Annotated in this window: 53 protein-coding genes (2 of these 53 running past the window's edge); 36 read left to right on the plus strand and 17 right to left on the minus strand. The window is 61.5% G+C overall.

The window, feature by feature from the left end:
- The 4 genes from ACMUVN_RS21395 to ACMUVN_RS21410 form a co-directional block, all read left to right on the plus strand.
- A protein-coding gene (locus tag ACMUVN_RS21395) for a hypothetical protein (RefSeq protein WP_029868068.1) crosses the window boundary here: on the plus strand, nt 1–254 show its 3' portion. The gene continues 37 nt to the left of window position 1, outside the view; the window shows 254 of its 291 coding nt (coding positions 38–291); its start codon lies off the left edge, out of view; the stop codon is at nt 252–254.
- A gap of 118 nt (nt 255–372) precedes the next feature.
- A complete protein-coding gene (locus tag ACMUVN_RS21400; protein WP_029868067.1) occupies nt 373–621 on the plus strand; it encodes a hypothetical protein in 249 nt (82 codons plus the stop codon).
- A 181-nt stretch (nt 622–802) separates the two neighbouring features.
- Nucleotides 803–1,033 carry a hypothetical protein gene (locus ACMUVN_RS21405; protein WP_028757534.1) on the plus strand — a complete coding sequence of 77 codons (231 nt, stop codon included), beginning with the start codon at nt 803–805 and terminating at the stop codon, nt 1,031–1,033.
- Nucleotides 1,034–1,155: 122 nt separating this feature from the next.
- Nucleotides 1,156–1,416 (plus strand): hypothetical protein, encoded by a 261-nt coding sequence (locus ACMUVN_RS21410; protein WP_029868066.1) that lies wholly within the window; start codon nt 1,156–1,158, stop codon nt 1,414–1,416.
- A 104-nt stretch (nt 1,417–1,520) separates the two neighbouring features.
- Here ACMUVN_RS21410 and ACMUVN_RS21415 read toward each other — a convergent pair whose 3' ends face one another.
- Entirely contained in the window at nt 1,521–2,624 is a 1,104-nt protein-coding gene (locus ACMUVN_RS21415) for a helix-turn-helix transcriptional regulator (RefSeq protein WP_029868065.1), read from the minus strand.
- 163 nt (nt 2,625–2,787) lie between these two features.
- Nucleotides 2,788–3,858 carry a LacI family DNA-binding transcriptional regulator gene (locus tag ACMUVN_RS21420; RefSeq protein WP_029868064.1) on the minus strand — a complete coding sequence of 357 codons (1,071 nt, stop codon included), beginning with the start codon at nt 3,856–3,858 and terminating at the stop codon, nt 2,788–2,790.
- Nucleotides 3,859–4,041: 183 nt separating this feature from the next.
- Here ACMUVN_RS21420 and ACMUVN_RS21425 point away from each other — a divergent pair, with 183 nt between their 5' ends.
- The 3 genes from ACMUVN_RS21425 to ACMUVN_RS21435 all read left to right on the plus strand — a co-directional run bounded on the left by ACMUVN_RS21425 (nt 4,042) and on the right by ACMUVN_RS21435 (nt 7,743).
- Nucleotides 4,042–4,869 carry an ABC transporter substrate-binding protein gene (locus ACMUVN_RS21425; protein WP_028757530.1) on the plus strand — a complete coding sequence of 276 codons (828 nt, stop codon included), beginning with the start codon at nt 4,042–4,044 and terminating at the stop codon, nt 4,867–4,869.
- Between the two features lie 102 nt (nt 4,870–4,971).
- Nucleotides 4,972–6,510 (plus strand): amino acid ABC transporter permease/ATP-binding protein, encoded by a 1,539-nt coding sequence (locus tag ACMUVN_RS21430; protein ID WP_028757529.1) that lies wholly within the window; start codon nt 4,972–4,974, stop codon nt 6,508–6,510.
- A 96-nt stretch (nt 6,511–6,606) separates the two neighbouring features.
- Nucleotides 6,607–7,743 (plus strand): NAD(P)/FAD-dependent oxidoreductase, encoded by a 1,137-nt coding sequence (locus ACMUVN_RS21435; RefSeq protein WP_029868063.1) that lies wholly within the window; start codon nt 6,607–6,609, stop codon nt 7,741–7,743.
- A 39-nt stretch (nt 7,744–7,782) separates the two neighbouring features.
- Here ACMUVN_RS21435 and ACMUVN_RS21440 read toward each other — a convergent pair whose 3' ends face one another.
- Complete coding sequence (locus tag ACMUVN_RS21440) at nt 7,783–10,287, minus strand: methyl-accepting chemotaxis protein (protein WP_029868062.1); 2,505 nt, start codon at nt 10,285–10,287, stop codon at nt 7,783–7,785.
- 426 nt (nt 10,288–10,713) lie between these two features.
- Here ACMUVN_RS21440 and ACMUVN_RS21445 point away from each other — a divergent pair, with 426 nt between their 5' ends.
- A complete protein-coding gene (locus ACMUVN_RS21445) occupies nt 10,714–11,235 on the plus strand; it encodes a hypothetical protein (protein WP_029868061.1) in 522 nt (173 codons plus the stop codon).
- 23 nt (nt 11,236–11,258) lie between these two features.
- Here ACMUVN_RS21445 and ACMUVN_RS21450 read toward each other — a convergent pair whose 3' ends face one another.
- The gene (locus tag ACMUVN_RS21450; RefSeq protein WP_063473763.1) at nt 11,259–11,987 is read right to left on the minus strand and encodes an endonuclease/exonuclease/phosphatase family protein; all 729 of its coding nucleotides are present in this window, start codon (nt 11,985–11,987) and stop codon (nt 11,259–11,261) included.
- Nucleotides 11,988–12,142: 155 nt separating this feature from the next.
- On the opposite strand from ACMUVN_RS21450, the gene ACMUVN_RS21455 reads away from it, so the two are divergent.
- Nucleotides 12,143–13,105, plus strand: coding sequence for a lysylphosphatidylglycerol synthase domain-containing protein (locus tag ACMUVN_RS21455; protein WP_063473762.1), 963 nt, complete (start codon nt 12,143–12,145; stop codon nt 13,103–13,105).
- On the opposite strand, the gene ACMUVN_RS21460 is transcribed toward ACMUVN_RS21455, so the two are convergent.
- Entirely contained in the window at nt 13,052–14,548 is a 1,497-nt protein-coding gene (locus tag ACMUVN_RS21460; RefSeq protein WP_097631250.1) for a phospholipase D-like domain-containing protein, read from the minus strand. The two genes, ACMUVN_RS21455 and ACMUVN_RS21460, sit on opposite strands and share 54 nt — an antisense overlap.
- A 118-nt stretch (nt 14,549–14,666) precedes the next feature.
- Between ACMUVN_RS21460 and ACMUVN_RS21465 the strand changes: the two genes are divergently transcribed.
- The gene (locus tag ACMUVN_RS21465) at nt 14,667–15,923 is read left to right on the plus strand and encodes a DUF763 domain-containing protein (protein ID WP_132575492.1); all 1,257 of its coding nucleotides are present in this window, start codon (nt 14,667–14,669) and stop codon (nt 15,921–15,923) included.
- Between the two features lie 119 nt (nt 15,924–16,042).
- On the opposite strand, the gene ACMUVN_RS21470 is transcribed toward ACMUVN_RS21465, so the two are convergent.
- Nucleotides 16,043–16,492, minus strand: a complete 450-nt coding sequence (locus ACMUVN_RS21470) for a pyridoxamine 5'-phosphate oxidase family protein (protein ID WP_047619183.1) — start codon at nt 16,490–16,492, stop codon at nt 16,043–16,045.
- A gap of 113 nt (nt 16,493–16,605) precedes the next feature.
- On the minus strand, nt 16,606–17,523 hold the full coding sequence (locus tag ACMUVN_RS21475; RefSeq protein WP_097543762.1) for a DMT family transporter: 918 nt from the start codon (nt 17,521–17,523) through the stop codon (nt 16,606–16,608).
- A gap of 392 nt (nt 17,524–17,915) precedes the next feature.
- Here ACMUVN_RS21475 and ACMUVN_RS21480 point away from each other — a divergent pair, with 392 nt between their 5' ends.
- The 9 genes from ACMUVN_RS21480 to ACMUVN_RS21520 all read left to right on the plus strand — a co-directional run bounded on the left by ACMUVN_RS21480 (nt 17,916) and on the right by ACMUVN_RS21520 (nt 29,326).
- A complete protein-coding gene (locus tag ACMUVN_RS21480) occupies nt 17,916–18,944 on the plus strand; it encodes a substrate-binding domain-containing protein (RefSeq protein WP_047619177.1) in 1,029 nt (342 codons plus the stop codon).
- A 65-nt stretch (nt 18,945–19,009) separates the two neighbouring features.
- Entirely contained in the window at nt 19,010–20,551 is a 1,542-nt protein-coding gene (locus tag ACMUVN_RS21485) for a sugar ABC transporter ATP-binding protein (RefSeq protein WP_414815439.1), read from the plus strand.
- Nucleotides 20,552–20,579: 28 nt separating this feature from the next.
- Complete coding sequence (locus ACMUVN_RS21490) at nt 20,580–21,572, plus strand: ABC transporter permease (protein ID WP_047619222.1); 993 nt, start codon at nt 20,580–20,582, stop codon at nt 21,570–21,572.
- Nucleotide 21,573: 1 nt separating this feature from the next.
- Nucleotides 21,574–22,578 carry a sugar-binding transcriptional regulator gene (locus ACMUVN_RS21495; RefSeq protein ID WP_063473755.1) on the plus strand — a complete coding sequence of 335 codons (1,005 nt, stop codon included), beginning with the start codon at nt 21,574–21,576 and terminating at the stop codon, nt 22,576–22,578.
- Nucleotides 22,575–23,570, plus strand: coding sequence for an aldo/keto reductase (locus tag ACMUVN_RS21500; RefSeq protein WP_047619220.1), 996 nt, complete (start codon nt 22,575–22,577; stop codon nt 23,568–23,570). The genes ACMUVN_RS21495 and ACMUVN_RS21500 overlap by 4 nt, the downstream gene beginning before the upstream one ends.
- Before the next feature lie 12 nt (nt 23,571–23,582).
- The gene (locus ACMUVN_RS21505; protein ID WP_063473754.1) at nt 23,583–25,331 is read left to right on the plus strand and encodes a glycerol-3-phosphate dehydrogenase/oxidase; all 1,749 of its coding nucleotides are present in this window, start codon (nt 23,583–23,585) and stop codon (nt 25,329–25,331) included.
- The gene (locus ACMUVN_RS21510; RefSeq protein ID WP_132575490.1) at nt 25,304–26,146 is read left to right on the plus strand and encodes a class I fructose-bisphosphate aldolase; all 843 of its coding nucleotides are present in this window, start codon (nt 25,304–25,306) and stop codon (nt 26,144–26,146) included. The genes ACMUVN_RS21505 and ACMUVN_RS21510 overlap by 28 nt, the downstream gene beginning before the upstream one ends.
- A 31-nt stretch (nt 26,147–26,177) precedes the next feature.
- Nucleotides 26,178–27,704 (plus strand): FGGY-family carbohydrate kinase, encoded by a 1,527-nt coding sequence (locus ACMUVN_RS21515; protein ID WP_132575488.1) that lies wholly within the window; start codon nt 26,178–26,180, stop codon nt 27,702–27,704.
- Complete coding sequence (locus ACMUVN_RS21520; protein ID WP_165932277.1) at nt 27,701–29,326, plus strand: GMC family oxidoreductase; 1,626 nt, start codon at nt 27,701–27,703, stop codon at nt 29,324–29,326. The genes ACMUVN_RS21515 and ACMUVN_RS21520 overlap by 4 nt, the downstream gene beginning before the upstream one ends.
- Nucleotides 29,327–29,408: 82 nt before the next feature.
- Here the strand turns inward: ACMUVN_RS21520 and ACMUVN_RS21525 are convergent, their stop codons facing one another.
- Entirely contained in the window at nt 29,409–30,332 is a 924-nt protein-coding gene (locus tag ACMUVN_RS21525; protein WP_063473750.1) for a LysR family transcriptional regulator, read from the minus strand.
- A 100-nt stretch (nt 30,333–30,432) separates the two neighbouring features.
- On the opposite strand from ACMUVN_RS21525, the gene ACMUVN_RS21530 reads away from it, so the two are divergent.
- The 14 genes from ACMUVN_RS21530 to ACMUVN_RS21595 all read left to right on the plus strand — a co-directional run bounded on the left by ACMUVN_RS21530 (nt 30,433) and on the right by ACMUVN_RS21595 (nt 44,229).
- Entirely contained in the window at nt 30,433–31,458 is a 1,026-nt protein-coding gene (locus ACMUVN_RS21530) for a YeiH family protein (RefSeq protein ID WP_063473749.1), read from the plus strand.
- A 99-nt stretch (nt 31,459–31,557) separates the two neighbouring features.
- On the plus strand, nt 31,558–33,108 hold the full coding sequence (locus ACMUVN_RS21535; protein ID WP_063473748.1) for an acyl CoA:acetate/3-ketoacid CoA transferase: 1,551 nt from the start codon (nt 31,558–31,560) through the stop codon (nt 33,106–33,108).
- On the plus strand, nt 33,105–33,911 hold the full coding sequence (locus ACMUVN_RS21540; protein ID WP_063473747.1) for an SDR family NAD(P)-dependent oxidoreductase: 807 nt from the start codon (nt 33,105–33,107) through the stop codon (nt 33,909–33,911). The genes ACMUVN_RS21535 and ACMUVN_RS21540 overlap by 4 nt, the downstream gene beginning before the upstream one ends.
- Nucleotides 33,908–34,759: a MaoC family dehydratase gene (locus ACMUVN_RS21545; protein ID WP_047619153.1), complete on the plus strand. Its 852-nt coding sequence runs from the start codon at nt 33,908–33,910 to the stop codon at nt 34,757–34,759. The genes ACMUVN_RS21540 and ACMUVN_RS21545 overlap by 4 nt, the downstream gene beginning before the upstream one ends.
- Nucleotides 34,756–35,523, plus strand: a complete 768-nt coding sequence (gene hutC, locus ACMUVN_RS21550; protein WP_063473746.1) for a histidine utilization repressor — start codon at nt 34,756–34,758, stop codon at nt 35,521–35,523. The genes ACMUVN_RS21545 and hutC overlap by 4 nt, the downstream gene beginning before the upstream one ends.
- Nucleotides 35,520–37,025 carry an HAL/PAL/TAL family ammonia-lyase gene (locus ACMUVN_RS21555; RefSeq protein WP_063473745.1) on the plus strand — a complete coding sequence of 502 codons (1,506 nt, stop codon included), beginning with the start codon at nt 35,520–35,522 and terminating at the stop codon, nt 37,023–37,025. The genes hutC and ACMUVN_RS21555 overlap by 4 nt, the downstream gene beginning before the upstream one ends.
- A 115-nt stretch (nt 37,026–37,140) precedes the next feature.
- Entirely contained in the window at nt 37,141–38,028 is an 888-nt protein-coding gene (locus tag ACMUVN_RS21560) for a glycine betaine ABC transporter substrate-binding protein (RefSeq protein ID WP_097543771.1), read from the plus strand.
- A 121-nt stretch (nt 38,029–38,149) separates the two neighbouring features.
- Nucleotides 38,150–39,154 (plus strand): ornithine cyclodeaminase family protein, encoded by a 1,005-nt coding sequence (locus tag ACMUVN_RS21565; protein WP_063473743.1) that lies wholly within the window; start codon nt 38,150–38,152, stop codon nt 39,152–39,154.
- Nucleotides 39,155–39,159: 5 nt separating this feature from the next.
- On the plus strand, nt 39,160–39,978 hold the full coding sequence (locus tag ACMUVN_RS21570; RefSeq protein WP_414815440.1) for a phosphate/phosphite/phosphonate ABC transporter substrate-binding protein: 819 nt from the start codon (nt 39,160–39,162) through the stop codon (nt 39,976–39,978).
- Between the two features lie 37 nt (nt 39,979–40,015).
- Nucleotides 40,016–40,648, plus strand: a complete 633-nt coding sequence (locus ACMUVN_RS21575) for an ABC transporter permease (RefSeq protein WP_063473741.1) — start codon at nt 40,016–40,018, stop codon at nt 40,646–40,648.
- Entirely contained in the window at nt 40,645–41,280 is a 636-nt protein-coding gene (locus tag ACMUVN_RS21580; protein WP_047619135.1) for an ABC transporter permease, read from the plus strand. The genes ACMUVN_RS21575 and ACMUVN_RS21580 overlap by 4 nt, the downstream gene beginning before the upstream one ends.
- Nucleotides 41,281–41,302: 22 nt before the next feature.
- The gene (locus ACMUVN_RS21585) at nt 41,303–42,244 is read left to right on the plus strand and encodes an ABC transporter ATP-binding protein (RefSeq protein WP_414815441.1); all 942 of its coding nucleotides are present in this window, start codon (nt 41,303–41,305) and stop codon (nt 42,242–42,244) included.
- Between the two features lie 281 nt (nt 42,245–42,525).
- Entirely contained in the window at nt 42,526–43,620 is a 1,095-nt protein-coding gene (locus ACMUVN_RS21590; RefSeq protein WP_063473739.1) for a hypothetical protein, read from the plus strand.
- A 162-nt stretch (nt 43,621–43,782) separates the two neighbouring features.
- On the plus strand, nt 43,783–44,229 hold the full coding sequence (locus ACMUVN_RS21595) for a GNAT family N-acetyltransferase (RefSeq protein ID WP_063473738.1): 447 nt from the start codon (nt 43,783–43,785) through the stop codon (nt 44,227–44,229).
- Between the two features lie 90 nt (nt 44,230–44,319).
- Here ACMUVN_RS21595 and ACMUVN_RS21600 read toward each other — a convergent pair whose 3' ends face one another.
- The 9 genes from ACMUVN_RS21600 to ACMUVN_RS21640 form a co-directional block, all read right to left on the minus strand.
- Nucleotides 44,320–45,063 (minus strand): ABC transporter ATP-binding protein, encoded by a 744-nt coding sequence (locus tag ACMUVN_RS21600; protein ID WP_063473737.1) that lies wholly within the window; start codon nt 45,061–45,063, stop codon nt 44,320–44,322.
- Nucleotides 45,060–45,917: an ABC transporter ATP-binding protein gene (locus tag ACMUVN_RS21605; protein WP_063473736.1), complete on the minus strand. Its 858-nt coding sequence runs from the start codon at nt 45,915–45,917 to the stop codon at nt 45,060–45,062. Before ACMUVN_RS21605 ends, ACMUVN_RS21600 begins: the two co-directional genes overlap by 4 nt.
- Complete coding sequence (locus ACMUVN_RS21610) at nt 45,914–46,849, minus strand: ABC transporter permease (protein ID WP_063473735.1); 936 nt, start codon at nt 46,847–46,849, stop codon at nt 45,914–45,916. Before ACMUVN_RS21610 ends, ACMUVN_RS21605 begins: the two co-directional genes overlap by 4 nt.
- A gap of 4 nt (nt 46,850–46,853) precedes the next feature.
- Nucleotides 46,854–47,951, minus strand: a complete 1,098-nt coding sequence (locus tag ACMUVN_RS21615) for an ABC transporter permease (RefSeq protein WP_063473734.1) — start codon at nt 47,949–47,951, stop codon at nt 46,854–46,856.
- A 5-nt stretch (nt 47,952–47,956) separates the two neighbouring features.
- Nucleotides 47,957–49,543 carry an ABC transporter substrate-binding protein gene (locus ACMUVN_RS21620; RefSeq protein WP_047619113.1) on the minus strand — a complete coding sequence of 529 codons (1,587 nt, stop codon included), beginning with the start codon at nt 49,541–49,543 and terminating at the stop codon, nt 47,957–47,959.
- A gap of 67 nt (nt 49,544–49,610) precedes the next feature.
- Entirely contained in the window at nt 49,611–50,564 is a 954-nt protein-coding gene (locus tag ACMUVN_RS21625) for a dihydrodipicolinate synthase family protein (RefSeq protein WP_047619110.1), read from the minus strand.
- 60 nt (nt 50,565–50,624) lie between these two features.
- Complete coding sequence (locus ACMUVN_RS21630; RefSeq protein WP_063473733.1) at nt 50,625–51,500, minus strand: SMP-30/gluconolactonase/LRE family protein; 876 nt, start codon at nt 51,498–51,500, stop codon at nt 50,625–50,627.
- Entirely contained in the window at nt 51,497–52,327 is an 831-nt protein-coding gene (locus ACMUVN_RS21635) for an NAD-dependent epimerase/dehydratase family protein (RefSeq protein ID WP_063473732.1), read from the minus strand. Before ACMUVN_RS21635 ends, ACMUVN_RS21630 begins: the two co-directional genes overlap by 4 nt.
- 21 nt (nt 52,328–52,348) lie before the next feature.
- The gene (locus ACMUVN_RS21640) at nt 52,349–53,062 is read right to left on the minus strand and encodes a FadR/GntR family transcriptional regulator (RefSeq protein ID WP_047619104.1); all 714 of its coding nucleotides are present in this window, start codon (nt 53,060–53,062) and stop codon (nt 52,349–52,351) included.
- A gap of 314 nt (nt 53,063–53,376) precedes the next feature.
- Between ACMUVN_RS21640 and ACMUVN_RS21645 the strand changes: the two genes are divergently transcribed.
- From ACMUVN_RS21645 to ACMUVN_RS21655, 3 genes are all read left to right on the plus strand, one after another.
- Nucleotides 53,377–55,314, plus strand: a complete 1,938-nt coding sequence (locus ACMUVN_RS21645) for an ABC transporter substrate-binding protein (protein WP_063473731.1) — start codon at nt 53,377–53,379, stop codon at nt 55,312–55,314.
- Nucleotides 55,315–55,434: 120 nt separating this feature from the next.
- Nucleotides 55,435–56,421 (plus strand): ABC transporter permease, encoded by a 987-nt coding sequence (locus tag ACMUVN_RS21650; RefSeq protein ID WP_063473730.1) that lies wholly within the window; start codon nt 55,435–55,437, stop codon nt 56,419–56,421.
- Nucleotides 56,422–56,430: 9 nt separating this feature from the next.
- Nucleotides 56,431–56,643, plus strand: the 5' portion of a protein-coding gene (locus tag ACMUVN_RS21655) for an ABC transporter permease (protein WP_063473729.1). 909 nt of this gene lie beyond the right edge of the window; only the first 213 of its 1,122 coding nucleotides appear in the window; its start codon is at nt 56,431–56,433; its stop codon lies off the right edge, out of view.

Consider the following 56,643-nt stretch of genomic DNA (forward strand, 5'->3'; position numbering starts at 1 on the left):
TTGTGCTGACAGGCTGCACCACCGGCGCAGGCAATTATTCGTCGGCGGGGCTGGCCCCCATTCCCGGCAGCATCACCTATAATGGTCAACCGCGCACGAAGTTGACGAAGTCGCCCGTCGGCTCTTCCTTCCCGCATACCTTCACAGATCAATGGGGACGCCAGGTCGAGGAGATCTACATCATCCGGCCCGACCGGAGCTTGCTGATCGCCGAGCGCCACTACCGGCCGGTCTTTTCGCTCGACGACGACTAGGCGCGGCGTCAGTCGAGCACTCTCTACGACACGATCCGAGGCCGCGTCTGACAAGATTTCAGGATTGTCAGCATCGCGATTATGGCCGACGCTCCGTTATCGAAGCGAGGGGATGTGCATGGTCGATATTATTATCCGAAGCGCTCTTGATATCGTTGGGCGGACTGAGCGGCTTATCGAAGCAATGAGGCGAATGCTCCAGAGCAAAGGTCTTGACGAAGTCGAGGTCTACGAGCTCGATTATGAGATCGAGCGGCTCGGGGACATGGTTTTCAACATGGACGAAGCTGTTCGATCGCTGGCACGCACGGTCGAAGGCTGGCCGCAGCCGGTTCTTGCACACGAGATCCGCAGGACATTGCATTGACGGCTGATCGCCGCTTTTGCAACTGACGTGTCACGAAGTCGGTCTTGAGTTGGGAATGTCGATTCTGCGTGTCACGCCGATGTCACGCGACCGTCGCAGCAATATGTGCTTGATAGGCGTCGTTAGGCTCGGGTTAAGGCACGGTCGGGCCAAAATGCTATTGTTTCGCGGGGGCGTCGCAATGACCTTGAAGACTTCGGGGCGAAAATCACAGCCCCACGAATTTATCTTTCCGGTTCACACGCGCACGATCGCAGAGATCAGGTACAATAGTCTCAGCCGCGTGATGACGGTGGTCTATCACGACGGTCGCTCGTGCACGACGTCAGGCATACAAGGTCCCGCCATGCTGCGGATCCTCGCCCAGCAGCCATTGGAGCGCTCTCCGTTTCTGTTGCAGACGGTGATCTGACGCAGAGGCGTCGTCGGCCCTTGTCGCGCCGCGGGTGTTCGCTTGTTAAATCAGCGCGGTTATGCATCCATTTCGCGCGGGCTGCGTTCATCTCCAACAGCCAATCCATGGAGGGAATGCCGATGACCTTTCCACCACCGAAGGCCGAAGCTCCTGCGCAGCGCTTCGAAGAGGCGACCGCCGCTGCGCGCGAGGCTTTAGAAAGGCTGATTGCAGCCGCCAATGAAGCCGGATGGGGCACCGAAGAGATAACCTCAGCGCTCCTGAAGGCTGCGCAGTTTCTGAGCGACGCCAACAAGAGAGATCCCGATCCGGCCGACGATCCCGCCATCAGCGACGAACCTGCCAGGGCACAGATCGGTCGTGGTGAGCTCTACGATTGATGCATGTCGCCCAAAAGCGTGCAGCGGTTTTGGGCAACGACATGCATGAAAACAAAGATCTAAACGGGTTGGTTTTCTGCTCGAACTGACCGCCGCGTCGATGCTCAGCGCATGAGCAGGGCCACCAAACCAACCTGGGAATTGACCCCGAGCTTGGAATAAATGTTTCTGAGATGAGTCCGGACAGTTTCGTAGCTGATGTGATCGGCTACGGCCACTTCCTTTGGAGAACGGCCTGAGGCAATGCTGGATGCGATCCGGATTTCCGTCGCAGTCAGTTTGTATGTTTCCATCAGGAAGTCTCGCCGCTCATTGAATGGTGTCGTGATCATCGGCTCGATGATCACGGCCACGGTCGGCCCCTCCAGGAATTCGGTGAACGCGTCGGACTGCAGTCGGACGAGGGTGATGCGGTAATTGGCCTTGTTCTTCCCCTTTACAATCGCCGTATGCGGCTTTGTTTGCACACCCTTTCTGGACGTCAGGAAATCGAGAACGGCAGCTGATGTCTCGCATTGAAGTGCGAGCCTGCCATCCGGCGCGATATGCACAGGGAAGCCAGCTTCCACGAACGCTTCCGCACTCCTATTCCATTGGCGTGCTCGCCCTTGCTCGGAAACGTAGATCAGTCCGGCGCCGATACTATCAAACAGGGTTTGCGTTGCCTGTTTTTCCGGTGCCAGCAGATCGCGCTTCCGAATGAAGTCGAAAGCCCTTTTCAAATGCGGCGCGAGGATCGTGTAGCGCCCGGTTGCCGCTTTGTTGAAATCGGGGTCTGCCGACGACGTGCAGGTCGACAGAACGAAGGTGCGGGTTTCCTCCCGGATGATGGAGACACCGATGCTGGTCTCGCAGCCGGCCTGCCCCTTCAGCCAATCGTTGTAGAATTCCGATTTGAGCAAGTCTTTGCGTGGAAAGATTTCGTCTCCACAGACACCCTGGCCGACGGGCACGACGCTCAATCTCGGAATCCAAGGGTTCACCGAGGCAAAGTGGCTGCTGAACTGGTCGACCTCGGTCCTCGAGAAGCCCGATACGTAAGGAACATGAGCAATAGGCGAGGCCAGATCGTGGTAATGGAGTGCAGCTTTTCCATTGGGCGAAGTTTCCGCAACTCGATCCAGAAAATCTTGCCAGTTGCACTCACCGAAGAGACTTCCATAGATCAAATCTATCAGCTCAGATGAAACCTCATTTGACTGGAGCATGATCTTTCTGAAAATCCCATGACGAGTATTTTCAGTATTAAATAACGTAGGCCAGGCAAAGACAACAGGAACTATATGCAATAACAAATCGGTGGCCATCGATACAACACGGCCGATCACAATGCTGCTGTGCGACCGATTGATTCCGCCTGGATCTGCGGTCTCACCGGCCGATCGTCGCGACGGAGCCGCGTACGACAAGGCGCGTACTGACGCGCAGACGTTCGACGGCAAGAGGCGTGCGTTCGATGCGGGCGACCAGACGTTCGCTCGCGAGCTTGCCCATCTCGTAGACGCGCTGGTCGATGATGGTGATCGGTGGAACGGTGACGCTGGTCCAGTCGGCATCCAGGAAGCAGATCATCGACACGTCGCTCGGGATTGACAGGCCGAGCGACTGCAGCGACTTGAAGATGCGCAAGCCGACGAGGCTGTCGGATGCCAAGAGTGCAGTTGGCGATGATCCCTCCGAGACCAGGCGTTTGATCACGCCGTCCGTCTGTTGCTGGTCGGTGGCGCCGAGCCTGACATAATGAAGAGGGTTCGGCAGGCCCGCCTCGGTCAGGACGCTCACGAAGCCTTCCACGCGTTCGCGCACGGCGGAATTCGATATTCGCCCGACATCGGTGAGCCCGCCGCCTTCGGCATCCATGGCGGAGACGTAGGCGAGGCGGCGATGCCCTTGCCCGATCAGATACCGGGTCGCGGTGACTGCCGCATCCTGGTCGTCCCCGGTCACGGCGTCGACATCGAGTTCCGGAATGGCCCGGTCGAACAGGACCAGCGGCACGCCGGCGCGGCGGATATCTCGGAGGTGATCGATGTTGTCGCAGCGAGCGGGCGTGACGATCAGACCATCGACGCGTTTGCCGATCAGAAGGTCGACGGCCGATTTTTCCGCATCCAGCTGTTCGCCCGAATTCGCGATGATGACGTTGAAGCCCGCAAGCCGGGCAGCATCGCTGATGCCGCGCACCGCCAGGCTGAAGAAAGCGTTCTCGATATCGCCGACCACGACCCCGATGATGCCGGATCTTCCGGTGCTCATGCTCCGGGCGAGCTCGTTCGGGCGGTATTCGAGCGCGGCTGCCGCCGCCATGACCTGATCCGTGATCTTGGCGCTGACCACGCCGTAGCCGCCGAGCACGCGGGCGGCCGTCGCCTTCGAGACCTTTGCGGCCTTCGCGACATCGGCGACCGTGACTGAACGTTTCGAATGAGCGGAATCTTCCATGAGCCGAGGACTACAAGAGTTGTTGACGGCCGGTCAATTGACGGATATCAAATATGTTGTGAGACCGGTCTCTTTATACAGGAGACCGGTGTCTTGTCCAGAAGACTCTGCCGCACTATGCGACGGGGGCGGGGCGACGCGACAATGCCGACAAGAGCATTCCTTTCAGAGCGGAGAACGAACATGAAGCCTTTTGAATCATTTGCGGCCACCCTCGCCCCATTGCGGGCCGGCCTTTTGACATGCCTTCTTGCAGTGGGTGCAGGATCCGCGGCGGCGGCTGACAATCCCTATAAGCTAATCGAGCCCGGGGTGATCAGCGTTGGCACGATGGGCGATTCCAAGCCCTATACGTTTGCGACGGCGGACGGCCAGTTCACGGGTTTCGATATCGAGCTGTTTCTCAACGTCGTCTCCCGCCTCGGTTTTCCAAAGGACAAGGTGACGTTCACGGGCCAGGAATTTTCAGCCCTTCTGCCGTCGGTCGCTAACGAACGGTTCGATGTTGCCGTTGCGGCGATCGGAACCACCGAAGCCCGCAAGAAGACGGTCGACTTTTCCGACGGCTATCTTGCCGGTTATCTCTCTGTCTTGACTGCGGATGCCGCCATCAAGGATGCCAGTGGCCTCAAGGGCAAGCGTCTCGGCGTCGTGCAGGGGACCTTGCAGGAAGTCTATGCGGCCAAGAATTTCGGTGAGACCGATCTGGTGAAATTCCCCGACAACAATTCCGCCGTGGCCGCCCTCAACAACGGAACGATCGATGCGCACTTTCTCGACTACGAGGCCGCCAAGCAATATGGCGAGCGCTATCCCGCGCTGAAGGTTGCTGTAAACATCCCGTCCTTCGATGCGCCGGCGGGCTTCGTGGTCAAGAAGGGAAATGATGCCTTTCGGACGGCGCTGAACGGCGCGCTTCACGACGCGATGCAGGATGGCACCTGGAAGTCCCTTTATGAAAAGTGGTTTCCCGGCTCGCCCATGCCGGACCAGTATCTTCCCAAGAAGTAAGGCCGCAGGCCGGCCGTTCAGAGCGGACGGCTGACAAATGGCGCTGCCGATCGCAGCCTGCGAGCGGCAGCGTGCCCGGCAAGGGCTCCAATGGGGATCTCGATGAACTGGCTTGAAAATCTGCGCCGCAGCTTCCTCGACTGGGATGCCATGGCGGAAGTGCTGCCGAGCATGATCAGCGTCGGCCTGAAAAACACGTTGATCCTGGCCGCTGCCTCGACCGTGCTCGGCGTCGTCATCGGCATGGTTCTTGCCGTGATGGGCATCTCGCAGTCCCGCTGGCTGCGGCTGCCGGCACGCCTCTATACCGATGTTTTCCGCGGGCTGCCGGCGATCGTCACGATCCTGATCATCGGTCAGGGTTTTGCCCGGATCGGCCGGGAGATCTTCGGTCCGTCGCCATTTCCGCTCGGCATCCTGGCGCTCAGCCTGATCGCCGGTGCTTATATCGGCGAAATCTTCCGGTCGGGGATCCAAAGCGTCGAGCGCGGTCAGATGGAAGCCTGTCGGGCGCTCAGCATGAGCTACGGGCAGGGCATGCGCCTGATCGTCATCCCGCAGGGCATCAGGCGCGTTCTGCCGGCGCTGGTCAACCAGTTCATCGGAAACGTCAAGGATTCCAGCCTTGTCTATTTCCTCGGATTGCTCGCCTCCGAGCGGGAGATCTTCCGTGTCGGGCAGGATCAGGCCGTCGTCACAGGTAATCTGTCGCCGCTGCTGCTAGCGGGTGTTTTCTACCTTGTCATCACCGTGCCGCTGACCCACTTCGTCAATTATATCGATGCGCGACTGCGCCTGGGAAAACAAGGCCACGGCCCCGGCACGGCAAGTGGGCTGCTCGAGGTGAGCGAGTTGCAGGCCGCTGCCGGTCCGCAGTCCGCGGCCAAATCTGTCGAGGAGATGGAACCGCGCTTCAAGGGTGGGGCCCTCAATATCCGGGACCTGACCATGGCCTATGGCCATCTCGACGTCCTGAAGGGGGTCGATCTCGACATTGCCGCCGGGACCGTCACCTGCATCATCGGCCCCTCCGGCTCGGGAAAATCGACGCTGTTGCGCTGCATGAACAGGCTTGTCGAACCGAAAGGCGGTGACATCCTGCTCGATGGCGAAAGCATCCTGGCGATGAAGCCGGAGAGGCTGCGCCGGCGTGTCGGCATGGTGTTCCAGCACTTCAACCTGTTTCCCGATCACACGGCGTTTGAAAACGTCATGCTTTCGCTGACGAAGATCAAAAAGATGCCGAGACAGGAGGCGCGACGCATCGCCGAGGCGCGTTTGGCCGAGGTCGGTCTCGCAGAGCGCAAGGATCATCGCCCGGCAGGTCTATCGGGCGGGCAGCAGCAGCGCGTCGCCATCGCGCGTGCGCTTGCCATGGATCCGGAACTCATCCTGTTCGACGAAGTAACCAGTGCGCTCGATCCCGAACTGGTGAAGGGCGTTCTCGACCTGATGGCCGCTCTCGGCCGCCAGGGCATGACGATGGCCGTGGTGACGCACGAGATGGGATTTGCCCGCAGGGTGGCTGACCAGGTCGTCTTCATGGATGAGGGCCGCATCGTCGAAGCCGGCTGCCCGGAGCAGATATTCGACAATCCCCAAAGTGAGCGATTGAAGCGCTTCCTTGCCGAGGTCCTGTAAAGCGCCCGAGGCAAGGCATGGGCGCCGGTCTTCCGCACGCCGGATGCACCGGATTTTTCACCCGATGTAGAAAGAGCAGGAAACAAGGTTATCGACATGAATGCTTCCACCAAACCCGTGAAGGTCATCGTCATCGGCGGCGGGATCTTTGGCGTCTCGACGGCCGTTCATCTGGCGCGGCTCGGGGTCCGCACCGTGCTCGTCAATGACGGCCCGCTTGCCAACGGTGCCTCCGGCCGTTCGCTTGCCTGGCTCAACTCGGCGCGTAAACGTTCCGATGCCTATCACCGGCTGCGTTTGGCCGGCATAGATCGCTATCGCACCCTGGCCGCCCGATATCCCAATGCGCCGTGGCTGCGTTTCGACGGCGGCCTGACATGGGATGCGGACGATGCCGGCAACGAGATCGCCGAGATCTTCGACTATGAGCGCGATCGCGGCTATCACGCGCAATGGCTCGCCCGGGAAGGAATTGCCGGGACGACGCCAGGTGTCGACGCAAGCGCCGTGACGCCGCAAGGCGCGATCTTCAACCCCGGGGAGGGCTGGATCGATCTTCCGTCCTTGATCGCCACACTCGCGGAAGAGTTCCGCTCGCTGGGCGGTGAGATCATTACCGATGCCGGGCGCGCGACGGTCGATGTCGAAGGCGGGCGGGCCTGCGGCGTGATCACGGCCGACGGCATCCGCCGCGATGCAGATGCCGTGCTGCTTGCTGCGGGCGGCGATGTTCCCGCAATCGTGGCCGAGGCCGGCCAGCTTATCGAGGATGCAACGCCTGTCGCCCTTCTCGTCAGGACCAAACCGATCCGCCACCCGCTGAAGGCCGTACTCAATACCCCCCGCATTGCCATCCGGCCGACGCCCAGCGGCGGCTTTGCGCTCGATTCCGCCTGGTCCGAGGAAGAGGTGAGCGTGAAGCCTGACGGCAGCTACGAAGTCAGGCAATCGACGCTGGACGGGCTGCTGCGCGAGGCCTCAAGGGTTCTCGAAGGCAATCCGAGACTGGAGATCGAAGATTATGGGGTCGGGCCGAAGCCTATCCCGGGCGATGGCGAGCCGGTCTTCGGCGAGCTGTCGTCAATCCCTGGCTACTTCGTTGCCTTCAGCCACAGCGGCGCCACCCTCGGCCTGATTGCCGGCGAATTGCTGGCGGACGAAATCGTCACTGGGCGCCGCCATCCACTGCTGGCGGAGTTTCGGCCGGAGCGTTTCAGCGCGTCGCGACAGTGAAGGTCGCGAAGCTCGAGCCGCTGGCCGGGGGTGACGGTTCTATGCCGCAGCGGTTCGACGAAGCGTGTCCGCTTCCGCCAATTGGAACTGATCGATCAATTGGAGGAGTATCCTCGTCTCGTCGGCAAGTTCCTTCGTCGCCGCGCTGGTTTCCTCGACCATGGCCGCGTTCTGCTGCGTCATCTGGTCCATCCGGTTGACGGAAGAATTCACTTCATGAAGGGCGTTATACTGCTCTCTGCTCGAGCGGGCGATCACGTCCATCTGCTCGGAGGCTGTGACCACTTTCGCCGAAATGCTTTCGAGGACTTCGCTCGTTTCGCGCACGACACGCGCTCCATTGGCAATCTCCGTCTGCGAACGTCCGATGAGCTGTTTGATCCTTTGGCCGGCCTCCGCGGAGCGCTGGGCGAGCTCGCGCACTTCCTGGGCCACGACCGCAAAGCCCTTTCCGGCCTCGCCGGCGCGGGCCGCTTCGATGCCGGCGTTGAGCGCAAGCAGGTTCGTCTGAAATGCGATTTCGTCGATGACGCCGATGATTTGAACGATCTCGTCGGACGCCGCTTCGATCTTGCTCATCGCATCGATAGCACTGGCGACGACCTGGGATGACGAATCGGCCGCCTGTTTGGTGTCGGTGATGATCTGATGGGCGTCATCGGCGCAGGCTGCAGACGAACGAACCGTCGTGGTGATTTCTTCGATGGCTGCTGCAATCTCCTCGAGTGCGACGGCCTGTTGTTCCGTGCGCCTTGCTAGATCGCCCGCGGCGAGATCCATTTGCCCGGCATTGCCTTCGATCATCCGGGTGTTCGTGCGGATCTGGTCGATCGTTTCCTGCAGCCGCAGCAGCGACGCGTTGAAATCGTTGCGAAGCTGCTCCAACCGTCCGAAAAAGGGTGTCGCGATCGTCTGCGAAATGTCGCCCTGCGCCAGTCGACCAAGACCCTGCGCCAGTGCCGTCACCGCGAAGTCTATCTGCTCTTCGACCGCGCGTTTTTCCTCATCGTTGCGATGCCTTTCCTCTTCGGCCTTCGATCGCTCGATCTCGCTGCGCTCCTCGATCTCGACCTTGGCGATGGCATTGTTCTTGAATACGCCGAGCGCGCGGGCCATATCGCCGATTTCATCGGCCCGGCGCTCGCCAACGATTGATGTTTCGAGCTTGCCATCCGCCAGGCGCCTCATGGCCGAGGTGATCTGATTGATCGGGCCCTTGAGCGTCACGGTCAGCCCGACGCCTGCGAGGATCGCGATCACCACGCCGAGGATCGTCGTGCCGAGAGACATCGAGTTGGCGTCCGTGCGTTCGTCGGCCGCGTTCTGCCGCTGCATTTCGGCGAAAGCCGTCAGTTGAGACCACATCCCGTCCACGTCGGCGGCGGCCGAACGGAATTCCTCCTGGCGCTGTGCGCTGATGTGGACGAGGTCCGCGGCAGCCTCCTGCATCTTGTCCAGCGCCGGCAGAAGCTTCGATTTGAGTTTGTCGAACTGCGCAACGCTGCCGGCGTTGGAAATCAGCATGTCCAGGCCTTTCCTGACAGCGGTAATTTCCTGCGAGAGTCTCTGAAGATTGGCGTCCGTCGGCGCGAGCGTCAGTTTGGCCATGACGATCTGAATCACGTAAGCCGACGTGATCAGTTTCTGGCCGTCTCTCTGGCTGGTCTTGGCGCGCTCGACCGGCTTGGCAATCTCGGCCGCCTTTTCCGTTGCCGCCTTCACCCGCCGTGCGGCGGCCGCCTGCAATTCAGGCAGTCTGCCGACGATCTGGCCCATCGCATTGCTGAGGCCGGCTGCGCGTTCCTCGGTTTGACCGGTGGCCTCGACAAGCGGCTTCAAGGAAACAATGGCGTCGTCGATCGCCTTTTTGGCCTCCGGCGCTTCGCCGGCCAGCGCCATCGCCAGGACCCGCTGCTGCCGGCCGAGTTCTTCCATGTCGGGCCCGCCGATACCGGCGGCTTGAACCTTGTCGTTAAACGTCTGGGCGAAGGACAAGAAGTCCGAAATACGCTGCGCATCGCCCAGCATGTTGCGTGCTTCGTCCTCCTGGCTGTCGGCAGCCCGCTGAAGAACCTTGGTACCTTCGACGATATCCGTCTGGGACGACACGACGACGCTTAATGCCTTCTGAAGATCGATGAGCAGCGCCGCCCGGTTCTCCTGAAGTCGCCAGAGCGAATCCATGCGGGTTGAAATTCCGTCGATGGAGGATTGCGCCTGCTCGAGCTCCTGCTGACCGCTGCGATCGGCGGCGAGCTTATCGATGCCGGCTTTCAGAAGGGTGCGTTGATCGGCAAGTTTTCGGGTGACGACATCCCGGTTTTCTTGCGTGGCATTGGTGAGGAACTCGCCCATCGCGGCCGACAAATCCCGAAAGCCGCTCAAGGACTGCAGGACGGAATTGGAAATATCCATCCGCCCCTGGAGCAGGCTCGACGCATAAAAACCTGTCGCGCCCACGGCCATGATGCTCAAGACGAACGGAATGATGAACACCATCACCTGCGTCTGGATTCGAACGCGTGACAATAGCCTTCCCAACATGAGTCCCTCCTCGGCTCACAGCGTCTCGTTACGGCGCCGGGCGCAGGGGCTGTTGCAGTTCGCCTCCCGTCGAGTGAAAATCCTCTTCCGCCTGAGGCGGTCGCCGCACAGGTTTGCTCGCAACCAGCGGCCGTTCGCCCCTTCCTCTTGACCTTCCGAAATTCCTGGATCCGTCGGAAGGAAATGCCTGAAGAAGAACAATCAATCTCGGGTGAAGATGCCGATCCCCTCGAACCGGTTCTGCACATAATCCCTGCCGGACGCATGACGCATCAGTGGAATAGATATTTCATACTGCACGACTCGTGAAATATTCGTTTCAATATTCGCCGAAACCAGCATTTTGTCCAGCCTGGGAAGCGGCGGCCGATGCATCCTTCTGAGCCGTCAGACGTTCTATCGCCAGGAAACAACTGGAGACGCATCATGTTGAAGGACGAACGCGGAGAGATCGGCACAAATAGGGGTATGCCCGGCGGTGCCGGCACCGCACCCGCGGCTTTCGAAGAAGCCACCATCAATCCCGATCTCATCAGACGTGAGGGTTTCGCGAGCGAGGCCGACTATCGGGCGTATATTGCAACACTCGGTGGTCATGATCCGGTTGGCGACATCGTCGAGGAACCTCTCCTGGTCTCTGATGGTGATGTCTCCGATGGTCATGCCCTGGAAGGCCGCTTGCGAGAACTGAGAGAAGAGATCGAAAACCTCCGCGCGCGCCTTCACGTGATCCAGCATCAGGCTGCGACCGTCGTTGCGGAGAACGTCCGTTGGGCCGATGCAAGCGCCCATGCACAGCTCGGCAATCAGCCCTGGCTCAAGCTGGCAGGCGCGATGGCGGCAGCATTCGTCGTTACGCGGGGCATCCGGCGGCTGCCTCTGGGAGCCGTGGCGACGACGGCGGTGCCGTTGGTGGCGGCGGCGATGAACCGGAAGTTCGCCAGGTGACGTCTGTCAGCGTCGACGACTGATCACGCGAAACCGATTTCCGCTAGCAGAGGCAGGTGGTCGGAGGCGACTCTTGTAAGCCGGTTTTCCAGGACCGCCGCCTGTTTGACGATGAGATCCTCGGTGACGAAGATGTGGTCGAGGCGCATCAGCGGGTAGCGGGATGGAAAGGTCGCTCTCGGCGCGTTGCTGCCTGCGAGCTGGGCGTCCTTTAATGAGCGCGCGGCAAGTCGGTAAGTCGCCGACGACGGAATGGCGTTGAAATCGCCGCAAAGAATGCTGGGAAGCGCTTCGTCCGCCGTGCCGCGCAGCCAGCCGGAGTTCAGCAGTGTCGTCATCTGCCGGATACGCTCGCGTCCGCGAAGGCCGAGATGGGTGTTGACGACCAGCAGTTTTCGGTCGCCGACCAGTATTTCGACGGACAGCGCTCCGCGCTGTTCGCCGATGGATGGCAGCGGGCCGGCCTTGACCGCGCCCGTCGGCAGCGCGGTGATGATCGCGTCGCCATATTGCTCCTCGGCAACCGACAGCGCTGGATGGAAATGCGCCTGCATCTTCAGCAGCGAGGCAATCATATGGGCCTGGTCGACGCCGCCGGTCCTGCGCCTGAGGACATCGACCTCCTGAAGCGCGACGATATCGGCCCCGGCCTCGGCGATGACGGAAGCGATGCGGCCGGGATCGAGCTTCCGGTCGCTGCCGATACAGCTGTGCACGTTATAGGTCAGAAGTTTGATCGATTTATTCGGCATTGGCCCCGCTGAAAAGCTTGTTCCCTCCGGGAGAACACGGAACTCGTTCCTCCCCAGGGAGAACATAGAACGTGTTCTCCCTGGGGAACACAGAACTCGTTTGATCGTTCCAGATCATCGAGCCGTCGCGCTCGCATCTCGGAAACGGACAATCGATGAGCTTGAAAAGCGTAATCTGGAATGGACTGCTCGTGGCCGCGCTTTGCCTTGCGGTCTTTCTCCTCTATCGGATCTTCCAACAGTATAGTCTCGAGCAGATCGTCCAGTCGGTTCGCAGCATTCCTTTTTCGACCTTCTGCACAGCCCTTCTGTTTGCGGCGGCATCCTATCTGTGCCTCAGCTGTTTCGATCTGCTGGCGATCCGTTCGCTCGGCAAATCCTTGCCCTATTACAGGATAGCGCTGACTTCATTCATCAGCCTGTCGCTCGGCCACAATATCGGCTTTGCCGGCCTGAGCAGCGGCGCCTTCCGCTATCGTTTCTATTCTCGCTGGGGGCTGACGGCGGAGGACGTGGCGAAGGTCATCCTGTTTTGTGGCGTCACGGTGGGGTTGGGGCTGATCACGCTTGGCGGTCTCGCCATGATCGTCAATCCCGGTGATGCCGGGCGTCTGCTGCGCATTGATCCGGGAAGTGTGGGCATCTTCGGCGCGGTGGCGCTGGTCGTGCCGGTTGTCTATACGGGCCTGGCGTTCTTCATCCGCGGCACGTTGCGGATGTGGCGCTGGTCGTTTCAGCTGCCGCGATTTTCGACCGCGGTCGCGCAGGTCGGGGTCGGGACGCTCAACTTCATGCTCGTCTCCGCCTGTCTGCACCAGATGCTCTCGGCCTTTGGCGACGTCGCCTTTTTCCGGTCGGTGACGGCTTACGTGCTCGCCAATTCGGCAATTCTCGCAACACATGTTCCGGGCGGCCTCGGTGTGCTCGAGGCGACCGTTTCCTATGCCGTGCCGAAGGAGGCCTCGATCGGCGCGCTGATTGCGTTCCGCTGCGCCTATTTCTTCATCCCGCTGGCGCTCGGATCCACGCTTCTCGTCATCAGCGAGATGATCTTCCGGCGGAGATCACGCCGGCCGGATGAGGAGGCGGACGAGCGCGCCGAGGCCCAGTCGGTCTAAGGGTGCGAAGGGTCGAACCGGGTCGAAGAGGCCTGTGCCTGTAATCGGTGAAATGCTGCCCGACAGCGCGACGGTGAATTCCCGCAAGCCCCGAGGCCCGTCATTGAGCGCATCGACCGCAGCGATGACCGAGCCGCTTTGCGCAAAGGCTGCGGCAAAGCTTTCGGGTTTGGTTCCGAGATATTCCGAAAGCAGGCGATTGCGTAAATCCGCGATTGCGCGGCGGTGCTCGTCATTGCCAGCCTCGAACAGCATGTCGCATTCGCAATCCAGCCCTTCCGAGCGATTGTTGAGGTTGGAGGAGCCGATGCGGACCAGTTCGTCATCGGCGATTATCAGTTTGGAATGGACGAGCACCTCCACCTCGCCGTCCTCTCCCGGCGTGACCGCGTAATAGACACGCAAACGGCCGGCGCGATCGGCGCGTTTGAGGCGGCGGATGACGCGGTCGCGATTGCCGCCCATGACGAGCTTTTCGATCAGCCCGTGAGAACTTCGCGTACAGATGATGACGACCTCAGGCCCGTCTTCCTCCTGCAGCCGCGCGGCAATGGCGTCGGCAACGCGGAAGGACGCGAGATATTGCGCCTCGATGTAGAGCTGCCGCCGCGCGCGGGCGATGACGTCCGATGTCATGGCGATGCCGTCGCTAATGCCGGGGCGAAGTGCGGTCGAAGGCTCCGTCAGCGCGAAGCTGACCGCAACCTCCCTCATGGAAATGGCGAGATCGTCCGGCCAGGCGAAGGGGAAATTTTCGGCCAACGGCAGGTGGATCTCGCCGGTGGCATTTTCCCAGCGCTGCCTGGCGATGTCGCCGATCAGCCTGGCGGCATCGCCGGTGACCATTGCCTGAACGTCGTGGAGCGGATCGTAGGAAACGCCCTCCGGGTCGCGCCGCAGTTTCTCCTCGGCGCGATGGCGCCGGGTATCCCATCGCCGCGACGTCAGGTCTATGCCGCCGATGAAGGCGACGGCGTCGTCGATGCAGACGAGCTTCTGATGGTGGCAGCCGCGCAATGTCGGCTGAAGCTCGAAGCGCAGATCGATCCGTGCATTCCTGGGAAAGTTCTTCTTTCGCAGCACCTGCAGGGATTTCTCCGAATAGATCGGCCCGAGCGTCCAGATGAGGATGCGTATTTCAAGCTTGGGATTTACCGCGGCCAGGGCATGCAGCAGATCGGCCAATGTTTCGTCGGATTTTTCCGGTTGCATCCGGATGTCGGGATTGAAATCCCATCCGATGATCCAGACAGTGCGCCGCGCCTGCCGCAGCACGCGCGCCAGTTCGGCGAAATAGCTGTTGCCGTTGATCAGGAAGGCTGCCTTCGCCGCGCTTCCTTCCAAGCGCAAGGCGCCGCCCTCCTGTTTTGGGCGGTCGCCTGGTCGTTGTGATTTTGTCTGGGGCAAGTTCGGGTCATTGAAGATGGTTTCGAATGTCGTCATGATTGCCTCGGCCTCTCACTGGGAGAGCAAACGCCTGGAATATTTTTGGGTTCCCTGTCGCGCCGGATGAGGCGAACATGCCGGCAACGACGGGCGATACAAAGTGCAAGGAAACGAGATGTCACAACGAGCAGGCAGCGCCGATCTTCCCCTTCACGGGGGACGTGTGCCGCATTGGCTCGGCGATCGGATGACGCGGCTCGGCACGCTGATCACCGAGGCGATTGTCCATCACTATGGCCGCGACGAATTCCTGCGCAGGCTCGCGCATCCCTTCTGGTTCCAGTCCTTCGGTGCGGTCATGGGCATGGACTGGCATTCCTCCGGCATCACCACCAGCGTTCTCGGGGCGCTGAAGCGTGGGCTGAAGCCGCGTGCCGGCGAACTCGGCCTGCATGTCTGCGGCGGTCGCGGCGCGCATTCGCGCAAGACCCCGCAGGAGCTTGTCTCGATCGGCGAGCGTGTCGGTCTCGACGGGGAGGGGCTGGCGACTACGAGCCGTCTCATCGCCAAGGTCGACAGTGCTGCCCTTCAGGACGGGTTCGATCTTTATCTCCACGGGTTCATTGTTGCCGATGACGGCCATTGGGTGGTGGTGCAGCAGGGTATGAATGGCGACAGGCGGCAGGCCCGGCGCTATCACTGGCTGTCGGAAGGACTGGAGAGTTTCGTCGACTCGCCGCATGCGGCAATCGAGGGAAGGAGCCAGGGCGAGATCGTCAATCTGGCCGACAGGCGCGCCGAGCGCTCGCGGCGCGGCCAGCTCGATCTGCTGGCGACGCTCGGCCCCGACCGGATCATCCGCGAGGCCGCCGCGCTGCAGCGTGCCGAAGAACCGGCGCCCGAACCTGCCGAACAGCCAATGCTGCCGCACCTGATCATGCCAGCCCATCACGACGTCCGCGAGAGCGACGTCAATATGCGGCGCCTGCACGGAAATCTCGCCGCCGCGGCCGATCGCGGACCAGCGGATTTCGAAGAGCTGCTGCTCGTTCCAGGCGTCGGCGCCCGCACGGTGAAGGCGCTGGCGATGGTGGCGGAAGTCGTCCACGGCGCGCCTTGCCGCTTTTCCGATCCGGCGCGCTTCTCGATCGCCCATGGCGGCAAGGACCGACATCCCTTTCCGGTTCCGCTCAAGGTCTATGACGAGACCATCGCCGTGATGAAATCGGCGGTGCAGAAGGGCAAGCTGGGGCGGGAGGAGGAGTTGCAGGCGCTGCGGCGCCTGGACGACCAATCCAGGCAGATGGAACGCTATGTGACCGGCCCCGACCTCAAGGAAATCATCGCCGGCGAATTCCGGCACTCCGCGGATTTCGGCGGCCGCAGCGTGTTCGGCTGGGAGCCGCCGCCGGTGGATGAGAGTGGTCATTGACGTGATCTGCCGACCAATGCGCGCCAGCCTCACATCATGCGGGGCGGGCCATTAGATCCATAGAACGGGCCGTGTGCATCATCGAAACATGCAAGGGCGCAGGGGCGGCCATGCTTTCCTTAACGCGCGGAGCCAGGCAGGGCGATCTCACCGTTTTCCTCTCCATCCCAGTACCGGATGGAGGACGCCGAAACCTTGATGAGAACGATCCCAGGAGTGTCCACTCCTTCAGGAAACCACCGCTCGAGATCGGGGACCCAATGTTCTTCAAATGTCGCCTTGTCCCGTACCAGTGAGGCAAAGCCCTCGACAGCGATGAAAATCCCCGGCTTGCCGAGGAGGCTGGGAGGCGCCGTGAACGTCAGCGAGACGGCGTCGATGCCTTCGATCTCGGTGATTTTTCTGCTGTCTTCATACGAAAAGAACCAGGAATCCCCGTCATATTCGACGTCGCCGTTATTGCTCATCGGTCGGGCCGAGATGCGGCCCGACCCGGCGTTCGTAGACAGCATGCAGAAATCGATCTTCTTCAGTTGCGAGGATAGGTCTTCGAGGGTCATGGACGCCATTGTGATCTCCCGTGTTTGAATGCTCGGGAGTAGCGTGCAAGCGTCCAGATTGTTCCGTGGAAAGTCCACGTGACTATGTCTCTATCCCTCTGAAGATAAGCAGCGCTGTAGCTTCAATGGCCGTCGGGCGGGACGGCCTCAATCGGAACCGTTTCTTTCAGATTCTTCCGGTGGAAGATGAAGAGCCCGGCAACGACGATGATTGCGGCGCCGATGATGACCTGCATGTCGGGAACATCATTGAAGAAGAGGTAGCCGAGGATGATCGCCCAGAGCAGCAGCGTATATTGGAGCGGCGCGAGCAGCGATGCCGGTGCAAGCTTCAGCGAGCGGGTGATCAGCAGATGCGCGCAGGTGGCGACGATGCCGAGGAGCAACATGCCGGACCAGTCGACAATCGTCCCCGGCTGCCAATGGCCGATGCTCAAAACGATGCCGGTGATGAGCGCGGCGACCGTCTGCCATGTCACGAGCGTCGTGTCGCTGGTCGAGCGCAGATAGCGGCTCATCACCAGCGACAGTGCAAAGGCAAGGCTGCCCGCAAGGCCGAAGAGCGACGGAAGCGACAGCATTGCGGTTGACGGACGCAGCGCGATGACGACGCCTGCGAAGCCGATCAGAACGGCCAGCCAACGCCGCCAGCCGATTTTTTCTCCGAGAAAGAAATGCGAGAGCGCCGCAATGTAGATCGGCCCGGCCATATAGAAGGTCATGACGTCTGCGAGCGGCAGATAGGCGACGGCGGCGTAAAACAGCGCGACATCGCAAGTCGCCATGAAAACGCGTATGAACTGGAGGCCCTTCTGCTCGACGCGGAACAAACCCATCGGTCCTTGCCGCAGGATCATTGGTCCGAGCACAATGAAAGCGCCGACCGAGCGGATCACCAGCACCTGACCGACGGCAAAGCTCGCAACAAGCCACTTGCCCATCGCATCGTTCAGCGCAAAAAGCAGATCGCCAAGCAGCATCAGCACGACGCCTGTTATGATCAGGTTTCCGGCATTGGCTACACCAGTCTCGGTCTTCATTTTAGACATCCTTGCAAAAGCGGCCGCGAATACGCGGCCGAGTGCGGCTTCGGCCTTAACCCTGCCGATGTCAATGGGCCGGTTGAAGAGATTGCAGTCGAACCCGCAAACGACCGTCTTCAGGCCTGTCGACCCACGGCTTCATCAGCCGCCGCATCAAGTGCCTCTCATGAAGCGGTGCCTTCGAGCGCCAAATGCGGGCAACAATCGCCATGCAGGACGCTGACGTTTGAAATATATTTCACATGATGAATTATATTGACACCGCTCCGCCGTTGCGATTATCTGCCCATACCGGACTTCGAGGAGGAACTCCGGTCTTCAATGGATCATCGGCAGCCGCTGAGGCGCCGCCGGATATTTGGGAGGGGCTTCGGCCTCGAGGAGGAAACTTGCGCAGATTTCTAAGCACGACCGCATTGGCGGTCCTCGCATCGACGCTTTATGCCGGCGTGGCCAGCGCGGACGCGGAAAATCCGTTCCGCTGCAAGCCCGGTGAAAAATACGTCATGAATGTCATGGTTTCGGGCGTCGAATATTGGTTCCCGGTCTATGAAATGTTCAAGCAGGCCGGTCAGCAGCTCGGTTGCGAGACGGCTTATACCGGCACGCCGGAATATGACGTCAACAAACAGATCGCCACCTTCGACCAGGCGCTGGCCCAGAACCCGGCCGGTATCCTCGTTCATCCGATGAACTCCGATCCGTTCATCGAGCCGATCAACCGGGCCATCGATCAGGGCACGGCGGTCGTCACCTTCGCAGCCGACGCGCCGCTGTCCAAGCGCATCTCGTTCATCACGTCGGACAATACCCGCGAAGGCACCTATGCGGCCGACGCGATTGCCGAAAAGATGGGGGGCAAGGGTGAATATGCCGTTCTGGAAAATCCGGGCCAGGACAACCACGACAAGCGTATCGCCGCCTTCATCGCCCGAATGGACGAAAAGTATCCTGACATGAAGCTGGTCGGCCGCGCTGCGTCCAACCAGGACCCGAACAAGGCCTATCAGGGCTTGATGAGCTTGGTGCAGGCACATCCGAACCTTGGCGCCGTCTTCATGCCGGAAGCGAACTCGGCCATCGGCGCTTCGCAGGCCAACAAGGAAAGCGGCGGCAAGATCCTCGTCATGTGCGCCGACGTCAACGCCAACATCCTCGACATGATCAAGGCGGGCGAAGTGTTCGGCTCGATCAACCCGAACCAGGGCATGCAGGGTTACATGGGCTTCATGCTCCTGTGGCTCGCCAAGCATCCCGAACTCATCGACCCGATGAACGACGCCAAGCGCGCCAGCTTCAACCCGATGAGCATTCCGTTCGTCGACAACGGCCTGTCGATCGTCACGGCCAATAATGCCGACGACTTCTACTGGGACAAGTACCTGAAGCGGCGGGGCACCAAGGGCATCGAGGAGTAAACCTTTGTGCCTGCTGTCCGGGGCTTCAAGCTCCGGGCAGCCATCGCGAGCGTGAGGAGGAAATTATGGTGGCGTCGGTGCCGGTTCTGGAAATCCGCAATGTCAGCAAGCACTTCGGTGCAGTGAAGGCGTTGACGGATGTGAGCTTCAACCTGGAAAAAGGCGAGGTTCATGCACTTTGCGGCGAAAACGGCGCGGGCAAGTCGACGCTGATGAACATCATTGCCGGCGTGCTGCAGCCGACCGACGGGGACGTCCTTGTCGATGGCGTGCCGATAAAAGTGGCGTCGCCGGCGGTGGCGCAATCGCTCGGGCTTGGCCTCGTGCATCAGGAAATCGCGCTTTGCCCGGATGCGACGGTGGCCGAGAACATGTTCATGGCCGCGACCAACCGCCGCCGCTCGCCTTTCATGAATTATGGCAGGCTGGAACGGGATGCGCAGGCCGTGATGAACCGTCTGGCGCCGATCGATGTTCGCCGCAAAGTCGGCGACTTGTCGATATCAAGCCAGCAGCTTGTCGAGATCGCCAAGGCACTGACGCTCGATTGCCGGGTGCTGATCTTCGACGAACCGACGGCGGCTCTGACGGAAGCGGAGGCGCAGGTCCTGTTCGGGATCATCCGCGACCTCAAGGCGCAGGGTATTTCGATCATCTATATCAGCCACCGCATGGCCGAAATCTTCAGCCTGTGCGACCGGGTCACCGTCTTTCGCGATGGCCGCTATGTCTCGACGGAGACGGTGGCGGACTTGACGCCGGATGATGTCGTGCGCCGCATGGTCGGGCGCGAGATCACCCAGCTCTATCCAGAAAAGCAAGCGCCGGCGGAGCGGACCGGCGAGATCATTCTGAGCGTCCGCGATCTCGGCGACGGCAGCCGCTTTACGGATGTGAGCTTCGAACTGCGCAAGGGCGAAATTCTCGGCGTCGGCGGGCTCATCGGCTCCGGGCGCACCGAGATAGCCGAAGGCATTTGCGGGTTGCGGCCGGTGATCGCCGGCGAGGTGCAACTGCATGGACAGCGGCTGCCGGCGCACTCCTATGCGAAGGCCGCGCAGGCGGGTGTCGTCTACCTGTCGGAAGACCGGAAAGGCTCCGGCATCTTCCTCGATCTTTCCATCGCCCAGAACATTGCCGTTCTCGATTTGAAATCGCTGACCGGACCCCTGGGACTGTTGAATTCCAAAGCCGAGGCGGATCGTGCCCACGAGCTGGTCCGGCGGCTCGGGGTGCGGATGGGGGGCATCGACATGCCGGTCTCGTCGCTGTCGGGCGGAAATCAGCAGAAGGTAGCGATTGCCAAGCAACTGGCGGTCAATCCGAAGGTCATCCTGATGGACGAGCCAACCCGCGGTATCGATGTCGGCGCCAAATCGGAAATCCACCGGCTGCTGCGCGATCTCGCGCGCTCTGGCATCGGCATTGTCGTCATCTCGTCGGAACTGCCGGAGCTTCTCGGTCTATGCGACCGGGTGCTGGTCATCCACGAGGGCACCGTTGCAGGCGAGGTCGAGGACGAGACGATGACGGAGGAAGCGATCATGCGGCTCGCGTCGGGTATCGGCGGTCTTAACAATTCAAAGGCATCAGAGCATGCCGCATAAAGAAAACGCAGGGGCGGGAGACAAGGTCATGGCGGACGCTACATTGGCAACGGTACATCAGGCACGCGCGCCCGGCTGGAAACGGCTGGGGACAATGCGCGAGGCGGGACTGATCGCGATCATCCTGGCGCTCTGCATCGTCATGAGCTTTGCCTCGCCGCATTTTCTGACGCTCGGCAATTTCCGGGCGATGCTGATGTCGTTCTCGGTGGAGGGAATCGTCGTCGTCGGCATGACCATCCTGTTGATCGTCGGCGGCATCGACCTGTCGGTCGGCTCGGTCGTCTGCTTCTCGATGGTATTGTCTGGCTCGCTGTTCCTGATGGGGCTCGATCCGTGGAGCGCATCCCTGATCGGGATCATAGCCAGCGGCCTGATCGGCTGCGTCATGGGCTTCTTCGTCACGGTCGTCGGGCTCAACCACTTCATCACCTCGCTTGCGGCGATGGTCATCGTGCGCGGCATCTGCCTGATCATCACCAAGGGCACGCCGCTGTCGCTGTTCACCTTGCCGCCTTCGTTCAAGGCGGTCGGGCAGGGCACGTTCTATGGCGTCCCCTATGTGATCCTGATTTTTGTTGCGGTCGTCGTGTTGTTCGATTTCCTGCTGCGCCGGGCAACCGCCTTCCGCAAGGTGTTCTACACCGGCAGCAACGAGAAGGCGGCGCTCTATTCCGGTATCAAGACCAACCAGGTGAAGTTCTGGGTGACGGTGCTTTGCGCCACGCTGTCGGGGGTTGCCGGGGTGATCTACATGTCCCGCTTCGGCGCCGCTACCCCGACCTTCGGCGTCGGCATGGAGCTCAATATCATCGCAGCCGCGGTGATTGGCGGCGCGTCGCTGAATGGCGGCTCCGGCACGATCCTGGGGGCAATTCTCGGCATTGCCCTCCTGTCGGTCGTTACAAGCTCGTTGATCTTGCTCGACGTGTCCGTCTATTGGCAAGACATGATTAAAGGCTGCATTCTGCTTGCTGCCGTCTCGATCGACCATTTCCTGCACAAGCGGAAGGCTGCCTGACATGCCGATAGCCAAACTCAAACCCGCAAACGCGCCGCGCGAGGAAATCGTCATCGCCCGGCAGATGCACCAGGCCCTGGTCTTGCATTTCCTCGAGGGACTGACACAGGCGCAGATTGCCGATCAACTCGGCATCTCGCATGCTACCGTCAACCGCCTGATCAAGCGCGGCCGGCAACTCGGCCTGGTCGAGATCAAGATCAAGTCGCCGGTCGAGCCGCTGGTCGATATGGAGGAACAGCTGCGAGCGCTTGGTGGCATCGGCCGCGCCGTGGTGGTGCCGACTGTGTCCGACAATCCGCAAACGGCGCTTCAGGCCGTCGGCGAAGCGGCAGCGCGGTTGCTGCTGGAAGAGATCATCGATGGCGATACGATCTGCATCACGGGAGGCAAAGGCGTGAGCGCCGTCGTCGCCGGCTTGCAGCCGTCACGTCGTTTCAATGTCGAGGTCATTCCAGCTACGGGCTGCGTGCAGGGTAAGCACTATACCGACGTCAACCATGTCTCGACCTTGATGGCCGACCGGCTTGGGGGACGTTCCTACCAGATTCACGCGCCGCTCTTTGCCGACGATGCCGAGCAGCGGGCAATGCTGATCAACATGCGTGCCGTCGCCGACGTTTTCAAACGGGCGCGCGAGGCGAAGGTCGCGGTGGTCGGCATCGGCTCGATCCTGTCGGACGATTCGAGCTATTACGACCTGCATCCCTCCTCGAGCACCGACCGCGCCGCGATCGAGCGGTCCGGCGCCTCCTGCGAATTGCTGGCGCATCTGCTCGATGATCATGGCCAGGTCTGCGACTACAGCCTCAACCGGTCGCTGGTGTCGCTGACGCTGCCGGAATTCGCCTCGATCCCCACCAAGATCGGCGTGGCGAGCGGGCCGAACAAGGCAGGCCCAATCCTCAGCGTTCTCAGGGGCAATCATCTCGATACGCTGGTGACCGATGAGGCGACAGGTGCGCGGGTGCTGGCACTGGCGAATGGCGAAGGAAAATGGGCATGAATGGACAGCAATTGACACGTGAGATCGGCAAATCCGGCGTTTCCGCCTCGGCGGTCGGGCTGGGCACCTGGGCGATCGGCGGCTGGATGTGGGGCGGGACCGACGAGGCCGAATCCATCGCCGCAATCCAGGCATCGATTGACGCCGGCGTAACGCTGATCGACACGGCGCCAGCCTATGGGCTTGGACGTTCCGAAGAGATCGTCGGCAAAGCGTTGGCTGGGCGACGCGACAAGGCTGTGATCGCCACCAAATGCGGCCTTGTCTGGCATACGCAGAAGGGCCGTCATTTCTTCGACCAAGACGGCAAGCCGGTCCACCGTTATCTCGGCGGCGATGCGATCCTGCATGAGGTCGAGGAAAGCCTGAGGCGGCTCGGAACCGACTATATCGACCTCTACATCACCCATTGGCAGGACCCGACGACCCCGATCGAGGAAACGATGCGGGCGCTGGAAGACCTGCGAACATCGGGCAAGATCCGGGCGATCGGCGCAAGCAATGTCAGTTCCGACGACCTCGATGCCTATCTCGCTGCCGGCGGTCTCGACGCGATCCAGGAGCGGTTCAGCATGATCGACCGCGAGATCGAGGCAGAGCTTCTGCCGCTGACCAAGGCCAACGGCATAGCGACGCTGAGTTACTCGTCGCTGGCGCTGGGGTTGCTGTCCGGCACCATCGGTCCGGACCGTGTGTTTTCCGGCGACGACCAGCGCAAGGACAATCCGCGCTTTTCAGTCGACAACCGCCAGAAGGCAGCGGCGCTCGCCGACGCCATCCGGCCGCTCGCAGAAAAACACGGCGCCAGCATCGCCCAGATCGTGATTGCCTGGACGCTGGCGCAGCCGGGCGTCACCTTTGCACTTTGCGGGGCGCGCAATCCGGCACAAGCGCTCGACAATGCGCGGGCCGGGACCATCCGGCTGGATACGGCCGATCTTGCGGCCATCGATACGGCCATAGCGGCGAAACTGACTGATATGGACAGGTAGCGGATCGCCATCATGAAACGGCAAGAAATATTGGACGGGCTCCGCCAGAGCCCGAAGGTGGACGTCTGCGTCGTCGGCGGCGGCATCAACGGCATCAGCGTCTTTCGGGAACTGGCCCTGCAGGGGCTGAACGTGCTGCTCGTCGAGAAGCACGACTATTGCTCCGGTGCCAGTTCGGCGTTGTCGCGCATGGTCCATGGCGGGCTTCGCTATCTTGAAAACGGCGAATTCAAGCTGGTGCAGGAATCGCTGGTCGAGCGGGACCGGCTGCTGCGCAACGCGCCGCATTACGTCGCGCCGCTGCCGACGACGGTGCCGGTGTTCGATATCTTTTCCGGCCTCGGCAATGGCATTGTCCGCTTCCTTGGCCTCAGCCGCCGTCCGAGCCGACGTGGCGCCGTCGCCATCAAGGCGGGCCTGAGCATCTATGATTTCCTGACGCGCAAACGGGCATTGATGCCGCGCCACCAGTTTCGCGGCCGGCGCACAACGCTTGCCAAGTGGCCGGCGCTCAATCCCGACATCAAGAGTTCCGCCACCTATTTCGACGCCTGGGTCAGCCATCCGGAGCGGTTGGGCATCGAGCTCCTACAGGATGGTCTTTTGGCAAAGTTCGGAGTGATGGCGCTGAACTATGCCGAACTGCGGCGTACCGAAAATGGTGAGTATCACGTCGAGGATCAGATCGGCGGCGCGTCCGTTGCCGTCGAACCGGCGCTGATCATCAACGCCACCGGTGGCTGGATCGACCTTGCCAATCAAACCCTGTTTTCGCCAGAAGCACGGCCGTCACCACTGATGGGCGGCACCAAGGGCTCGCATCTCATCATCGACAATGCGGAGCTGCGCGACGCACTTGCCGATCACATGATCTACTACGAGAACGAGGACGGGCGGATCTGTATTGCTTTTCCTTATCTCGGTAAGGTTCTCGTCGGTTCCACCGATATCCGCGTCGATGATCCGGAAACGGTGCGCTGCGAGGCGGACGAGCGGGATTATATCCTGCAATCGCTTGCCTTCGTGCTGCCCGATATCACCATTCGGCCGGAGCAAATCGTTTTTCAGTTTTCCGGCGTGCGGCCGCTGCCGGCGAGCACCGACAGCTTTACCGGACGCATCCCGCGCGATCATTTCTGCACCATGCTGGAGCCTCCCGATGGCGGTGCGCCGGTGCTCTGCATGATCGGCGGCAAGTGGACGACATTCCGGTCCTTCGGGGAACTGGCGGCCGACATGGCTCTGGAAAGGCTCGGCAGGCGGCGCCGCGTTGCGACAACCGATCGGCCGATTGGCGGCGGTCGGGCCTTTCCCGCGAACACGCCCGCCTGGCTAGCGCAGATGGCAGCCAGCAAAGGCCTTTCCGCAGGGCGCATGGCTGAGCTGTTTGCCCGATATGGCACGGATGCCGAGGCGATTGCCGGCTTCATCGCGCCAAGCCCCGATGAAGCGCTGCCGCACGCCGCCTACTCGGTGCGCGAATTGCAGTTCCTGATCCGCGAGGAAGCGGTGGAACATCTCGACGACCTGCTTTTGCGGCGCACGACGCTTGCCGTTTCGGGCGAGCTTTCACTCGACATGATGGACGCCGCACTCGACCTGCTGGCGCAGGATAAGAACTGGACGCTCGCGCATCGCGCCAGTGAGCGCGTCCGCTTTCTCACCCTTCTCAACGAACGCCACGGCGTCGACGAAGACATGCTTTCCGCAAGGAACGAACCAAGGAGCACAGAATGCGACACAACAGCAAAGTCCGGATGAACCGGCTGTTCGGCGGCGGCCGCTGCCTCGATGTGGCGATCGATCACGGCGTCTGCAACGAGCCGTCCTTCCTCAACGGGCTGGAGGACATTCAGGCCGTCGTCAAGGCGCTGGTCTCTGCCGCGCCGGATGCGATCCAGATGAATTACGGCCAAGCGGACCTGCTGCAGGACGTGCCCGGCAAGGACAAGCCGGCGCTGGTCATGCGCATCGACATGGGCAATCCCTATAACCGAATCCGCCACCGCGACATGTGGGCGGTGCTGCAGAACGACGCCGAACCGTTGATCGGCGCGATCGAGATGGATGCAGCCTGCGTCGTCGTCAACCTGTTCATGCTGCCTGATGAGCCGGATCTGTTCCGCCAGTGCGTGCAGAATATTTCCCGCGTGCGGGCCGATTGCGACAAGTATGGCATGCCGCTGATGATCGAGCCGCTGGTGATGCAGCCGGTCACCGAAAAAGGGGGTTATATGGTCGACGGTGACGCGGACAAGATTGTGACGTTGACGCGGCTCGCCCGTGAGATGGGCGCAGATATCGTCAAGGCCGACCCAACCACCAATGCCGAGGATTTCCACAGGGTGGTGGAAGCAGCCCGTTGCCCGGTTCTCGTCCGCGGTGGCGGCAAGGAAGATCTTCGTGCCGTCTTCGACAAATCGGCGGCCTTGATGCGACAAGGCGCTCTAGGCATGGTCTATGGCCGCAACATCTATCAGCACGCCAATCCGAGGGCCGTGGTGCGCGGACTGATGGCGGTCGTGCACGAGGATGCGAGCGGCGATCAGGCGTTTGCGCTCTACCAGCAGGGTTGAATGCGATCTCGAACCTTGGGAGGGGTTCAGCATGGGAAACTATCTTTTGGGGCTCGACGCCGGAAACACCGTCATCAAAGCGGTGATTTTCGACCTGAGCGGCAACGAGATCGCGGCTGCGTGGGAAGAAGGGCGCAGCCGCATGCCGAGCCCGGGGCATGTCGAGCGAGGGCTGGACGAACTCTGGACGAATGCACGGCAGGTCATCCGCGCCTGCATCGAAAAGGCGGAGATCCAGCCAGAGGAAATCGCAGCGATCGGTTGCGCCGGGCATGGCAACGGTCTCTATGCGCTTGATCGCGACGGTGCTCCGCTGCTCGGCATCCAGTCACTTGACACGCGGGCCGCCGGCCTGGTCGATGAATGGCGAGAGGCCGGCGTTGGTGACCGGACCTATCCGATTGCCCGCCAACGTCCGTGGCCGTCCCAGACGCCGACATTGCTTGCCTGGCTCAAGCGTCACCGGCCGGATCTGTTCAACCGCATCGGTACGGTGTTCTTCTCCAAGGATTTCGTCGTCAACCGCCTGACCGGCCGCCGCGTCAGCGAGGTGTCCGATATGTCGGGTGCCGGTCTGCTGGATCTTGCCGCGCGCCGTTACGACAAGGCGCTGATGGAGGCCTATGGACTGGGAGATTGCATGGACCTCTTGCCGCCGCTCATCGAAAGCGCCGACATTGCCGGCACGGTAACGGAAGAAGTGGCGACGCAAACCGGGCTCGCCGCCGGTACTCCTGTGGTCGGCGGGCTGTTCGACGTCGTCGCCTCGGCGCTCGGCTCGGGCGTTTCACGCACCGGCAGCGCCTCGATCATCGCCGGCACCTGGAGTATCAACCAGGTCATCATCGATGGCCCCGACCTCGACGGGCCGGTGTTCATGTCGTCGACCTTCGATCGCAGCCGCTACATGGCGATGGAGAACAGCGCCACCTCGGCTGCCAATCTCGAATGGCTGGTGCGGGAGTTTTTCGAAGGCGAGCATGCGGAAGACGTTTCGCCCTTCGATGCCTGCTGCGCGCTGGCCGAGGCGATCGAACCCGCTGCAGACGACCCGCTCTACCATCCGTATCTCTACGGCGCCCAGCAGGATGGCCATGCACGCGCCGGCTTCTACGGTCTTGCCGGTTGGCACACCAAGGGGCATCTCGTTCGCGCGCTTCTTGAGGGCGTCGCCTTCGGTCATCGCCAGCACATCGAGGCGATCCGAAAGGCCGGCGCGGTCTTCAACGAAGCCGTGCTGTCCGGCGGCGGCTCGCGCAGCCTGATCTGGCCTCAGATCTTTGCCGATGTGCTCGGCGTTCCGGTCAGCGTTGCCCGCTCGCGTGAAACCGGTGCGCTGGGAGCGGCGATTGCAGCCGGAACCGGCGTCGGTGTCTTCGCAGACTTCGGCGCCGGTGCTGCGGCCATGGTCCGGACCGAGCGGTATTATCGTCCGGATGTCTCGCTTGAGGCACATTATGCGCGGCGCTACGCTCTCTATCAGGATATCGCCGAGGCAATGGCACCGCTCTGGCGGCGTCTGACGGCGGTCCCGCTGGCAGCGGGAGCGGCGGCATGAACATGCGGGTGAATGATGGGGCCATCGATGCGGGACGCTACGACTACATCATCGTCGGCGCGGGATCGGCGGGATGCGTTCTGGCCAACCGGCTGTCGCACGATCCGAAAACTCGCGTCCTGCTGCTCGAAGCCGGCGGCAGCGACCGATATCACTGGGTGCATGTGCCGATCGGCTATCTCTATTGCATGGGCAATCCGCGCACCGATTGGATGATGAAGACGGCGGCGGAAGCCGGACTGAACGGCCGGTCACTGCCTTATCCGCGTGGAAAAGTGCTGGGCGGCTGCTCGTCGATCAACGGCATGATCTATATGCGCGGCCAAGCGGCCGATTACGACGGCTGGCGGCAAGCCGGCAATTCCGGCTGGGGCTGGGATGACGTGCTGCCCTATTTCCTGAAATCCGAGGACAATTATCGCGGGAAGTCGCCGATGCACGGGGCAGGCGGCGAATGGCGGGTGGAAAGGCAACGGCTTTCCTGGCCGATCCTCGATGCCTTTCGCGATGCGGCCGAGGAGCTCGGCATTCCAAAAACCGACGATTTCAACGATGGCGACAATGAGGGCTCCGGCTATTTCGAGGTCAATCAGCGCGGCGGCCTGCGCTGGAACACGACCAAGGCCTTTCTGCGCCCGGCGATGAAGCGGGCCAATCTGCGCGTGCTGACCCGCGCCGAAACCGAGCAGTTGGAATTCGACGGCAGGATGGTGACCGGCGTGCGGTTCCGGATGAACGGGCAGAAACATCTGGCTCGCGCCGATCGCGAGGTCATCCTGTCTGCCGGTGCGATCAATTCGCCGAAAATCCTCGAGTTTTCCGGCGTCGGTCGCCCGGATGTGTTGTCCGCTGCCGGACTGGACGTCGCCCACGAACTTCGGGGTGTCGGCGAAAACCTGCAGGACCATTTGCAGATCCGTACGGTCTTCCGCATCGAGGGCGCAAAGACGCTGAACCAGCTCTATCACAACTTGTTCAGCCGAGCGGGTATGGGGCTTGAATATATGCTGCGCCGGTCCGGTCCGCTGTCGATGGCGCCGAGCCAGCTCGGTATCTTTGCCAAGAGCGATCCGGCTGTTGCGACCGCCGATCTCGAATATCACGTGCAGCCCTTGAGCACAGACCGGCTCGGCGAGCCGCTGCATAAATATCCCGCTGTCACCGTCTCCGTCTGCAATCTGCGGCCGGAAAGCCGGGGGAGCGTGCATGTTGGCGGCCCGGACCTTTGCGTGGCGCCGGAAATCCGCCCGAACTATCTTTCGACAGCCGGCGACCGGATGGTTGCGACGAAATCGATCCGGCATGCCCGCCGGCTGATGGAGGCCGATGCCATTCGCAATTACCGGCCGCAGGAGGTGCTGCCGGGCACGGAATATCAGAGTGACGAGGACCTGATCCGTCGGGTCGGCGATATCGCCACAACGATTTTCCATCCGGTCGGCACCTGCAAGATGGGCAGCGACACCATGGCGGTTGTCGATCCGCAATTGCGGGTGCATGGGCTTGCGAGACTGCGGGTGGTCGATGCCTCGATCATGCCGACGATCGTCTCGGGCAATACCAACTCGCCAGTAATCATGATTGCCGAAAAGGCCGCGGAAAGCATTCTATCAGAGGCTTAACGCGGTTTTCCCAGGCGAAGCGCGAAGCGGTTTTGCCGGGAATCGGCGTCATAACAGGGGGTTCGGCCGAACCGCTTTCGATCTAAAGCGCCCAGTCATCCCGATTTTGGACCTCGGCAGCTTTGTCCTCGCTGCAAATCGTTTCCAGCGCCAACGAGGCACGACTGGAGTGTCTCTGTTTGTGCCGCAGGATTGCAAATTGGCGGGACGGCAAAGGGAAGCGCGCCTTAACCAGCAGACCCTGCGTCAAGAGCGGCGCGGCCACGGCGCCGGAAACGACCGTTGCGCAGAGGCCTTCTCTTGCTGCCGATATGACTGCTTCATTCGACGGCAGCTCAAGCGCGACTGTCAGATCTGCGGGGCCGATGCCGAGATTGGAAATCGCCGCCTCGAAAGCCGACCGGGTTCCGGACCCTTTTTCCCGCATGACCCATTTCGTGCCCGAAACCAGCTCCGCCGGGGCGATCGGTTTGCCACGCGCCCAGGGATGGCGCGGACCGACGACGATAAGGAGTTCGTCCTCGGCGAGCGGCCGAATATTCAGCGCCGGTTCGTCAACGCTGCCCTCGACGAAACCGACTTCCGCCAATCCATCGAGAACCGCTTTCGCCGCCGTGGTCGTGTTGCCGATCATCAGCTTGAGGTCGATGCCCGGGTAGCGGACCTTGAAACGCATCAGCATCGCCGGCAGCCAATAGCTTGCGATCGTCTGGCTGGCAAAAACAACGAGCTCACCCTTTTGCAAGCCGCCGAGATCGGACAAGACGAGTGCTGCGGCTTTTGCGCGCGCGAGTGTGGCTCGTGCCTCCCCCAGAAACACCCGCCCTTCATATGTCAGCTCTATGCGGCGTCCGACACGGTGAAAAAGCTCGACGCCATAGGAGGCCTCGAGATTGCGGATGGCCGAACTGACGGCCGACGGCGTGAGGCCGATCGCCGCGGCGGCATTGGTCAGGTGCTCGCGTTCCGCAACCGCAACGAAAATGGAGAGCTGTTCGAAAGTCATGATGCAATCGTTCGATTTTACCGAATGAACTATATTAAACTATTCAATGGAAGTCGACAATTGAGTATGGGACAGTGAAGCATTCCGCAAGGTCTTGCCGATGCTCGTTTCCGCCTCCCGTTCCCCGTCGCTTCCTGCCGTCCTGCCGGGACTTGTCCTTTGTGTGGCGGTCACGCTCATTGCGCAGTTGGTTGAGCAGTTGCAGCTGATGATTTTCGGCGCGCACTGGATCGAGAGCCTCGTGCTGGCCATTCTGATCGGCATTGCCATGCGCTCCTCGGTCCGCCTGCCGCAGACCTTCACTCCCGGCATTCACTTCGCCGCCAAGACGCTTCTCGAGATTGCCGTCGTGTTGCTGGGCGCCTCGCTCAGCACGGCCGCCATCCGGCAGGCCGGACTGCCGCTTGTCGGTGGAATTGCCGTCCTGGTTGCGCTGTCCTTGGCCGGCAGCTTTCTGCTTGGCCGGCTCTTCGGGCTGTCGACCAGCCTGGCGACCTTGGTTGCTTGCGGCAACTCGATCTGCGGCAATTCTGCGATCGCCGCGGCAGCACCTGTGATCGGCGCCAAACCGGACGATATCGCCGCCTCGATAGCCTTTACCGCGCTGCTCGGCGTTGGTGCGGTGCTGACTTTGCCGCTTCTGCATCTGTTCCTGGGTCTCAGCGCCGTACAATATGGCGTTTTCGCAGGGCTGACAGCCTATGCCGTGCCGCAGGTATTGGCGGCGACGGCCTCCGCCGGCGCCGTCAGCACCCAGGTGGGCACGCTCGTCAAGTTGATCCGCGTGATGATGCTCGGCCCCGTCATTCTTGTGCTCGGCGCAGTTCATGGTCGCCGTCCCGGCGGCGCCGCAATCAATCTCCGCCATGTTCTGCCATGGTTCATCCTCGGTTTTGCGGCCATGGCGACGCTTCGTTCGCTCGACGCGATCCCGGCGCCGCTGCTGCCCGCGATGTCGGCTGTATCAGCCGCCTTCACCGTTACTGCCATGGCCGCGTTGGGCCTCTCCGTCGATGTCAGATCCATCGCCCATACCGGCGGTCGGGTCCTCGTCGCGGCGGCGCTGTCGCTGCTGGCTCTGGCGGTGCTTGGGCTTTGCTTGATCGGCCTGCTGAATATCGTCTGAGACGGGGTGGTGTGCCCAAAATACTTGCAAAAATTCCCGTTGCCTTCCAAACGATCAGCGGCTAGCCTGTATATACAGGGCGGAGAAGCAAAGATCGTCATGCGGGTCATCTCTTCACAGCAAGCTGCGGATCTCCTCGAAGACGGGATGACGGTCGCTGCCTCGGGTTTTGGAGGATGCTGCCATCCCGAGGCCATCACGGCCGCGGTGGAGGAGCGTTTCCTCGCCACTGGAAAACCGCGCAAGCTGACACTTCTGTTTGCTGCCAGCACGGGCGATCGTCAGACGCGCGGCATGGGGCATTTCGGCTATGAGGGCCTCGTCGCCCGCGTGATCGCCGGGGGATGGCGGGGAACGCCGCGCCTTGGCAGGCTGGCGATCGAGGAAAAGATCGAAGCGCATTGTTGGCCGCAAGGCGTCATCGCCCAGCTCTATCGGGCGATTGCCGCCGGTCAGCCTGGGGTGATCACCCATATCGGGCTCGGTTCTTTCATGGACCCGCTGCATGGCGGCGGCCGCATGAATGCGACGACGCCGCGAGCGCTTGTCGAGCGCGTGTCGTTGCGCGGCAAGGAATGGCTGCTTTATCCCTCGATGCCGCTCGACTGCGTGCTTTTGCGCGGTACGACGGCCGACGAAGACGGCAACGTCACCCTCGAGGACGAAGCCTTTCCGCTCGACGTGCTCGCCATGGCGCAGGCAGGCCGAAATTCCGGCGGTGTCGTCATCGTGCAGGTCAAGCGGATTGCCGAGCGCGGCTCGCTGCCGCCGGGCGATGTTCGCATCCCGGCGGCGCTGGTCGATTATGTCGTCGTCTGCGAAAATCCGGCCCAGCACGGCGTCAGTTTCGCCGAGACAGACAATATCGCCTATACCGGGCGCGTCCGGATGGCGGTGAGCCGCCTGCACCCGGCGCCGCTGTCGGCCGATAAGATAATTCAGCGCCGTGCCTTCCTGGAGTTGGCGCCGCTCCATCGCCCGACGATCAACCTCGGCATCGGCATTGCCGCCGGGATCGGTCGGATCGCCAGCGAAGAGGGATTCGACGATTATACGGTGACGATCGAATCCGGCGTGATCGGCGGCGTGCCGGCCGAGGAACTGTCCTTCGGCGCTGCCGTCAATCCGACCGCCATCGTCCCACAGGCTTCGCAGTTCGACTTTTACGACGGCGGCGGCCTCGATATCGCCTTTCTCGGCATGGCCGAGGTGGATAGGCACGGTGCGGTCAATGTCAGCCGCTTCAACAATTCCATCGTTGGGGTCGGCGGCTTCACCAATATTTCGCAGACGGCGGGGCGTGTTGTCTATCTCGGCGCATTTTCGGCCGGCGGCGCGGAAATTGCGGTTGCCGACGGCAGCCTCGACATCATCCGGGACGGCAGAGTTTGCAAGATCGTCGACCATGTCGACCAGATCAGTTCGAGCCCGGCCTTTGCGCCGGAAGGGCAGTCGCAGCTCGTCGTCACCGAGCGGGCGGTCTTTCGAGTGATCGACGGATGCCTGATGCTGACGGAGTTTGCCCCCGGCATCGATCTCGCCTCCCATGTTCTCGACCGCCTGCCGAAGGGCGTCGCGGTGTCGGGCCAGCTGAAACAGATGGACGCGCGCCTGTTTGCCACCCACGCCATGAAGGACTTTGCCCCATGAAAATCGATGGAGCCGTCATCATCGTCACGGGCTCGGCAACAGGCGTCGGGGCCGCATGCGTGAAGCAGTTCGCCGAGAGCGGTGCCCGGGTGGTCGTCAATTACAACAGCAGCAACAAAGAGGCCGATGAAACGGCCGATATCTGCCGCAGCCTGGGCGCGGAGGTCGAGATCGTCCAGGCCGACGTTGCCGACGATGCGGCCTGCCGCCGGATGGTCGCGACGGCCGTCAACCGGTGGGGGCGGCTCGACGCCCTGGTGAACAATGCCGCAACGACGGTCAAATCGGATCCTTTCGATCTGGAGACATTGTCGGCCGAAGATTTTCAGAGTGTTTTCGGCGTCAATGTCATCGGCGCCTATCAGATGTGCCGGGCGGCGGTGCCTGTGATGCGTGACAGCGGCGGCGGTGCGATCGTCAATGTCTCATCCAACGTTGCCTTTACCGGCGGCGGCAGTTCGCTTGCCTATACGGCCTCCAAGGGTGCGCTCAATGCGTTGACCCTGGCGCTAGCGCGCACCTGCGGTCCCGATATCCGGGTGAACGCGGTTTGCCCCGGCATCATCGATACGCGCTGGATGCGCGACACGCTCGGGCCGGATGCCTATGGCGCCATTGCCAAGCGATTTTCGGAAACCGCGCCGCTCGGCCGGGTCGCGACACCGGAAGACGTTGCCGGCGCCATTGTCTGGCTTGTTCAGGGGGCAGAGTTCGTCACTGGCGAATTGCTTTCCGTCGACGGCGGCATCCGCCTGTCGGGTGGTGTTCGCAAGCCCGTGGCATCCGGCGGAGCCGCATCGTGACGTTGTCGGCCCAATCCATTCTCGATTTCCCGGTGCCGCAAGCGACGCATGTGGTTACTGCAAGAGATGCCATCCTCTACGCCCTGTCTGTCGGCTACGGCACCAACCCGCTCGACGAAAACCTATTGAACTATGTCTATGAACGCGATCTCGTGACCGCGCCGACCCTTGCCAATGTCGTGGCGCATCCAGGCCCGTGGATGCAGCAGACGGGTGTCGACTGGGCGCGTCTCGTGCATTCCGAGCATCGCCTGACCATCCACCGGCCAGTCCCTCTCGATGTGCCGCTGATCTCCCGGTCGCGCGTCTTGTCGGTGGTCGATCGCGGCCTTGAGAAAGGCATGTTCGTCAGCTTCGAGCGCATGATCGCAACCGTGGACGGTGATGAGCCGATCGCGACGATCGTCCAGACGAACGCCTGCCGCGGTGACGGTGGATGCGGTTCGGCGGGATCGGCGCCTGAACCTCTGTCCAAAGTCCCGGACCGAGAGCCGGACTTCGAATTCAATGTCGACCTCCCTGACAACGCCGCGCTGCTTTATCGCCTGAACGGCGATCTCAATCCGCTGCATGCGGATCCACAGGCAGCCGGCCGAAGCGGCTTCGATCGGCCGATCCTGCATGGGCTGTGCAGCTTCGGTTATGCGGGCTACGCCATCATCGCCGCCATCGATCCAGGCATGAAGATCGGCTTGCGGGCGATCGCGGCGCGGTTCAGCGCGCCGATCTTTCCCGGAGAAACGATCACCCTGCAGATGTGGCGCAACGACGCCGAGATTCGCTTCAGGGGGATCGTTGCGTCACGGGGTGTGACCATCCTCGACAATGGCATGGCGAGGCTGTCATGACGAAAGCGGTCAAACCAGCCGCCCGCGAGGCGCGCCATTATATCAGGATCAAGGAGCAGATCCTGGCCGACATCGCCGAAGGCAAGCTGCAGCCGGGAGACCGGGTATCCTCTGAAAGCGAACTGGTGGCGGCATTCGGCGTCAGCCGCATGACGGCGAACCGCGCGCTGCGGGAATTGATGTTCGAGGGTGTCCTCAAGCGATCCGCCGGGATCGGAACCTTCGTGTCGCCAAAGCACCTCGACGTCGATCTGCTTCAAATCCGCAACATAGCCGACGAAATACTGGAGCGGGGTCACACGCATAAGGCGGCGGTCGTTCAGGCCGGCTCGATGAAGGCGGATGCCAACGTTGCCGACGCGCTCGAACTGACGCTCGGCGCTGAGGTGATGCACTCGCTGATCGTGCACCTGGAAAACGACCAGCCCATTCAGGTCGAGGAGCGCTACGTCAATCCGCTGGTCGCGCCCGACTATCTGTCGACCGATTTCAGCAGCATGACGCCGAACGAATATCTGACGAAGGTGGCGCCGATAACGGCGTTCGAACATATCGTCCAGGCCGTCAAACCGGACACGACGATCCGCAAATATCTTGGCCTGAAGAATGATCACCCTTGCCTGCGCGTCTTTCGAAGGACCTGGTCGGGCGAGGCCGTCGTGACCTGTGCGCTGTTATACTATCCGGGCGCGCAATATCGGCTGGAAGCACGGTCCACCAAGGGTCCCTCGAAGCCCGTCGCCATTCTCGGAGAGAAACAGTGAGCGCCACCCATTCTCCATCGATCACCTTCAGCGCGTCGCCGCCGACGATCGAGGACATCGCAGCAATTGCCCGTCGTCACGCCAGGATCGAAATCTCCGCCGAGGTCGAGGCTCGGATTACGGCGGCGCGCGCCGTCGTCGATCGCTATACGGAAAAGGAGCTGCCGGTTTATGGCCTGACGACAGGACTGGGAGCGGGGGTCGATACACGACTTGCAACGGAAGATCTGGTGGCGTTTCAGATGCGTGTGCCGCAAGCCCGCGCGGTCGGCGTCGGAAAGCCGCTTGCCCAGGAATCCGTGCGGGCGATGATGGCCGTTAGGGCTGCAGGCATGGCGGCGGGCGGCTCCGGCATTTCGCTGAACGTGTTCCGTGGTCTGATCGCCGCCATCAATGCAGATATCCATCCGGTCGTCCCGTCATTGGGCTCGATCGGTGCGGCGGATTTGGCTCCGCTTGCCCATATGAGCCGGGCGCTTCTCGGCTTCGGCGAGATCGAGCTTGGCGGCGAAGTGCTGCCGGCCGCCATCGCCCTGGAAAGGGCCGGCCTGAAACAACTCGAATTGGCGCCGAAGGACGGGCATGCGCTTGTCGTGGCCAACAGTCTCTCCATCGGCCTTGCCTGCCTGGCGCTTGAGGATATCGAGCGGCTCTTCGATTGGTCCCTGAAGGCGATTGCCGTTAATTTCGAAGCGTTCCGGGCCAATGTCAGCGTCTTCGACGATCGCGCTCTCGCTGCCAGACCGGCCTTTGGGCAGCGCCGTGTCGCCGCTCAACTGATGGAACTGCTTTCGGGAAGCTCCTTGCTTGCGGCCGATGCCGCAAGACGTCTCCAGGATCCTTTGAGCTACCGCTGCACGCCGCAGGTCTGGGGCGCGATGAGGCATGCGATCGACGAGGCAAGGCAGGCGACGGAGATAGATCTCGTCAGCTCCAGCGACAATCCTGTCGTCATCGCCTCCGAAGGCGTCATTCTTGCACACGGCAATTTCGACATGACCGCTTTTGTGCTCGCCTGGGAAAGGCTGGGGCAGGCGATGGCGCATTGTGCGGCAGGCACCGCCTATCGGATCATGAAGATCATGTCGCCCGGCATGTCAGACCTCCCGCGCTTCCTGACCCCGATGGGCCAGAGCCGGACCGGTTTTGCGACCGTGCAAAAGACCGTCTCGGCCATGGAAGCCGAAATCCGCCATCTCGCCATGCCGGTTTCGCTTTCGCCCTTTCCCGTCGCCGATGGCGTCGAAGACCAAGCGTCGATGGCGCCGAGCGTTTTGGCAAAGACGCAGGCGATCGTCGAGCGCCTGCGTTATCTCGTTGCCATCGAACTGATTGCCTCGGCCCAGGCCGTCGAGCTGCGCGGCGTCTCAGGCGAATTGGGCAAGGGATCGGCTGAGGCCTATGCTTTCGTCCGCAATCACGTCCCGGCGCTTGATGAGGATCGCGCGCAAGGGCCGGATTTTGCGGCGATCGCCGCATTGATCGGGCTTGGCCCGCTGTAAGCCCGGTTCGCCACTGCCCCACCAAGAAGGGCAGGGCGCCGACCGGTCATGCCGACGGCTATTCTGGGGAACGCCGCCGGTTCGTTCATTGAAAAGTCAACAAGAGGGAATGACTATGAAAAATTGGACAAAGGGCATCCTTGCAGCCGGCATCATGGCAACCGCCATGTTCCAGTCTGCATCCGCAGAGACCATCAAGGTCGGCAGCAAGAATTTCACTGAGCAGTTCATCCTCGCTGAAATGTATTCAGCCGTTCTGGAAAATGCCGGCTTCACCGTCGAGCGCAAGATCAACCTCGGCGGCACGCTGATTGCGCACCAGGCATTGGTGGCCGGCGAGATCGATCTTTATCCGGAATATACCGGCACGGCGCTCGCATCCGTCGTCAAGGGCGAGATGTCGACCGACGCCGACAAGGTCTATACGCAGGTCAAGGACTTCTACGCCAAGCAGTTCAATCTCACATGGCTGAAGCCGAGCGGGATCAACAACGGCTATGTCATCGTCGTCCGGCAAGAAACGGCGCAGGCCAACAATCTGAAGAGCCTGTCGGATCTCGCCAAGGTCTCCAAGACACTGGTCTTCGGCGGCGGCGCCGAATTTCCGGATCGCGCCGACGGCCTGCCCGGCCTGAAGCGCGTCTACGACGCCGAGTTCAAGGAGTTCAAGCAGTTCGCCAAGCTTGGTCTTCGTTACGACGCGCTGGAACAAAAGGATATCGACGTTGCCAATGGTGCGGCGACCGACTGGCAGATCGGCTCGAAGAATCTCGTGCCGCTGGCAGACGACAAGGGTCTGTTTCCGCCCTACTACGTGGCGCCTGTTGTCCGCCAGGACGTGCTGAAGGCCAACCCGAAGGTTGCCGAACTGCTCGAAGCGGTCGGCTCCCATCTCGACAACGAAAAGATGCGGGTCCTCAATGCCAAGGTCGAAACCGATCACGAGGAAGCCAAGGACGTGGCGGTCGATTTCCTCAAGGAAAACGGCCTCCTGCCGAAATGATTGTCATGCCTCCGCGGCCGGATATCAATCCGGCTGCGGTCTGGCGCGGCGATCCATTTAAGGGTTTTTGTTCGAAAATCCGTCCGGTCAGCAGCCGGGCAGGAATATGGAGAAGCGGGAAATGCAGGAAATCTGGATCGATTATCTCAACGCCCTCGATGCCAAGGCGCTGGCGCTGACGAATGACGAGATTCTCGATGCGGTGTCGAAGGCGCTGGATGCGCAGGGCAGGGGTGAAACCGTCATCGAGCCGCGTGTTCATCTTGTGCCGGAGAGCTCCGACAAAGGCCATTTCAACGTGCTTCGCGGCTACGTCAAAGCGCTGAATTATGCCGGCGTCAAAGTCGTCGGCGACTTCGTCGACAACTACAAGGTCGATCTGCCTTCGGAGCTTGCGGTCCTCAACCTGTTCGACCCGAACACCGGCGTGCCGAAGGCCATCATCGACGCAACTGATATCACCGACATGCGCACCGGGGCCGTCACCGCTCTTGGCGCAAAATATCTCGCCCGCAAGGACAGCAAGATTCTCGGCCATATCGGTGCGCGCGGAACCTCTTACTGGAATGTCCGGCTTCTCGACCATCTCTTCGACTTCGAGGAAATCCGCGTGCATTCGCGCCGGCCGGAAAGTCGGGATGCCTTCGCCAAGCGTCTTGAGGCGGATCTCGGCAAGAAGATCATCGTCACCGACAATTGGGAGGATTGCCTCAAGGGCGCCGACATCATGGTCGAGGCGAGCCGCCTGCCGGAACCGGCGCCGCTGTTCAAGACGGAATGGGTGAAGAAGGGCGCCTTCGTCGTGCCCTATGGCACGATGAGCGCGCTTGAATTCGATCTCACCGACATCATGGACAAGGTCGTCGTCGACGATTGGGGACAATGCGGCCCCGGCAAGCCGTTCGGAGCGCTTCGCCGTCACGTCGACGAGCGCAAGGTGACGGCCGAGAACCTGCATGCCGAAATCGGCCAGATCGTCTGCGGCATGAAGCCCGGCCGCGAAAGTGACGAGGAGACGATCCTGTTCTGGCACCGCGGCCTCAGCACCACCGACGTGGCGCTCGGCGCCGCCATGGTCGACAAGGCAAGAGAGATGAACATCGGCCAGCGGCTGCGGTTCGCATAGTTGCCATGGTGATGTCCAAGCCGATCGCCTGTTCGAGAATGTATAATCTCAGTCCGCGCATTCGCGGCCTGTGGGATGCGTTGTTTGCGCTGGTCAGCGTGCAGTCCGGCATTGAGCTCGAGATCATCGCTCATGCAGCACCGGCGCCGCTGTCGGAGCTATGGGCGAGGCCGGACATGGGGCTGGTCTTTATGTGCGGCTATCCGTTTTCGCGTATGCCCGAGGGCGCCAGGCCGACTGCCCTTGCTGCACCCGTTTCGAGCGAGGCATGGTCTTTGGACCAGCCGCTCTATGCCAGCCACATTCTCGTCGCCTCCACCGGGGCGGTGAACGAGGTAGCGGATCTCGCTGTGGCCCGCTGGGGCTGGACCGTGCGCGATTCCCAATCGGGCTACCACGCGGCGCGTTCTTTTCTTGCCGACCGGTTTGCCGGGAAAGTGAAGCAGAGCATGACGGTCGGGCCGCTGCTCAACCCGTCAGGCATCGTCGCCGCCCTCGAGGACGGCAGGATCGATGCGGGTGCGATCGATGCTTACGCCTTCCAATTGTTGTCGATGCACGAAACCGATGCGATCGATGGTCTTCGTATTCTGGCGACGACCGATCCGCTTCCCGCGCCGCTATTGGTTGCCGCGCAAACCTTGCCTGCGGACATCGCCACAGCATTACAGCAAAGCCTCGTGACGTTGCATGAAACGCGTGAGGGAGCGGCGGTTTTGGAACGGCTCGGCCTCCGGCGATTTTCGACGGTCGTTCCCCCGGCCTACGATAGTCTGCCGCTAAGAGCCGACGACGCCGATCGCAGATTGGGGATCACATGGTAGACAGCCGAACGAGCGCTCGGATGCGGAGGTTTCGACGATGAAATGGGTCCCCAAACATCTCGACCGGCTCTTCGACGCGCTGTTGGAGCACCTCTATCTCGTTTTTTCCTCGGTCGGCATTGCCCTGGTGATCTCGCTGATCGTCGGGATATGGGCGGCGAGGCGGCCGCGGAGTTTTGCGGCCATCGTCATCTTCACCGGCATCCTGTTCGCCGTGCCGAGCCTGGCGCTGTTTGCGCTTCTGATCCCCATCATGGGCATCGGGGCGGCACCCGCCATAACCGGTCTTGCCGCCTACTCGCTGATGATCCTGATCCGCAATATCGGCATGGGATTTCAGGCTATTCCGCGTGACATATTGGAAGCTGCTGATGGCATGGGCTACGGCACGGCACGGCGGATCTGGGAAGTAGAACTGCCGCTGGCCATGCCCTATATCGTCGGCGGCATCCGCATCGCCATGGTGACGGTCATCGGCATCGCCACCGTTGCCGCCTATATCAATGCCGGCGGGCTCGGCGTCATCATTTTCGAAGGCATCGACCAGCGCTTTCCCGAAAAGATCATCGCCGGCGGGCTGCTGACGTCATGTCTGGCGCTCTTTGCCGACTGCTGTTTTGCCTCCTTCGAAAGGCTGCTGCGCCGGCGCAGCGGGGGGAAGCCGGCATGATCGTGATCGATGCATTCAGCTGGATCTTCAACAATTCCGGCACCTTCTTCAACGCGTTCAATCGCCATCTTCTGATGTGCGCCCTCTCGCTCGGCATCGCCTTCGTCATCGCCGTGCCGCTCGGATTTGTCGTCGCACGGGCACCACGCGCCGCCTTTGCGGTGGTCAATATAGCCGGCGCCTTGCGCTCCATCCCGAGCCTGGCGATCCTGTCGGCGACGATGCCTTTTCTCGGCATCGGATTGCTGCCGTCGGTGATCGCCCTCATCGTCCTGGCCGTGCCGCCGCTATTGTTGAACACGATCATTGGCATCCGCGAGATCGACGCCTCGGTGATCGATGCGGCGGATGGAATGGGCATGAGCGCCGGACAGATGCTGTGGGAGATCGAACTTCCCCTGGCCGTTCCCGCGATTCTGTCGGGCGTCAGGACGAGCGCCATCCAGGTCATCGGCGGGGCGGCGCTGGCCTCTTTCATCGGCGGCGGCGGGCTTGGCGATTTCATCAATGCCGGCATTGCGATCATGAACATGCCGCGCCTTCTTGTCGGAGCGGTGCCGATTGCCCTGCTCGCAATCTTTGCGGAATTGGCCTTCGGCGCCCTGGAGCGCCTCTTCACTCAACGGCGCTGAGCGGCCGAAAGCGGATATCAGGATGATTCATCTCGATCATGTTACCAAGAACTACGACGGAAGCGGCCAGCATGCGGTCGACAACCTCGATCTCCTGATCGAGACTGGTACGACGGTTGCCCTGATCGGTCCTTCGGGCTGCGGCAAAACCACGACCATGCGGATGATCAATCAGTTGGAGACCCCGACGACGGGACGTGTGCTGGTCGACGGCAGGGATATCGCCCGGGTCGACCAGAAGGAGCTGCGCCGCAGCATCGGCTATGTCATCCAGCAGGTCGGTCTGTTTCCGCATATGTCGATCGCACGCAATGTCGCGACCGTCCCGCGGCTTCTCGGCTGGGAAAAGGCGCGCAGCAATCGCCGCGTCGACGAACTCCTGGATCTCGTCGGTCTTGATCCGGCCATCATGCGGCAGCGTCTGCCGCATGAATTGTCAGGCGGGCAGCGCCAGCGCGTCGGTTTCGCGCGTGCACTCGCAGCCGACCCCGCAATCATGCTGATGGACGAACCGTTCGGCGCGATCGATCCGATCACCCGCGTCCGGCTTCAGGACGAATTCCGCGATATTTTGAGGAAGGTGAAGAAAACCGTCGTCATCGTCACGCATGACCTCGATGAGGCTATCAAGATGGGCGATCGCATTGCGATCATGCGGGATGGCCGCCTCCTTCAATATGATAGCCCGCAGGAAATCCTTGCGCGTCCCGTCAACGAATTCGTCGAGAGTTTCCTCGGCCCCGACCGAGCCATAAAGAGGCTCAGCTTGATTGCCGTATCGACGATCATGACCGCGCCGGAACCGTCCAACGGCGATGCCGAGATCGCCGCTGACGCCACGGTTCACGATGCCTTGGCGGTCATCCTCTCCGGTGAGATGCCGGGCCTGCATGTCAGGTCAGCCGATGGGACGCTTGCGGGATATCTGTCGCGAGACACCTTGTTGCGCGCCAATCGGCTGTAGAGCTCACCTGCTAAGCAGATGCGAGCGCAGCGCCGAGGACACGAACCATCGATATTGGAGCGCAACTCACCGACTCGCTCGCGGTGCGCGAAGGGATCAACATGCCAATGCTACCCACGCGCGCTGAAAGGGATTGCCGATCGCCCGCCTCAGGCTGTAGATCGGTATCACACAATGGGATTGTGTGAAGCCGGTCGCAACGGCGTCAACGCCGCTCATTCATCATCGGCTGTCTGAAGCTTTACCAGCGCGCTGCGCTGTCACATAAGGGGTCGACGCCATTGTCTTCGCTTGTTCTTCCTAGTCGCCCGCTTTCGTTGGCGCGCAACGTCATCTCCACGCCAAATGCTTACTTCTGGTCAACGCCTATCATCCTGGCACTGGCTATCTTTCTCTTCGTTTCGGCAGCGCCAGGCGTGATCCGCGATTTCCAGATCAGCCAGAACCCCTTGGTGCTCGAAAACGGCGATGTGCAAAACGGGCGATGCACGACGCGCAAAGCCATCTTCACGGATTGCGAAGCACGCCTTGTCTACAATTACGGCGGACGGGACTACGACACCGAGGTCGAGGTCATGTTCGTCGATTTCCATACCGGCGACTATGAAACTGGCCTTGTGATCTCAGCCGATCATCCGGAACTCGCGACGATGAGCCTCGGTCTGGATATGCTCTGGAACCGGATCATCACGCTGACTGTGTTTGTCATCCTGCTTGGCGGCATGAGCCTGGGTATGATTTTTCTCGGTATCCGCATTTGGCGGGTCAAGGGCCAACTGCGCCGGCCTGCCATGCTGACCCCTGTCCCGGTCGAGGTGACCGCATTCGACCGCAAACGCGGCGTCCTTTCCATCACCTATAATGACAAGATCGCCGCCGACAAAACGGGGCGATCGGCTTACACGCGCATGAAGAATGGAGAAGAGCCGCTCATCGTCGGTGAAGCCAAGGGCAAAGCGATCGGACTGGCTGTCAGGCACGGCAATACTGCTCTTCCGGTGCTTCTGGACGATCGTCTGCAGCGCGTCGAGCTTACGAATGATGAGCGTGCCGCCGCTCTTGCATCTCTTGCGTCTCAGCAAGAAGGCGATCGGAATGCGACGGTCTTGGTCGAAGAGCCCAAAAAGGCGGTATCGATCTGGAAGCGGCTGCAGATTTTCTTCGGTGTGTTGCTCCTGATCGTCGTCGGTGTGGTCGGCTTCTGGCTTTGGTACGTCACGAGCTCCACGACACAATTTCAATCGCCTGGCATGGATATCAACAATCTCATGCCGGCGCCGTTGAACGAGTGGGGATGCCAGCAGCTCAAGAAGCGGTTCGATCAGGATCGTGCGCCGTTTGGTTGCGTCGCTGACGATTACACAAGTTGGAAATAGGGACTTTCAATGGCGGGCTCAGCCGGGAGGACTGGCTCGGCCTGCCTGGCGCCTAGCCATTTTGGGGATAAGCTCGGAAAAAATCTGCGGATGCAGGCAACACACCATTGCGAAACCAACCGCGCTCGGCAAATGTCACCTCACGTAGCGTGAGACAAGTTCATGTCATTTCGGATCGAACGTCTGGTTGAAAAACACGTCAGCGGCGCGGCCGACGTATTGGTAAGAGCCTATGCCCTGCCGCCGTGGAACGAGAGCTGGTCCCTTGAGGCGGCTGCGGAAAATGTGACCTATGTGCTTGAAACCCCTAGATCGGTTGCGCTGGCGGCGGTTGATGAAGGCAAGGTGCTCGGGATTGCGCTGGGCGTACGACAGCGGCGCCACACCGGCCCGGTGATTTACTTGGACGAGCTTTCAGTGCAACCCGACGCACAGGGTAAGGGAATAGGCACTGCTCTGCTTTCTGCAATGTTTGAAACAGCCAAAGCTGAAGGGTGTAATAGCGTCTGGCTGATCTCGCAGCGAGGTGGGGCGCTGTCGGAGTTCTATCAGCGTTGCGGATTTGCTATGAGAGACGAGCTTGGCCTGTACTCCAGATCGAGCGGATAGTGCTGGATTGGGAGTCTCTGATCCGCCATTGACGATCCTGAGGATGGCGGGCCTGCGACGACGTCGAGCCGCCGCGCATCGATCGAGAATTTACGCCTTTCCATACATCTGGCTCGCCCGCAGCAGGCGTTGCGAATAGGGATGCTCGACCGCGCCTCTGCGCAGGGCTGCGATATCGACCTGTTCGACGATCTCGCCGGCTTCCATAATGGCGACGCGGCTGCACATATGGGAGACGACGGCGAGATCATGGCTGACGAGCAGATAGGTGAGGCCGCGTTCCCGACGCAAATCCTGAAGGAGATTGAGGATTTCGGCCTGAACCGACACGTCGAGCGCAGATGTCGGTTCGTCGAGAAGCAGAACATCCGGGTCCAGCATCAGGGCGCGGGCGATCGCCACACGCTGCCGCTGTCCGCCGGACAGCTGGTGCGGAAATCGGTAGCTCAGCGCCGGATCGAGGCCGACCGATCTCAGGACGGCATTCACGTCGACGGAATTCGTATCCAGTCCCTGGTTGCGCAGCGGCTCTTTCAGCTGCGAGCGGATGGTTTTGCGCGGGTGGAGCGACCCGTAGGGGTCCTGGAACACCATCTGCACCCGGCGGAAGAACGGCCGGCTGCGCTGCCGGTCCAGCGTCTCGCCCTGGAGCGAGATCCGGCCGTCATAATTGGCGTTGAGGCCGGAAAGCGCCCTGAGCACGGTGGATTTTCCGCAGCCGGACTCGCCGACCAGGCCGAAGGCCGTGCCGCTCTCGATGGCGAGGCTGATGTCTCTGACGACGGGTCGCTGGCCATGCCCGAAACGGATCGTGAGATTGTCGATCTTGATCACCGCGGCGCCTCCAATACGGGTTCGTCGAGCCAGGCCGGATCGCGTTTGAGGATCGGCAGCCGGGCAGGGGGATTGTCGATCGTCGGCAGGGATGCGAGCAGCCCTTGCGTATAGGGGTGTCTGGCCTTGTCGAGATCGCGCGCCTCGAGCACTTCGACGACCCGCCCCGCATACATGATGAGGACGCGATCGCAGAAATTCCTGATCAGATTGAGGTCGTGACTGATGAAGATCAGGCCGAGATTGCGGCGTAGCACGAGCTCGTCGAGCAGCGCCAGGATTTCGAGCCTTACCGTCACGTCGAGTGCCGACGTCGGCTCGTCGGCGATCAGCACTTCGGGTTCGGCGATCAGCATCATGGCGATCATCGCGCGCTGGCCCATCCCGCCGGAGATTTCGTGCGGATAAAGGCGGGCCACGCGCTCGGGATCGCGAATCTGGACGGCTTCGAGCATATCGAGCGCTTGGCGGGAGGTCTGCTTGGTGCTCGCCTTGGGATGATGGAAACGATAGGTTTCGGCGATCTGTTCGCCGATCCGCATGACAGGATTGAGCGAATATTTCGGGTCCTGCAGGATGAGCCCGATCCGCCGCCCCCTGATCGTCATCATCGTTTTCTCGTTTGCCTTGAGCAGATCCACGTCGCGAAAGCGCATCCGCTCGGCATTGACGATCGCGGTCGGCGGTAAGAGCTTCATGATCGCCCGCCCGACAGTGGATTTTCCCGATCCGGATTCACCGACGATCCCGAGTTTTTCCTGTCCGAGCGCGAAGCTGACGCCGCGCACGGCCCGCACCTGTCCACCGCCGAAGGCGATTTCGAGGTTTCGAATATCGATCAAGGGCTCGGTCATTCTGAACCTCGGGGATCAAGCACATCGCGGAGCGCATCGCCGACGAGGTTGAAGGCGAGGCTGACTAGCGCAATGGCAATGCCGGGTGCGGCGATGACCCAGGGGCTGTCGAGCATGAACTCACGGCCGCTCGCGGCCATCGAGCCCCATTCCGGCCATGGCGGCTGCGCACCGAGGCCGAGGAAGCCGAGACCAGCGGCGGTGATGATGATGCCGGCCATATTGAGGGTGACGCGGACGATCACCGAGGGAATGCACATCGGCAGGATGTGGCGGGTGATGATTGCGATTGAGCTCGCGCCCTGCAGGCGCACGGCGGCGATATAGTCCGCCTTGCGAAGGCTGAGCGTTTCGGCCCGCGCGAGGCGCGCGATCGGCGGCCAGGCCGTCAGCGAAATTGCGATGATTGCGTTGGTGATGCCCGGTCCGAGCGCTGCGGCAAAACCGAGCGCCAGCACCAGCCCGGGGAAAGACAGGAAAATGTCGGTGACGCGCATCAGGATTTCATCGATGATGCCGCCGAAATAACCTGAGACGGTGCCGATCAGCAGGCCGAGCGGGGCGACGATGATCGTGACGAGCATGATGATGTAGAGCGTCGTGCGGGCGCCATAGATCACCCGGGAGAACACATCGCGGCCGAAATTGTCGGTGCCGAGCCAATGGCTTGCCGATGGCGCGGCAAGCCGCCCGGCCATGTCCTGGACGATCGGATCGTAGCTCGTCAGCAAGGGGGCGGCCGTCGCTACCACGATCAGCAGCACGATGATGGCGAGTCCGGCGAGGCCAAGCGGGTGCAGGCTGAATTTCAGCCAGCCCTGATGGATTTGCTGCGCGGACGATTGAAACCAGCCTCGCGGCTCCGGCGCGAGCAGCCATTTGCGAAAGCCGCCGGTGTCAACGCTGTCTGCGTGCTCAGAGGAAATCGTCATGGCGTCACCGTGTCCTCGGATCAAGAATGCGATAGAGGAAGTCCGACAGGATATTGATCGTCAGGAAGACGGCGCCGATCGTCAGCACCGAGCCCATGACGACATTCATGTCATTCATCTGCAGCCCTCGGGTCAGGTACTGGCCGAGCCCCGGCCATCCGAAAACCGTTTCGATCAGCACCGCTCCTTCGAGCAGCCCACCGAAGGTCAGCGCCATGATCGTCAAAAGCTGCACGCGGATGTTCTTGAAGGCATGGCGCCAGACGACCTTGCGGGTGCCGAGCCCCTTTGCCCGCGCAGTGATGATGTATTCCTGGCTGAGCTGCTCCAGCATGAAGCTGCGCGACATGCGGCTGATATAGGCGACGGAATAATAGCCGAGGATCGCCGCCGGCAGGATGATGTGGCCGAGAGCGTTGTGAAACACGTCCCATTGCTGCTGCAGCGCTGCGTCGATCAGGAGAAAGCCGGTCATGGGTGTGACGAGACCTTCGTAGAAGACGTCGATGCGGCCGGATGCGCCGACGAGCTTGAGCTTGGCATAGAAGATGAAGAGCGCCATCAGCCCGGTCCAGAAGATCGGAATGGAATGGCCGGCAAGGGCGACGATGCGGGCGACGTGGTCGATGACAGTTCCGCGTCTGACGGCAGCCGTGATCCCCAGGGGAACGCCGATGATGGCGCCGATGATCATGGCGATGACCGCAAGCTCGATGGTGGCGGGAAAGATCGTCATGAGGTCGGTGAGGATTGGTTGGCCGGTCGTCGCCGAGGTGCCGAGATCGCCTGTCGCGATCTTCCCGACATAGGCGAGGAACTGCATCCAGACGGGTTGCCCGAGCCCCAGCTCATGATAGACGCGATCATAAACCTCCTTGCTGACCTCCGCTCCGGTGATGGCGAGCACCGGGTCGGCAGGCAGCAGACGACCCATCGAAAAGGTCAGGAAGAGAAGGCCGAGCAGCGTCGTCACCACAGCCACGACCCGCCCTGCCAAGCGCCGCAACAGGTTCACCAGAGGGTGCGGGGCCGCCTCGGCGAACCCGCCCTCCGCAGAACGGGTGCCGCTCTCCCGCTTCGATGTCAGATCGGCGCTCGCCACGCGTTCTACTCCTTGGTCACGTCGTGCCAGCGCGTCGACCAGGTCGTGTGCCCGTGATAGTTCTTGACGTTGGCGCGCGTGACATAGGGGTCGGTTCGCTGGAAGAAGATGACGAGCGGCGAGGCCATGCCGGCATAGATGCCGTCCATCTTCTTGAAGATGTCAGTGCGCTTGCCCGTATCGCGCTCCTTCATCGATTGGTCGACGAGTGTGTTGAGCTCGTCCACTTTCATGCCGGCGCGCCAGAGATAATAGCTGCCGAGACGCGCCTCGTCGCTGTTGTCGGGATTGTAGGCATATTGCGTGGCGACAGCGAAAGGATCAGGCAGTCGGGCGCCGGAATTGCCGAGCAGCACCTCGTATTTCCGCTCGCGGAAGGCGGGCGTGAATTCGCCGGGCACGAGATCGAGATCGAGGCCGGCAGCACGGGCGCTCGCCTGCAGCGCTTCGGCGAAGGGCAGTGTCGCCGCGCCCGATGGATTGAGCACCTTCTTCAGGCCATTGGGGTAGCCGGCTTCCGCCAGCAGCTGTTTGGCTTTGGCAGGATCATAGTCGTAGTGGGAGGCAGCTTCCTCGGGCGCGCCGATCATGCCGCGCGGGATCATCGACTGCCAGGGAAAACCGGTATAGCGCATGATGTTGCCGGAGATCGCCTTCCAGTCGAAAGCATGCTGGAAGGCCTCGCGAACCTTCGGCTTCTGCAGATCCGGGTCTTTTTGGTTGAGGGCGATGTAATAGAAGCCCAGACCCGGAACGCTCTCGATCACCACGTCCTTGTTGTTGGACAGGGCATCGAGGTCGCCGCTTGCCAGATACTGGCCGACATCGACATCTCCGGCTTCGAGCTGCAGTCTGAGGTTGCCGGATTCTGGGATATGCCGAGCGACGACGCGGGCCATGGCCGGCTTGCCGCCCCAGTAGTTCGGCTGCGCGTTGAAGATCGCAACATCGTTCGGCCGCCATTGCGCCAGCGCGAACGGGCCGCTGCCGGCAGAATTGGCAGAAAGCCAGGCGCCGCCGAAGTCGCCGTTTGCCTCATGCGAGAGTGCCGTCTTCTTGTCGATGATGCCGATCGACGAGCCGGCTAGCGAATAGAGCACCAGATCGGTGTTCACGGCCTGCGGCAGCTCGATCTCAAGCGTGTGTTCGTCCTTTGCCCGAACGAGCTTTTCGACGTTGTCTGATGTGAAGCCCCAGAGCGCGACATCGGTGGAGCCGACCTGGCCCATCTTGATAACGCGCTGGATCGACCAGGCGGCATCATCGGCTGTTACCTTGTTGCCGCTCTGGAAGACCGCGTCGTCGCGCAATGTCAGCGTGATGATCTTGCCGTCCGCCGAGACGCTCCATTGCGTCGCGAGCATCGGCTTCAGCGTTTTTAGATCGTCCGGTGACAGTTGCACGAGGTTGTCGTAGAGATTGGAGATCAGCTCGGAAACCGTGCGGGCATTGTTCTGGGCCGGATCGAGCGTTCTTATGCCGGTGAGATTCGTGCCGATGACCAGCATGTTTGGCGGCGATGCAGCCCAGCTCGGCTGTGCCGCCGTCAGGGCGCCCGTTATCGCGATCGTTGTCAGTAGCTGTTTCAGCATCTCAAGACCTCCCAATCCTGTGGCGCGGCCATGCCGGCACCTGTTGCTTGCGGAAATAATGTCGGCCTCAGACGGCGGCCTTTGAAGTCTCCTGCCGGTTCGGATCCGTTTGAACATTGCCCTCGGCCTCCCAGCTTCGAAGCAGCCGATGAAGTTCCTCGCGGTCATGCTGGTCGAGCAGCGGCAAGCCCGGCACACGCACCGGGCCGACATCGAGACCGGAATAGCTGACCGCCTCTTTCACGACGGTCACGTTGGCGCCGTTGCGGAATTTGGTCCGCATCCGCTCGAATGGTTCGAGCTTGTTGACGATCGCTCGTGCCGCGGCGAAATCGCCATTTTCAAGCGCATCGTGGACGGCAAGCGAGAGCTTCGGTGCAACATTGACGAGACCGGAAGTGAAGCCGCGCGCACCGGCTGCGGTGAATGTCGGCGCCCAGCTTTCTGCCAGGCCGCAGACGAACAGTGCACCGGCCGGGTCGGCGGCCGGGATCGCTCGCGACAGCAGCATCAGATCGGTCGTCGCAAACTTGATACCGGCAATATTGCCGTGATTTGCGAGCCGAACGATCTCTGCGACACTGAAACCCTCGGCCCTGACATACGCGACCAGCGGCAGGGCGGAAGCATCCGCAAGATTGCAGAAATAGTCGATCTGGGCCGAAGGGGCCGCAAAAGGATCGACGGGCTGATGCGACATCACGGCGGAGGCGCCGATGCGGGCCGCGTCCTTTGCCATGCCGACCGCCTCGCGCAGCGACCGGCCGATCGCCGCCGTCACCGGCGCCTTGCCGTCGACACCTGACACCGCCGCCTCGTGGACGATCCTGATCTCCTCAGGCGTCAACGCATAAAATTCCCCGGTATTGCCGGCGGCAACGATGTTGTGGATGCCTGCTGCCGCCACCCGCTCATAGACCTTCGCCGTGATCCGGGGGTCGACTTCGCCGCTGCCGTCATAGGCGGTGACGGGAACACCCGATACGCCTGTGAGCGCCTTGCGCATGATTGCGATGCTCATCTTTCTTCCCCCTTAGCTTTCCATCAATCCGCCGTCACCCGACGGGTGATCGGCACGCTGTCATCCGAAACGGAAGGGCGCCAAGCCCTCTGCGTCCGCGTCGAAGGCGATGACCGTTCCCGCCTCGAAGCGTCCAGTGCGGTCGGTCGACAGGCTCGTGACGTAGAGGGTGCGCAGATCCGGCCCTCCGAAACACGGCATGGTCGGTGCGGCGACCGGCAGAATGTAGATCTCGACGATTTCGCCGTCGGGCGATATCCGGTTGAGGCGACCGGCGGATACGCCGGCGCTCCAGTAAAAGCCGTCACGATCGATGGCCGCTCCGTCCGGCCGCCCGTCGTCTTCCGTGAAGCTGCGAAGCCGGCGTCCTTCGCCGATTTCGCCCGTCGCCGGATTGAAATCGAATGCCTGCAGGAAACATTGCCGGCTGTCGGAGTGATACATCCGCCGGCCATCCGGCGACCAGGCAAGACCGTTGGAGCTCGTCAGTCCCGTTGCCACCGTCCGCGCGCTGCCGTCGGCGCCAACCCGGAAAAGAGCGGCGTCGTTTACTTGCGGCTTGGCTTCGCTGATCGAGCCGACCCAGAAGTGTCGGTCGGGACCGACCTTGCCATCGTTGAGGCGGCCATTGATGTGGCGCCCGACCGGATCGCACAGGAACTCGAGATCGCCCGAGGCGGGCTCGAAGAGGTGGACGCCTGTCTGGAGGCCCACGACGATCCTGTTGTCACGGCAGAGCCCGAGGCTGCCGACCGGAGCCGGCATGTCGAAGCGGTCGACCTTCCCTTGCGCGGAGATGCGGACAACTGCCGGCGCCAGGATATCGACGAGCCACAGCGTGCCGGTCCGCTCGTCCCATACCGGGGATTCACCGACCGTCAGCGGTTGCTGGATCACGGAACGGACGTCCGGGCGGATGATGCGCGGTGCCGTCATGGAACCATCTCCAGGCTCTCGGCCAAGCCCTCGGCGTCCCGCATGCGGATGGTGCCGTCGTGATTGATCTCACAGAAGCCGCCACCCTGGAACGCAAGCGCCACCGGCCCTTCGGATCCCTGCTCGATGCGGGCATGGTCGCGTGGCCGGTCCTGTGGCTGGTAGCCGAGCCTCGCTGCCAGTTCGTTGTCCCACCATTTCTCGTCGGTGTCAGAAACGCCATAGACCACCGTCGCGGCGATCGACGGGTGCGACAGGCCGATCCTGACCAATTGCGCCAGGTCTCGTGCGCTGATCCAGATCGCGACGGATCGCTCGCTGTTGGGATAGGTGCCGGCATTGCCGATGCGGATCGAAAGGGAGCGAATGCCCGATGTGTCGTAGTAGAGCCCCGCCACCAGTTCGCCCCAGCATTTGGAAAGCCCATAAGGGCTGTCCGGGCGCATCGGATCGAGCGGCGAGACGAGCTGGCCGCGCGGATAAAAGCCGGTGGCATGATTGCTCGAGGCATAGACGACCCTGGGAATTTTGTTGATCCGCGCCGCCTCGTAGAGATTGTAGGTTCCCAGCACATTGGCCTGCAGGATGGCGTTCATATCGATGCCGCTTGCAATGCCCGCCAGGTGGACGATGCCGTCGATATCTTCAAGCGCAGCGGTGGCCTCATCGACATTGGCGAGATCGGCCTTCACGAAATGCTCGTTTTCGCCAAGCCCGGCAGGCTCCTCGAGATCGATCAGGCGCAGATGCTCGACATGCGAGCGAAGCAGCGGGCGCAGCAGCGTTCCGACACGTCCGGCGGCACCCGTCACAGCGACCCGTTTCATCGTTCTTCCTCCCATTCTCGCTCAAACGCCCTGGAACATGCGGGCGCGAGCATTCAGTATGTGTCTCTTCATCGCATCGTGAGCGTCGGTTTCCCGCCGCGCGAAGATCGCCTCCACGATCACCGCATGCTCATCCTGGACGCTGCGAATCTGCTCCAGCGTTCGTTTCAAGCTCAGGCTTCGTGTCACGGAATGCCCGATGGCGAAATGCGGCCTGAACCATTCACGAACGGTGATGTGGAACTGGTTGCCGGTCGCCATGGCGATGGCATCATGCAGTGCCTGGTCTTCCTCAGCGCCAAGCTCCCCGTTGCGAAGGCATTGCTCGATCGCAAGAAGCGCTGCCGTTATCCGCTCCCTGTCATCCGGCTGCCAGTTTCGTGCGGCAAGCTCCGCAGCCTCGGCTTCGAGGCCGGCGCGGAATTCGAAAAAGCGCTGGACATCGGCGAGCGAGCCGACCGGCACCATTTTCAGCATCGACGAATCCGGCCTTTGCCGAACATAGGAACCGGATCCCTTGCGCGAAACGACCAGGCCATCGGCTCTTAAACGTTCGAGCGCCTCACGCACGACGGGCCTCGAGGCGCCGAAATCCGCGGCGAGCTTCGTTTCCGACGGCAGTCGTTCGTTCACCGGAAAGTTGCCGTCGGCGATCATCCCCACGATCTTCTCGTAGATGATGTCGCTGAAGCGCGTTGCGCCTCTGTTGGAAACGGCGTCGACTGCGAAAGTCATTATGGTCCTTTTCTCTCAAGCCACGCGGCGCCCCACGTACTCCCTGTCGCCGATCGTGAGGTCTTCTGTGTGGCCTACAGAATCTGACAGATCTGCCGCCGTTTTTGGTCTGGCGACAGTATTTTCAGCGGCATGACGCCTGCGGTGTCTGGCTGCATCGCTATCGAATTTGTAAATATCTGTCAACTCTTGTAATCATTTGAGAACGTGTCTATGGTTCGGTCCCAGCGCCGAGGAGGGCGCAAGCGGCAGGTCGGGAGCCCGCCGCATCAGCCGGTGCAAAAGCTGTGCCGGCGCAAAAAGGGAGGAACTCGATGCCCAATGAAATTCTGTCGCGTGGTGTCACACGCCGCGCCGTGCTTGGTGGCATGGCTGGCGTCGCAGCGCTGTCCATCGCCGGCCGCGCTTTCGCCGCAGGCGGCGAAGCGCCGGCACTTGCGCAGCTCGTCAAAGACGGAAAACTGCCGCCGCTTGCCGAGCGCCTGCCGAAAAAGCCGATGGTGGTGACGCCGTACGAGAAAGTCGGCACCTATGGCGGCTCGCTGCGGCGCGGCCTTCGCGGTTCATCGGACCATAACGGCATCCTGCGCATGGTCGGCAACCAGAGCCTTGTGCGCTGGAACCTCGATTTTACCGCCGTGCAGCCGAACCTTGCCGAACGCTGGGAAGTTAGCGACGACGCAAAGCAATTCACCTTCCATCTGATCGAAGGTGTTCGCTGGTCCGACGGCCACCCCTTCACGGCCGACGACGTCGTTTTTGCGATCGAAGACTGCGTCAAGAACACCGAGCTCTACAGCTCGACACCGGCGCAGCTTGCGGTCGCCGGCAAGCCGGTCACGGTCGAGAAGATCGACGATTATACGGTGAAGTTCACCTTTGCGGCGGCCAACGCGCTTTATCTCGAAAACCTCGCCACGCCGCTCGGTCAGCATCCGACATTGTTCCCGAAGCATTACTGCAGCCAGTTCCTGCCGAAATACAATCCCAATATCGAGGCCGATGCGAAGAAGGCCGGCGTCACCAGCTGGACGGAGCTGTTCCGCAGCCGTTGCGGCGATATCGAGATCCCGTCGCGGTGGGGCAATGTCGACAAGCCGACGCTCGATCCGTGGGTGGTCAAGGAGCCCTATGCCGGGGGTGCCACGCGCGTCGTCATGACCCGCAATCCCTATTTCTGGCAGGTCGATACCGAGGGCAACCAGCTTCCCTACATCGATGAAATCAACTTCGGCATCTCGCAGGACGTCGAATCGCTGATGCTGAACGTCATCTCCGGAAAGATCGATATCCAGGAACGCCATATCAGCGTTCTGGCCAACAAGCCGACGCTGTCCCAGAACATGGAGAAAGGCGATTATCGTCTGCTGACGCTGGTGCCTTCGGCCTCGCAACAGTGCCAGATCTACTTCAACATCACCCACAAAGATCCTGCCATGCGCAAGATGTTTGCGGATAAGGCGTTCCGGCAAGCGCTGTCGATCGGCATCAATCGCCCAGAACTCATCGACATCGTCTATTTCGGACAGAGCGAACCCTACCAGGCAGGACCGCGTCCGACCCATCCCTGGTATAACGAGAAATACGCGCGCCAGTTCACCGAATATGATGTCGACAAGGCGAGCGCGATGCTCGATGAAGCCGGCTACAAGAAGGGCAGCGACGGTTTCCGGCTGCGGCCCGACGGCCAGAAAGTGTTCTTCTCGATCGACGTCATTCCGACGCTCTATCCCGACCTCGTCGATGCCCTGGAATTGGTCAAGACGCATTGGGCTCAGATCGGTATAGACATGAAGGTCAACACGATCGAGCGGGCGCTCTATTACACTCGCGGCGACGACAACGCCCATGATGCGGCGGTGTGGCCGGGTCCTGGCGGTCTCGATCCGATGCTCGATCCGCGCGATTTCTTCGCCTTCCATCCTCAAGGATCGCGTTACGCCATTCCGTGGACGCTTTGGTACACCTCCAACGGTGCCCGCGGCGAAGAGCCCCCGGAAAGCCAGAAGAAGCGCATGAAGCTCTTCGACGAAGCGCGTTCGACGGCCGATCTCGACAAGCGCGGCGCGATCATGAAGCAGATCTTCGATATCGCTGCGGAGGAGTTCGAGACAGTCGGCCTATGCCTTGCCGTCGGCGGCTTCGGCATCATCCGCAACAATCTGCGCAATGTTCCCGAGAAGGAGCCGGATAGCTGGTCCTGGCCCAATCCAGGGCCTGCGATGCCGCAGCAATTCACCTTTACGAGCTGATTTCGAACTTGGCGCCGTGCCCAACGGTACGGCGCTTTCTTTCAGTTCGCCCTCCGAGATGCCTTGCCGGCTGACGGCCGACAGGGCCCGGAGGGCGGCGTTCAATGCAAGAGGCGCCTCATGCTGATCTTTATCGCCAAACGCTTCCTATGGATGATTCCATCGCTGTTTGCCGTCAGCTTCCTCGCTTTCGTGTTGATCCAGCTGCCGCCGGGCGACTATGTCACGACCTATATTGCGACGCTGGCCGCCTCCAACGAGATCGTCGATCAGAACACGGCGGCACAATTGCGCGAGCGCTTCGGCCTCGGCGATCCGATGCTCGTCCAATATTTCAAATGGATCTGGGGCATCCTCTCGCGCGGCGATTTCGGCATTTCCTTCGAGTGGCAGCAACCGGTCTCCGACCTGATCTGGGAGCGCATGGCGCTGACCCTCGTCCTGGCTCTGTCGACATTGATCGCCACCTGGGCGATCGCCCTGCCGATCGGCGTTTTCTCCGCCGTGCGCAAATATTCCATCGGCGACTATTTCTTCACCGCCTTCACCTTCTTCGGCCTGGCCGTTCCGTCTTTCCTGCTGGCGCTGGTGCTGATGTATATCGCGGCGGTCGAATTCGGCCAGGATGTCGGCGGGTTGTTTTCGGCGGAATACGAGAACGCGTCCTGGAGCTTCGCCAAGATGGTCGACCTGTTTTCGCATCTCTGGCTTCCCGTCATCATCCTGGCCGTCTCTTCGACGGCAAGCCTCATTCGCGTGATGCGCGCGAATATGCTCGACGAACTGCCGAAGCCTTATGTGACCACGGCACGGGCAAAGGGGCTCTCGGAGTTCCGGCTGCTGATGAAATATCCTCTGATGATCGCGCTCAATCCCTTCATCTCGACGATTGCCTGGCTGCTGCCCAACCTCATTTCCGGCTCCGTCGTCGTCGCCATCGTCCTCAATCTGCCGACGGCAGCACCCCTGCTGCTGCAGGCGCTGATGGCCCAGGACATGTATCTCGCCGGCGCCTTCGTTCTGCTGATCTGCGCGCTGACGCTGATAGGCTCTCTGATCAGCGACATCCTGCTTGCGCTGGTCGATCCCCGCATCCGGTTGGAATAGGAGCCTCACGTGGCCGACATCACCGTTACAAATATTCAGCCGGATCGCGCTGCCGTCGCATCGCAGTGGCAGCTCATCTGGTGGGCTTTCCGCCGGCACCGGCTCGCCATGGTCGCGCTCGTCGTCACCGTGATGATGTATATCGTCGCCCTTGTTCCCGGTTTCTTCGCCATCAACGATCCGAACCTGCAAAATGCGCGGGCGACTTTTCACCCGCCGCAG

The sequence above is a fragment of the Rhizobium sp. IY2 genome (assembly GCF_047532935.1).
GTDB lineage: Bacteria > Pseudomonadota > Alphaproteobacteria > Rhizobiales > Rhizobiaceae > Rhizobium > Rhizobium anhuiense.

What these genes read in the sequence shown, in the direction of transcription:
- ACMUVN_RS21400 (WP_029868067.1), top strand. Translation starts at nt 373, where the DNA reads ATGGTCGATATTATTATCCGAAGCGCTCTTGATATCGTTGGGCGGACT.
- ACMUVN_RS21405 (WP_028757534.1), top strand. Translation starts at nt 803, where the DNA reads ATGACCTTGAAGACTTCGGGGCGAAAATCACAGCCCCACGAATTTATC.
- ACMUVN_RS21410 (WP_029868066.1), top strand. Translation starts at nt 1,156, where the DNA reads ATGACCTTTCCACCACCGAAGGCCGAAGCTCCTGCGCAGCGCTTCGAA.
- ACMUVN_RS21415 (WP_029868065.1), bottom strand. Translation starts at nt 2,624, where the DNA reads ATGCTCCAGTCAAATGAGGTTTCATCTGAGCTGATAGATTTGATCTAT.
- ACMUVN_RS21420 (WP_029868064.1), bottom strand. Translation starts at nt 3,858, where the DNA reads ATGGAAGATTCCGCTCATTCGAAACGTTCAGTCACGGTCGCCGATGTC.
- ACMUVN_RS21425 (WP_028757530.1), top strand. Translation starts at nt 4,042, where the DNA reads ATGAAGCCTTTTGAATCATTTGCGGCCACCCTCGCCCCATTGCGGGCC.
- ACMUVN_RS21430 (WP_028757529.1), top strand. Translation starts at nt 4,972, where the DNA reads ATGAACTGGCTTGAAAATCTGCGCCGCAGCTTCCTCGACTGGGATGCC.
- ACMUVN_RS21435 (WP_029868063.1), top strand. Translation starts at nt 6,607, where the DNA reads ATGAATGCTTCCACCAAACCCGTGAAGGTCATCGTCATCGGCGGCGGG.
- ACMUVN_RS21440 (WP_029868062.1), bottom strand. Translation starts at nt 10,287, where the DNA reads ATGTTGGGAAGGCTATTGTCACGCGTTCGAATCCAGACGCAGGTGATG.
- ACMUVN_RS21445 (WP_029868061.1), top strand. Translation starts at nt 10,714, where the DNA reads ATGTTGAAGGACGAACGCGGAGAGATCGGCACAAATAGGGGTATGCCC.
- ACMUVN_RS21450 (WP_063473763.1), bottom strand. Translation starts at nt 11,987, where the DNA reads ATGCCGAATAAATCGATCAAACTTCTGACCTATAACGTGCACAGCTGT.
- ACMUVN_RS21455 (WP_063473762.1), top strand. Translation starts at nt 12,143, where the DNA reads ATGAGCTTGAAAAGCGTAATCTGGAATGGACTGCTCGTGGCCGCGCTT.
- ACMUVN_RS21460 (WP_097631250.1), bottom strand. Translation starts at nt 14,548, where the DNA reads ATGACGACATTCGAAACCATCTTCAATGACCCGAACTTGCCCCAGACA.
- ACMUVN_RS21465 (WP_132575492.1), top strand. Translation starts at nt 14,667, where the DNA reads ATGTCACAACGAGCAGGCAGCGCCGATCTTCCCCTTCACGGGGGACGT.
- ACMUVN_RS21470 (WP_047619183.1), bottom strand. Translation starts at nt 16,492, where the DNA reads ATGGCGTCCATGACCCTCGAAGACCTATCCTCGCAACTGAAGAAGATC.
- ACMUVN_RS21475 (WP_097543762.1), bottom strand. Translation starts at nt 17,523, where the DNA reads ATGAAGACCGAGACTGGTGTAGCCAATGCCGGAAACCTGATCATAACA.
- ACMUVN_RS21485 (WP_414815439.1), top strand. Translation starts at nt 19,010, where the DNA reads ATGGTGGCGTCGGTGCCGGTTCTGGAAATCCGCAATGTCAGCAAGCAC.
- ACMUVN_RS21490 (WP_047619222.1), top strand. Translation starts at nt 20,580, where the DNA reads ATGGCGGACGCTACATTGGCAACGGTACATCAGGCACGCGCGCCCGGC.
- ACMUVN_RS21495 (WP_063473755.1), top strand. Translation starts at nt 21,574, where the DNA reads ATGCCGATAGCCAAACTCAAACCCGCAAACGCGCCGCGCGAGGAAATC.
- ACMUVN_RS21500 (WP_047619220.1), top strand. Translation starts at nt 22,575, where the DNA reads ATGAATGGACAGCAATTGACACGTGAGATCGGCAAATCCGGCGTTTCC.
- ACMUVN_RS21505 (WP_063473754.1), top strand. Translation starts at nt 23,583, where the DNA reads ATGAAACGGCAAGAAATATTGGACGGGCTCCGCCAGAGCCCGAAGGTG.
- ACMUVN_RS21510 (WP_132575490.1), top strand. Translation starts at nt 25,304, where the DNA reads ATGCGACACAACAGCAAAGTCCGGATGAACCGGCTGTTCGGCGGCGGC.
- ACMUVN_RS21515 (WP_132575488.1), top strand. Translation starts at nt 26,178, where the DNA reads ATGGGAAACTATCTTTTGGGGCTCGACGCCGGAAACACCGTCATCAAA.
- ACMUVN_RS21520 (WP_165932277.1), top strand. Translation starts at nt 27,701, where the DNA reads ATGAACATGCGGGTGAATGATGGGGCCATCGATGCGGGACGCTACGAC.
- ACMUVN_RS21525 (WP_063473750.1), bottom strand. Translation starts at nt 30,332, where the DNA reads ATGACTTTCGAACAGCTCTCCATTTTCGTTGCGGTTGCGGAACGCGAG.
- ACMUVN_RS21530 (WP_063473749.1), top strand. Translation starts at nt 30,433, where the DNA reads ATGCTCGTTTCCGCCTCCCGTTCCCCGTCGCTTCCTGCCGTCCTGCCG.
- ACMUVN_RS21535 (WP_063473748.1), top strand. Translation starts at nt 31,558, where the DNA reads ATGCGGGTCATCTCTTCACAGCAAGCTGCGGATCTCCTCGAAGACGGG.
- ACMUVN_RS21540 (WP_063473747.1), top strand. Translation starts at nt 33,105, where the DNA reads ATGAAAATCGATGGAGCCGTCATCATCGTCACGGGCTCGGCAACAGGC.
- hutC (WP_063473746.1), top strand. Translation starts at nt 34,756, where the DNA reads ATGACGAAAGCGGTCAAACCAGCCGCCCGCGAGGCGCGCCATTATATC.
- ACMUVN_RS21560 (WP_097543771.1), top strand. Translation starts at nt 37,141, where the DNA reads ATGAAAAATTGGACAAAGGGCATCCTTGCAGCCGGCATCATGGCAACC.
- ACMUVN_RS21565 (WP_063473743.1), top strand. Translation starts at nt 38,150, where the DNA reads ATGCAGGAAATCTGGATCGATTATCTCAACGCCCTCGATGCCAAGGCG.
- ACMUVN_RS21570 (WP_414815440.1), top strand. Translation starts at nt 39,160, where the DNA reads ATGGTGATGTCCAAGCCGATCGCCTGTTCGAGAATGTATAATCTCAGT.
- ACMUVN_RS21575 (WP_063473741.1), top strand. Translation starts at nt 40,016, where the DNA reads ATGAAATGGGTCCCCAAACATCTCGACCGGCTCTTCGACGCGCTGTTG.
- ACMUVN_RS21580 (WP_047619135.1), top strand. Translation starts at nt 40,645, where the DNA reads ATGATCGTGATCGATGCATTCAGCTGGATCTTCAACAATTCCGGCACC.
- ACMUVN_RS21585 (WP_414815441.1), top strand. Translation starts at nt 41,303, where the DNA reads ATGATTCATCTCGATCATGTTACCAAGAACTACGACGGAAGCGGCCAG.
- ACMUVN_RS21595 (WP_063473738.1), top strand. Translation starts at nt 43,783, where the DNA reads ATGTCATTTCGGATCGAACGTCTGGTTGAAAAACACGTCAGCGGCGCG.
- ACMUVN_RS21605 (WP_063473736.1), bottom strand. Translation starts at nt 45,917, where the DNA reads ATGACCGAGCCCTTGATCGATATTCGAAACCTCGAAATCGCCTTCGGC.
- ACMUVN_RS21610 (WP_063473735.1), bottom strand. Translation starts at nt 46,849, where the DNA reads ATGACGATTTCCTCTGAGCACGCAGACAGCGTTGACACCGGCGGCTTT.
- ACMUVN_RS21620 (WP_047619113.1), bottom strand. Translation starts at nt 49,543, where the DNA reads ATGCTGAAACAGCTACTGACAACGATCGCGATAACGGGCGCCCTGACG.
- ACMUVN_RS21625 (WP_047619110.1), bottom strand. Translation starts at nt 50,564, where the DNA reads ATGAGCATCGCAATCATGCGCAAGGCGCTCACAGGCGTATCGGGTGTT.
- ACMUVN_RS21630 (WP_063473733.1), bottom strand. Translation starts at nt 51,500, where the DNA reads ATGACGGCACCGCGCATCATCCGCCCGGACGTCCGTTCCGTGATCCAG.
- ACMUVN_RS21635 (WP_063473732.1), bottom strand. Translation starts at nt 52,327, where the DNA reads ATGAAACGGGTCGCTGTGACGGGTGCCGCCGGACGTGTCGGAACGCTG.
- ACMUVN_RS21640 (WP_047619104.1), bottom strand. Translation starts at nt 53,062, where the DNA reads ATGACTTTCGCAGTCGACGCCGTTTCCAACAGAGGCGCAACGCGCTTC.
- ACMUVN_RS21645 (WP_063473731.1), top strand. Translation starts at nt 53,377, where the DNA reads ATGCCCAATGAAATTCTGTCGCGTGGTGTCACACGCCGCGCCGTGCTT.
- ACMUVN_RS21650 (WP_063473730.1), top strand. Translation starts at nt 55,435, where the DNA reads ATGCTGATCTTTATCGCCAAACGCTTCCTATGGATGATTCCATCGCTG.